General features: G+C 75.6%; 44 protein-coding genes and 1 pseudogene (1 of these 45 running past the window's edge). 25 read left to right on the top strand and 20 right to left on the bottom strand.

Annotated elements, in window-relative coordinates:
* A protein-coding gene (locus tag AQJ30_RS12700; protein WP_067232806.1) for a S1 family peptidase crosses the window boundary here: on the bottom strand, positions 1–646 show its start. Its footprint begins 743 nt before the window's first position; the window shows 646 of its 1,389 coding nt (coding positions 1–646); it begins with the start codon at positions 644–646; its stop codon lies off the left edge, out of view.
* Between the two features lie 172 nt (positions 647–818).
* Here AQJ30_RS12700 and AQJ30_RS12695 point away from each other — a divergent pair, with 172 nt between their 5' ends.
* A complete protein-coding gene (locus AQJ30_RS12695) occupies positions 819–1,223 on the top strand; it encodes a PPOX class F420-dependent oxidoreductase (protein ID WP_067232803.1) in 405 nt (134 codons plus the stop codon).
* A gap of 84 nt (positions 1,224–1,307) precedes the next feature.
* On the opposite strand, the gene AQJ30_RS12690 is transcribed toward AQJ30_RS12695, so the two are convergent.
* Together AQJ30_RS12690 and AQJ30_RS12685 are read right to left on the bottom strand one after the other, a co-directional pair.
* Positions 1,308–4,103, bottom strand: coding sequence for a S9 family peptidase (locus tag AQJ30_RS12690; RefSeq protein ID WP_067232801.1), 2,796 nt, complete (start codon positions 4,101–4,103; stop codon positions 1,308–1,310).
* A gap of 247 nt (positions 4,104–4,350) precedes the next feature.
* Positions 4,351–4,764 carry a Zn-ribbon domain-containing OB-fold protein gene (locus AQJ30_RS12685; RefSeq protein WP_067232798.1) on the bottom strand — a complete coding sequence of 138 codons (414 nt, stop codon included), beginning with the start codon at positions 4,762–4,764 and terminating at the stop codon, positions 4,351–4,353.
* Between the two features lie 344 nt (positions 4,765–5,108).
* Between AQJ30_RS12685 and AQJ30_RS12680 the strand changes: the two genes are divergently transcribed.
* Together AQJ30_RS12680 and AQJ30_RS12675 are read left to right on the top strand one after the other, a co-directional pair.
* A complete protein-coding gene (locus tag AQJ30_RS12680) occupies positions 5,109–5,948 on the top strand; it encodes an ATP-grasp domain-containing protein (RefSeq protein ID WP_067232796.1) in 840 nt (279 codons plus the stop codon).
* Between the two features lie 60 nt (positions 5,949–6,008).
* Positions 6,009–6,674, top strand: coding sequence for a peptidoglycan-binding domain-containing protein (locus AQJ30_RS12675; protein WP_067232793.1), 666 nt, complete (start codon positions 6,009–6,011; stop codon positions 6,672–6,674).
* A gap of 62 nt (positions 6,675–6,736) precedes the next feature.
* Here the strand turns inward: AQJ30_RS12675 and AQJ30_RS12670 are convergent, their stop codons facing one another.
* From AQJ30_RS12670 to AQJ30_RS12650, 5 genes are all read right to left on the bottom strand, one after another.
* Complete coding sequence (locus AQJ30_RS12670) at positions 6,737–9,172, bottom strand: SpoIIE family protein phosphatase (RefSeq protein ID WP_425424143.1); 2,436 nt, start codon at positions 9,170–9,172, stop codon at positions 6,737–6,739.
* Between the two features lie 67 nt (positions 9,173–9,239).
* The gene (locus tag AQJ30_RS12665) at positions 9,240–9,620 is read right to left on the bottom strand and encodes a hypothetical protein (protein WP_211278974.1); all 381 of its coding nucleotides are present in this window, start codon (positions 9,618–9,620) and stop codon (positions 9,240–9,242) included.
* A 300-nt stretch (positions 9,621–9,920) separates the two neighbouring features.
* The gene (locus AQJ30_RS12660; protein ID WP_067232789.1) at positions 9,921–10,844 is read right to left on the bottom strand and encodes a MurR/RpiR family transcriptional regulator; all 924 of its coding nucleotides are present in this window, start codon (positions 10,842–10,844) and stop codon (positions 9,921–9,923) included.
* 182 nt (positions 10,845–11,026) lie between these two features.
* Complete coding sequence (locus AQJ30_RS12655) at positions 11,027–12,727, bottom strand: phospholipid carrier-dependent glycosyltransferase (RefSeq protein ID WP_067232786.1); 1,701 nt, start codon at positions 12,725–12,727, stop codon at positions 11,027–11,029.
* 91 nt (positions 12,728–12,818) lie between these two features.
* Entirely contained in the window at positions 12,819–13,478 is a 660-nt protein-coding gene (locus AQJ30_RS12650) for a nucleoside/nucleotide kinase family protein (protein WP_211278973.1), read from the bottom strand.
* A gap of 80 nt (positions 13,479–13,558) precedes the next feature.
* Between AQJ30_RS12650 and AQJ30_RS12645 the strand changes: the two genes are divergently transcribed.
* The 6 genes from AQJ30_RS12645 (at position 13,559) to AQJ30_RS12620 (ending at position 20,348) form a co-directional block, all read left to right on the top strand.
* The gene (locus tag AQJ30_RS12645) at positions 13,559–13,954 is read left to right on the top strand and encodes a YybH family protein (protein ID WP_067232781.1); all 396 of its coding nucleotides are present in this window, start codon (positions 13,559–13,561) and stop codon (positions 13,952–13,954) included.
* A 65-nt stretch (positions 13,955–14,019) separates the two neighbouring features.
* Positions 14,020–14,760 (top strand): beta-phosphoglucomutase family hydrolase, encoded by a 741-nt coding sequence (locus tag AQJ30_RS12640; RefSeq protein ID WP_067232778.1) that lies wholly within the window; start codon positions 14,020–14,022, stop codon positions 14,758–14,760.
* Positions 14,757–17,099 (top strand): glycoside hydrolase family 65 protein, encoded by a 2,343-nt coding sequence (locus AQJ30_RS12635; RefSeq protein ID WP_067232775.1) that lies wholly within the window; start codon positions 14,757–14,759, stop codon positions 17,097–17,099. The genes AQJ30_RS12640 and AQJ30_RS12635 overlap by 4 nt, the downstream gene beginning before the upstream one ends.
* Positions 17,100–17,244: 145 nt before the next feature.
* A complete protein-coding gene (locus tag AQJ30_RS12630; RefSeq protein WP_067232773.1) occupies positions 17,245–18,741 on the top strand; it encodes a hypothetical protein in 1,497 nt (498 codons plus the stop codon).
* 5 nt (positions 18,742–18,746) lie between these two features.
* Entirely contained in the window at positions 18,747–19,742 is a 996-nt protein-coding gene (locus AQJ30_RS12625; protein ID WP_079083995.1) for a lysylphosphatidylglycerol synthase transmembrane domain-containing protein, read from the top strand.
* Positions 19,743–19,850: 108 nt separating this feature from the next.
* Positions 19,851–20,348, top strand: coding sequence for a DUF5709 domain-containing protein (locus tag AQJ30_RS12620; RefSeq protein ID WP_067232770.1), 498 nt, complete (start codon positions 19,851–19,853; stop codon positions 20,346–20,348).
* Positions 20,349–20,441: 93 nt separating this feature from the next.
* Here AQJ30_RS12620 and AQJ30_RS12615 read toward each other — a convergent pair whose 3' ends face one another.
* Entirely contained in the window at positions 20,442–20,630 is a 189-nt protein-coding gene (locus AQJ30_RS12615) for a hypothetical protein (protein ID WP_067232768.1), read from the bottom strand.
* Between the two features lie 252 nt (positions 20,631–20,882).
* Here AQJ30_RS12615 and AQJ30_RS12610 point away from each other — a divergent pair, with 252 nt between their 5' ends.
* Positions 20,883–23,159: an MMPL family transporter gene (locus AQJ30_RS12610; protein ID WP_067232766.1), complete on the top strand. Its 2,277-nt coding sequence runs from the start codon at positions 20,883–20,885 to the stop codon at positions 23,157–23,159.
* Here AQJ30_RS12610 and AQJ30_RS12605 read toward each other — a convergent pair.
* Complete coding sequence (locus AQJ30_RS12605; protein ID WP_067232764.1) at positions 23,116–24,231, bottom strand: PP2C family protein-serine/threonine phosphatase; 1,116 nt, start codon at positions 24,229–24,231, stop codon at positions 23,116–23,118. The genes AQJ30_RS12610 and AQJ30_RS12605 overlap by 44 nt on opposite strands.
* A 273-nt stretch (positions 24,232–24,504) precedes the next feature.
* On the opposite strand from AQJ30_RS12605, the gene AQJ30_RS12600 reads away from it, so the two are divergent.
* Complete coding sequence (locus AQJ30_RS12600; RefSeq protein WP_067232762.1) at positions 24,505–25,392, top strand: GNAT family N-acetyltransferase; 888 nt, start codon at positions 24,505–24,507, stop codon at positions 25,390–25,392.
* Between the two features lie 39 nt (positions 25,393–25,431).
* On the opposite strand, the gene AQJ30_RS12595 is transcribed toward AQJ30_RS12600, so the two are convergent.
* On the bottom strand, positions 25,432–26,337 hold the full coding sequence (locus AQJ30_RS12595) for a Gfo/Idh/MocA family protein (RefSeq protein ID WP_067232760.1): 906 nt from the start codon (positions 26,335–26,337) through the stop codon (positions 25,432–25,434).
* A 300-nt stretch (positions 26,338–26,637) separates the two neighbouring features.
* Between AQJ30_RS12595 and bdeA the strand changes: the two genes are divergently transcribed.
* From bdeA to AQJ30_RS12545, 10 genes and pseudogenes are all read left to right on the top strand, one after another.
* Positions 26,638–27,576: a bis(hydroxyethyl) terephthalate hydrolase gene (bdeA, locus tag AQJ30_RS12590; RefSeq protein WP_067232757.1), complete on the top strand. Its 939-nt coding sequence runs from the start codon at positions 26,638–26,640 to the stop codon at positions 27,574–27,576.
* Between the two features lie 220 nt (positions 27,577–27,796).
* Positions 27,797–30,670: a helix-turn-helix transcriptional regulator gene (locus tag AQJ30_RS12585; RefSeq protein WP_079083994.1), complete on the top strand. Its 2,874-nt coding sequence runs from the start codon at positions 27,797–27,799 to the stop codon at positions 30,668–30,670.
* A 67-nt stretch (positions 30,671–30,737) separates the two neighbouring features.
* Complete coding sequence (locus tag AQJ30_RS12580; RefSeq protein WP_067232754.1) at positions 30,738–32,006, top strand: PucR family transcriptional regulator; 1,269 nt, start codon at positions 30,738–30,740, stop codon at positions 32,004–32,006.
* 288 nt (positions 32,007–32,294) lie between these two features.
* Positions 32,295–33,179: an ABC transporter ATP-binding protein gene (locus tag AQJ30_RS12575; protein ID WP_079083992.1), complete on the top strand. Its 885-nt coding sequence runs from the start codon at positions 32,295–32,297 to the stop codon at positions 33,177–33,179.
* Complete coding sequence (locus AQJ30_RS12570; RefSeq protein WP_067232753.1) at positions 33,176–33,979, top strand: ABC transporter ATP-binding protein; 804 nt, start codon at positions 33,176–33,178, stop codon at positions 33,977–33,979. Before AQJ30_RS12575 ends, AQJ30_RS12570 begins: the two co-directional genes overlap by 4 nt.
* The gene (locus AQJ30_RS12565; protein ID WP_067232751.1) at positions 33,976–34,872 is read left to right on the top strand and encodes a branched-chain amino acid ABC transporter permease; all 897 of its coding nucleotides are present in this window, start codon (positions 33,976–33,978) and stop codon (positions 34,870–34,872) included. The genes AQJ30_RS12570 and AQJ30_RS12565 overlap by 4 nt, the downstream gene beginning before the upstream one ends.
* The gene (locus AQJ30_RS12560) at positions 34,865–36,004 is read left to right on the top strand and encodes a branched-chain amino acid ABC transporter permease (protein WP_067232749.1); all 1,140 of its coding nucleotides are present in this window, start codon (positions 34,865–34,867) and stop codon (positions 36,002–36,004) included. Before AQJ30_RS12565 ends, AQJ30_RS12560 begins: the two co-directional genes overlap by 8 nt.
* Positions 36,001–37,266, top strand: a complete 1,266-nt coding sequence (locus tag AQJ30_RS12555; protein WP_067232747.1) for an ABC transporter substrate-binding protein — start codon at positions 36,001–36,003, stop codon at positions 37,264–37,266. Before AQJ30_RS12560 ends, AQJ30_RS12555 begins: the two co-directional genes overlap by 4 nt.
* Before the next feature lie 237 nt (positions 37,267–37,503).
* On the top strand, positions 37,504–38,361 hold the full coding sequence (locus AQJ30_RS12550; protein WP_067232745.1) for an aldo/keto reductase: 858 nt from the start codon (positions 37,504–37,506) through the stop codon (positions 38,359–38,361).
* Between the two features lie 100 nt (positions 38,362–38,461).
* Positions 38,462–39,936, top strand: a pseudogene (locus tag AQJ30_RS12545) (ABC transporter ATP-binding protein).
* 268 nt (positions 39,937–40,204) lie between these two features.
* Here AQJ30_RS12545 and tgmB read toward each other — a convergent pair.
* From tgmB to AQJ30_RS12530, 3 genes are all read right to left on the bottom strand, one after another.
* Positions 40,205–41,194, bottom strand: coding sequence for an ATP-grasp ribosomal peptide maturase (gene tgmB / locus AQJ30_RS12540; RefSeq protein ID WP_067232743.1), 990 nt, complete (start codon positions 41,192–41,194; stop codon positions 40,205–40,207).
* A 16-nt stretch (positions 41,195–41,210) separates the two neighbouring features.
* The gene (gene tgmA / locus AQJ30_RS12535; protein ID WP_067232740.1) at positions 41,211–41,402 is read right to left on the bottom strand and encodes a putative ATP-grasp-modified RiPP; all 192 of its coding nucleotides are present in this window, start codon (positions 41,400–41,402) and stop codon (positions 41,211–41,213) included.
* A gap of 192 nt (positions 41,403–41,594) precedes the next feature.
* The gene (locus AQJ30_RS12530; protein WP_067232738.1) at positions 41,595–41,936 is read right to left on the bottom strand and encodes a DUF1232 domain-containing protein; all 342 of its coding nucleotides are present in this window, start codon (positions 41,934–41,936) and stop codon (positions 41,595–41,597) included.
* A 298-nt stretch (positions 41,937–42,234) separates the two neighbouring features.
* On the opposite strand from AQJ30_RS12530, the gene AQJ30_RS12525 reads away from it, so the two are divergent.
* Both AQJ30_RS12525 and AQJ30_RS12520 read left to right on the top strand, forming a co-directional pair.
* Entirely contained in the window at positions 42,235–43,332 is a 1,098-nt protein-coding gene (locus tag AQJ30_RS12525) for a hypothetical protein (protein ID WP_211278972.1), read from the top strand.
* 110 nt (positions 43,333–43,442) lie between these two features.
* Complete coding sequence (locus AQJ30_RS12520) at positions 43,443–44,129, top strand: maleylpyruvate isomerase N-terminal domain-containing protein (protein WP_067232733.1); 687 nt, start codon at positions 43,443–43,445, stop codon at positions 44,127–44,129.
* Between the two features lie 39 nt (positions 44,130–44,168).
* Here the strand turns inward: AQJ30_RS12520 and AQJ30_RS12515 are convergent, their stop codons facing one another.
* On the bottom strand, positions 44,169–45,386 hold the full coding sequence (locus tag AQJ30_RS12515) for a hypothetical protein (protein ID WP_067232731.1): 1,218 nt from the start codon (positions 45,384–45,386) through the stop codon (positions 44,169–44,171).
* Positions 45,387–45,742: 356 nt separating this feature from the next.
* Entirely contained in the window at positions 45,743–46,213 is a 471-nt protein-coding gene (locus AQJ30_RS12510) for a hypothetical protein (protein WP_067232728.1), read from the bottom strand.
* Between the two features lie 298 nt (positions 46,214–46,511).
* On the opposite strand from AQJ30_RS12510, the gene AQJ30_RS12505 reads away from it, so the two are divergent.
* Complete coding sequence (locus AQJ30_RS12505; RefSeq protein WP_067232726.1) at positions 46,512–48,308, top strand: serine/threonine-protein kinase; 1,797 nt, start codon at positions 46,512–46,514, stop codon at positions 48,306–48,308.
* 63 nt (positions 48,309–48,371) lie between these two features.
* Here AQJ30_RS12505 and AQJ30_RS12500 read toward each other — a convergent pair whose 3' ends face one another.
* From AQJ30_RS12500 to AQJ30_RS12485, 4 genes are all read right to left on the bottom strand, one after another.
* The gene (locus AQJ30_RS12500; RefSeq protein WP_067232724.1) at positions 48,372–49,736 is read right to left on the bottom strand and encodes an FAD-dependent oxidoreductase; all 1,365 of its coding nucleotides are present in this window, start codon (positions 49,734–49,736) and stop codon (positions 48,372–48,374) included.
* 144 nt (positions 49,737–49,880) lie between these two features.
* On the bottom strand, positions 49,881–52,679 hold the full coding sequence (locus AQJ30_RS12495; protein WP_079083991.1) for a SpoIIE family protein phosphatase: 2,799 nt from the start codon (positions 52,677–52,679) through the stop codon (positions 49,881–49,883).
* Between the two features lie 42 nt (positions 52,680–52,721).
* Complete coding sequence (locus AQJ30_RS12490) at positions 52,722–55,226, bottom strand: SpoIIE family protein phosphatase (RefSeq protein ID WP_067232721.1); 2,505 nt, start codon at positions 55,224–55,226, stop codon at positions 52,722–52,724.
* Positions 55,227–55,329: 103 nt separating this feature from the next.
* The gene (locus tag AQJ30_RS12485) at positions 55,330–56,067 is read right to left on the bottom strand and encodes a lipoprotein (protein WP_169808472.1); all 738 of its coding nucleotides are present in this window, start codon (positions 56,065–56,067) and stop codon (positions 55,330–55,332) included.
* Positions 56,068–56,488: 421 nt separating this feature from the next.
* Between AQJ30_RS12485 and AQJ30_RS40100 the strand changes: the two genes are divergently transcribed.
* The gene (locus tag AQJ30_RS40100) at positions 56,489–57,589 is read left to right on the top strand and encodes a hypothetical protein (RefSeq protein WP_245726906.1); all 1,101 of its coding nucleotides are present in this window, start codon (positions 56,489–56,491) and stop codon (positions 57,587–57,589) included.
* Positions 57,590–57,671: the final 82 nt, after the last annotated feature.

Genomic DNA, 57,671 nt, shown 5'->3' with positions numbered 1-57,671 from the left:
CGAACCACTGCGCGCCCGCGGGACCGCAGTGCCCGGCGGTGAGGATGAAGTCCCGCTGACCGTCGGTCACGTTGAAGCCCGCGGAGCACCGGCCACCGGTCGACAGGATGGGCTGCGCGCCGTTCAGCCGGGGCGTGAAGGTGCCCGGGGTGCGCTCCATCCGCACGAAGCTGCCGATGCCGTCCGCGACCCGCGTGAGCCGGGCCCAGTCCGTGGCCGACACGGTGCTGTCCCCGCGCACCACGACACGGTTGGTGCGGTAGTCCAGCGCCCAGGCCGTGCCGGCCACCCGCGGGGCCGAACGCAGCGCCGACGTGGCCGACTTGAGCTCGTTCATGCTGTGGCCGACCACCTTCGCCTCGGCGCCGGCCCGCCTGACCTCCTCGGCCGCGCCCGCGTCGGTGACCGCGACCACCGTCCGCCCGTCGTCGCCGACCCAACTGCCCGCCGTACGGGCCGCGCCGAGGCGGTCCACGAGGTCCGCGCCCGTCGCCGACAGCGTCCGGGCCGCACCCCGCTGCGGAGCCTGGCCGCCCGGCTCGCCGGCCATGGCGGACTGCGCGACCATGGCCCCGCCGAGGAGCAGTCCGCCGACGGCCGCCAGTCGTGTCACTCGCCGGACGATCCGCCGTCGTACGTGCCTCATGCATCGCTCCCGAACCCGAACGCGCGCGGCGTCGACACCGCGGGGCGCTCCGGTCGTCGAGCACCCACTGTCCATACGGGCCCGGGGGGCGCGGCGTTCAAGGCCGACCCCGGGGAGGCGGGGGGAGATCGCGAGGGGGTCCCGCGGGGCCCGCCGCCCCTAGACTGCCGGGATGGACGAGACGCTGCTCGACCGGCTCGGAGCGGGCAAGTACCTGCTCCTGACCAGTTACCGGAAGAACGGGACGGCCGTGGCGACCCCGGTGTGGGTGGTCCGCGACGGGGACGCGCTCGGGGTCTGGACGACCGCCGACTCCTGGAAGGTCAAGCGGATCAGGGCCCGCCCCGGTGTCCTCGTGGGCCCCTGCGACCTGCGCGGGCACCCGACCGGCGACCAGACGCCGGCCACCGCGGAGATCGTCGACGCGGCGACCGTGGGCCGCTACCGGCAGCTCATCGCCCGCAAGTACGGCCTCACCGGCCGGCTCACCCTGCTGGGCAGCCGCCTGCGCCGCGGGCTGGACGGCACGGTCGGCATCCGGGTGACGCCGGGCGCGGCCGACGACGCGACGCACTGACGCGGTATCGCACTGCCGCAGCAAGGCGATGACGCACGAGGGCCCGGACCGGTCGGCCGGTCCGGGCCCTCGCCACTCTGCGGTCTACGGCGTGTCCGTCACGGTTCCCGTGAACGCGGCGCCGCCGGGCACCGGTCGGCCGTCGTCGTCGGTCTGCTCGAACCGCACCGACTCCGCCGGCTCGGCCACCTGGTCCGTGAGCGTCGGCAGGCCCAGGTCGTAACGGGTCGAGCCCGCCGGGAACTCCAGCCACACCCAGGCGCCCGTGGCGGACAGCGCACGCTCCGGGTCGGGCTCCTCGCCGGTCCACTCGCTCAGCCACCGCGGGTCGACGTCCTTGGTGGACAGCTCCGCCCCCTCGGTCACCGGGACGATCCGGAACGGCAGCCAGATGTCCACCGCGCTCGGCTCCGACAACGTCATCCGCCAGCCGAGCGCCTGACCCTCGGTCACCCGGCCCGCGGTCGGCGTCACCGTGAGAGCGGGCATCGGGTCGTCGTTCTCGACGGTGACGCCTCCCCGGTGCGCCCCCACCACGGCACCGCGCACCGCCTTGACGGCGATGTCGTGCTGGACGTCGTAGGAGAACGCCGTGTCGCCGCGCACCGTCACCGGCACGTCGATGTCGTGCCGGCCGGGCCGCACCGTGACCAGCCGGTCCCGGGCGTGGCCGGTGGCGGGGTCGAGGACGTAGACGCGGACCTGTCCCGAGCCGTGCCCGGAGACGCGGACCGGGACGGTGTAGGTGCGCACGCCGGTGTCGCCCTCCTTGACCGCCGTGCGGCCCACGTCGACGCGCGGCAGCGCCGCCGCCCGCACCGCCGGGGTGCCGGGGCGCCAGCCCCAGGCGTCGACCAGCCAGGCCCGACCGGCGCCCGAACGCGGGGTCAGCGCGAGCGCGGTGACGTGCCGCAGGTCCAGCCCGGCGCGGGTGGCCGCGGTGAGCGGGACGCGGACCTCGCGCGCCCAGGACGAGGCGGTGCGCCCGCTGCCGGGCAGTGCGTCGACCGTGACCCGGCCGAGCGCGGCCCGGTGGCCGGAGGCGTCGGTGACGGCCACGTCGAACGGGGTGCTCCCGCTGTTCGGCGGCACGATCACCCGCAGCGCGAGGCTGCGCGCACCGGCGAGGGACACCGCGGCCCCGGGCCGCAGCGCGGCGGTCGTGCCGCCCGGCGCGGTCCAGGTCAGCGCCACCGCGCGGCGGCCGGTCTCACGGTCGGTCTCCCAGCCCGCGAAGTGCGGGGAGGAACCGGGGACTTCGGGGTCCAGGCAGGCTACGGCCGGGTCGGGGTCGACGGCCGAGCAGAGCCGGCCGCCGGTCACGGTGACCGGCCCGTCCGGCAGGAACCCTCCGCCGCGCCCGGCGCCCACCGCGTGGGTCAGGACGCGCGCCGGGTCGGCGGACGGCGCGCGCAGGCCCGTGCCGTCCAGCAGCGGCCGCGCGCGGTCGTCACCGGCGACGAACAGCCGGGCCGCCGCGGCGATGTAGGTGGCGCCGGCCCGGTGCTGCTGGTCGGCGGTCAGCCGGGTGGCGCTGCCCGGGGAGCACACCGGGTCCCGCTCCTGCTCGTCGTCCCAGAAGTCGTCGGAGGCGGGTGCCTCGGCCTGGCCGGGCGTCCACTCGCTGTTGAAGAAGTTGTGGTTGGCGCCGACGACGTAGACCGCGCTGTGCAGGGCGGTGCCCTTGCTGACGCCGCGGGTGCCGTCGACGTACACCTCGCCCTGGAGGTCGGACACGTCGCCGTCGCAGCCCGGGAGGATCGTGGCGGACGGGACGTCGGCGACCGGATTCTGGCCGAAGATCGTCGGTCCGACGAGCACGGTGCCGCGGATGGTCCAGCGCACCGGGCCGCGGGCACCGTCCTGGTCGGCGGGCGGTGGGTAGAGGCTGTCCATCGCGGCCCGGTTGACGCCCTCGCCGCCGCGCGAGTGGCCCACGAGCAGCACGCGCGACAGGTCGGCCCGCGGCACGCGGTGGAGCGCGGCCGGGGCGTGGTCCGGGTGGGCGGCCCAGTCGGCCCAGTCGGCGAGGTGCCGGCGCACCAGCGACGAGCGGGCCTCGGCGCCGCCGTCCTCGGCCTGCCAGTCCTGGCCGTTGACTCCGTTGGCCGAGATCGAGACGGTCACGTAGCCCTGGGAGGCGAGGAGTTGCTGGTCGCGGAGGTAGCCGCGGTGGCTGGGGATCGGCCGGTAGCCGTCGGCGCAGGGCCAGTCACCGGTGACGTCGTCCTCGGCGCCCGGCTTGTAGCAGGTGGCGTGCCGGCCGTGCAGGAAGAGCGCCAGCGGACGCCTGCCCGCGGCGTTCTTGGGCGCGACCACGACGGCCTTCATCTCCACGGGCCGCGGCAGGCCGGGCAGCGCCACCGGGTCCAGGTCGTAGGCCGAGGTGAGCGTGCGGTACGCGCCGGGCCGGCCGGGGTCGACCGCACCGGCCGGCGCCGGTGCGGCGGGCGCGACGGCGGGCGGCGGGGTGACGGACGGCGGGGTGCGGCGGCCGGGGGCGCGGTGTTCGTCAGGGGCGTCCAGCCGGCGCCCGCCGGCCAGTGCCCGCAGGTCCTTCAGGTCCGCCGGGCGGCCCCGTTCGAGGGCGAGCCGGAAGGTGCGGCCGTCCCGGCCCGCCACCGGGACGCCGAGCAGCCGTTCGCCCGCGTGGAACTCCACGCGCGCGTCACCCATGGGCACCGGCGCGGGCGCGTGCCAGACCAGCTCGGGCCGGCCCCCCTGCGCGGTGAGCTGCCAGCCGGGTGGCAGCCCGGTGTCGGACAGCGTTGTCGACGGTCGTGTTCCGGGCGGCTGCTGGGCCGCCGCCAGGCCGGGCGTGCCCGCCAGTGTCGCGAGCAACGCGACGGCGGTGACACCTATGTGCCGGGCACGGATCAATGGTCCCCTCCTCGCACGTGGCGCGCGGGCGACCCGTCGGTCACGGGAGCCTCACGCGCCCCGGAGGATGCGAGGCGGTGCCTGTGGGTTGCCTGTGCCCCGCCGGTCCGGCGCGGCGCGGCACCGGAATCCGGCCATCGCGGAAGAGGGGCGCCGGGGGAGGGGCGCCGTGGGAGGGCGAAGACCCTGACGGTAACTCAGGTCCTGTCGGTGACAGGTACTGACGGTGACAGGTCCTGACGGTGGCTCAGGTCCAGGCGCGCAGCGGCTCGTCGACGAGCTGGAAGACCGGCTCGCCGCGCACCGGGTCCTGGGCCGTCGACAGCCGGACGCGGTCACCGCTGTGGACGCCGATGGGCGGGCCCATGACCCGGCCCCGGACGACGAACCCCTCCGCCATCTCGATCAGCGACACGTTGCGCGCGGCCGGCGTGTTGCGGTGCACCACCGTGGAGTGGCGGACCGTGCCCGTGCCCTGGCTGCGCTCGGTGCGCAGGTCGCTGCCCCGGCACACCGGACACAGCACCCGGTGGTACACCGCGGTGCCGCAATAGGTGCAGCGCTGGAACACGATGGCCTCGCCGTCGGGACCGCGGCGGTCGAGGACGCCCGCCGGGGCGCCCGTGCCCTGCTGAGCACCGTCTCCTGCGAAGTGGTACACGCTGGTCAACTCCCTGCACTACGCCGGAATCCACGCGCACGGCCCGGCCGCGCACCCGTCCGCGCGGCCACCGTGCCGCCGCGCACCCGCTCAATGTATGGCACTCAGTGCCAGGCGTAAAGATACTGCGTACCACGAAAAAGGAACCGGGTGCCCGTCGATGGGGGCGCAGCCCGTACGGGGCTTCGAGTGCGCCTCGACCGATGCTGTAGTCCTCGGTGTCCAGGTCTGGCACTCAGTGCCCCCTTCGGGGTGTGAGGCGGTCCGCCCGGCCCGCGCGCGGGGCCGTCGCCGCCACGCCGTAGCCTGTCGGGGCCCCGCCCGCCGTGACCTGGAGAGACCGCATGGCCGACGCCCGCCCCCGCATCCTGTACGTCAGCGACCTGGCGTACCCGGCCCGCGGGCGCCGCTACTGCGACGAGGACATCCTGCTGACCTCCCGGCTGCGTGCCGAGTTCGACCTCGCCCTGTGCCACCCGCGCGAGGCGGCCGCGCTGATGGACGCCTTCGACGCCGTCGTGGTCCGCAACAGCGGCCCCGTCCTCGGCTACCGGGCGGAGTACGACGCCTTCCGCGAGCGCGCCCTGCGGCAGGGCACCCGCGTGTACAACCCGCTCACCGGACGCGCCGACATGGCGGGCAAGCAGTACCTGCTCGACCTGAGCGCGGCGGGCCTGCCCGTCATCCCCACCGTCGACCGCGCCGAGGACCTGCACCGGCTGCCCGGGGCCGACCGCTACGTCGTCAAGCCCCGCCTCGGCGCGGACTCCATCGGCCTGCGGGTCGTGACCAGCGCCGAACTGCCCGCCCTCGCCGACGGCACGGTGCTCGTCCAGCCCCACGTCGACTTCGCCCACGAGGTCTCCTTCTGCTTCGTCGACGACGCCTTCCAGTACGCCCTGTACGCCCCGGACCCGGACCGGCGCTGGGAACTCGAGCCGTACGAACCCACCGTCCGCGACCTGGAGTTCGCCCGCCGGTTCATCGAGTGGAACGGGCTGCGGCACGGCATCCAGCGCGTGGACGCCTGCCGCGCCCCCGACGGCGAGCTGCTGCTGGTGGAGCTGGAGGACCTCAACCCCTACCTGTCGCTGGACGCCCTGGACGAGGACCGGCGGGAGGCCTTCGTGACCGCCTTCGCCGCCTCCCTGCACCGCTTCCTGGACGTCGTGCCCGCGCACTGAACCCGGACGGCGGCCCGTCCGTACCACTCCCCGGGGACACGAGATCCCTGAGGAGGCAGCGTGCCGACACCGCCCGAACCGGGGGAGCCCCCCGAGCGCCCGGTGCTCGAACCGATCCGGGTCCTGCGGCCCCGCCGCACCGACGCCCTCGCGGCGCTGTTCCGCGAGCTGACCGAGGACCGGCCGCCCACCGGCTACGAGCCGGTCGCCGTGGGCGCCGGCCGCCCCGGCGGCGCGGCCGACACGGAGGCCGACACGCAGGAATTCCCGCCGGTGCCCGGCGGACCCACCCCGGCCGCCCCCGGCGCCCGCCGCCCGGCGCGCCCGGCGTCGCGCCCCGGCCCGCGTCGCGCGGCCGTCGCCGGGGGCGTTCTTGCCGCCGCCCTGGCCGGCTTCGCCTGTGCCCTGCTGCTGCCCGGCACGGACGGCGGAACGGCCGCGCGGACGCCGCCGACGGCCACCGCTCCGGCTCCGGCGGACCCGGTCCCCGCCGACCCCGACGGACCGGGCACCCTCCGCGAGGGCGACAGCGGGCCGGGGGTGACCGACCTCCAGGAACGTCTGCGCCGCGTCCCTGACGTCTACGACGACGGCCCCACCGACGGCCGCTACGGCACCGTCCTCGCCGAGGCCGTCGCCCGCTTCCAGCTCTGGTACGGCATCCGCGGCGACGAGAGCGGCGTGTACGGCGACGACACCCGGCGCGACCTGGAGTCACGGACGTGACCACCGCCCCCGGCCTCCCGGCGCCCCGCGGACCGGTGCCCGGTGGACCGGTGCCCGGCACGTCAGGACGTGGCGTCGTCCTCGGGGACGCGGATGTCCAGCACGCACACGTCGTCGTGCTGCTCGGCCTCCAGGACGGCGCTGAGGAGCCGGTCGAGCGAGACGGTCCCGGCGGCGGCCTGGGCCGCGACGGCCCCTGCCAGGCGCTCCAGGCCCCGGTCGATGTTCTCCGCGGGCCGCTCCACCAGGCCGTCGGTGTAGAGCACCACGCGGTCGCCGGGCCGCAGCAGGCACTCGGCCTCGCCGTAGCGGGGCGTGTCGGACGCGCCGAGGAGCATCCCGGCGGGCCGGTCGAGGTAGCGGACCGCGCCGTCGCGCACCAGCAGCGGCGGCGGGTGCCCGGCCTGCGCCCAGACCAGGCGCCGCTCGGCGGGGTCGTAGCGGGCCAGCACCATGGTGGCCGTGCCGTGCGAGTCGCGGGAGTGCAGCAGCAGGGCGCTCAGCCGGTGCAGGGCGCCGGTCAGCGAGGAGCCGGTGATCACCATGCCCTTGGCGGTGAACCGCAGCTGGGCCATGGTGGCCACGGCGTCCATGCCGTGGCCCGCGACGTCGCCGAGGACGAACAGGGCGTCGCCGTCCGGCAGCTGGATGGCACTGAACCAGTCGCCTCCGACGTTCAGCCCCGACTGGGCGGGCAGGTAGGCGACTTCGACGCGCAGCCCGGCCAGCTGCACCGGCTTCTCCGGCAGCGGCAGCAGCGCGTCCTGGAGGCGGGCGGCCACCGTCCGCTCGGCCTGGAGGACGCCGTGCTGGGTCAGCATGGCGCGTTCGCTGGCCAGCAGGGCGAGTTCGGCGCTGCGCTGCGCGGTGAGGTCCTGCACGAAGCCGTGCACCTCCACCGGCGTGCCGTACTGGTCCGACACGGCCTCGGCGACGACCCGCAGGTGCCGGACACCGCCGCGGGTGACGATGCGGAACGGCACGTCGCACGGCCGCCCGAGGCGCACCAGCTCCCCGACCGCCCGGGCCAGCGCGGGCACGTCCTCGGGCAGGGCGAGCTCGGGAAGGGCGGTCAACTGCAGGGCGCCCAGGGCGGGATCGCGCTCGAATATGGTGAACACCTGGGAGGACCAGCTGACGTCACCGGCGGCGAGGTTCCAGTTGGCCCAGCCCAGGTTGCCGAGCCGCTGGACGTCCGCGAGCCGCTGCTCCTGCCGGTCCGAGGGGTCGTACGGCAGCCAGGTGAGGACCAGTCCGTCGCCGAGCCGCTCCACGTGCGCGCAGACCGTGGACAGTTCGGTCTCGCCGCCCACCGTCCGCTGCCGGGCGAAGGGCTCGCTGGTGAAGGCCGTGCCCCGCGTGAGGGTGTCCAGGCAGCCGTGCCACAGCGGCTCGCCGGTGATCGCCGGCCAGCACTCCAGCAGCCGCAGCCCGGTCAGCCGGCGTCCGCTGCGGCCGGTGGAGTCGACGGTGTCGGCGGTGGCCGCGTCCACGCGGAAGTCCTCGACGGCGCCCGACGGCGCGCGGACCGGGGTGAGCAGCACCGCCTGCACCGGCAGCCGGTCGAACACGGCCTGCACGGCGTCCACCGCGGAGCCGAGCGCGGGCTCTTGCCGGGTGCCGAACATGGCCAGCGGGCCGGCGCACAAGTGCGCGACCGCCTCCAGGTGTTCGCGGGTGCGCTGCGGGAACGGCGCGCCGACGCCGCGCAGGAACCCGACGACGACCGCGGCCCGCTCGTCCCCCGAGCCGCCGGAGCCGCCCGGGCCACCGGCGTCGCCCGGGCCGCCGAGGACCGGGAGCCAGGCGCGTGACCCCCACCGCTCGGGCGGCTCCCCGATGAGCAGGTAGCGCTTCCGGTCGGTGCGCGAGTCCTCCAGCCAGCGGGGCTCGCCGCTGCGCAGGGCCTCCAGCGGGGCGATCCCGGTGAGCGGCGGCACCTGCTGCCACTGCCGGGCCAGGGCGTCGTCGACGCCGGCGTGGCCGATGAGTTCGAGTCCGCCGGCGGGCAGGCGGGCGTAGAGGAGGACGGCGTCGACGCCCACGTCCGGTGCCACGTGCTCCAGCAGGCAGCGGGCCAGGTCCTGGGGGGTGCTCACCCGGACCAGGGCCCGGCCGAGCCGGGCGAGGGCGAGGGCGACGTCCTCGGCGGTGCCCGGCGGGACGTCGGGCAGGGCTGCGGTGGCGTCGACCTCGTACGGTCCGGGTCCCGGCGCCGGGGCGCTGGGCGGGGCCAACGTGCCGAGCGTGATCCAGCACTCCTCCAGGAGGGTGCGCCGCGCGGCCTTCGCCCGCTGGAGCAGCACGTCGTGGGCGGCGTCGGGGGTGCAGCCCAGCCGGGCCATGACGGCCCCCTTGGCGCGTTCGACCACCGCCGAGGTGGCCGCCACGTCCTGGAGTCGGTCCATCTCGGCGCGCTGACGCGCCACCACCCGGGTCAGCGCGGCCAGGTCGGGCGCTCCGCCTGACTCTCCGGGCACCGCGGGTTCGCTCGTCACGGAACGAGCATGACACAGGCCCGGCTGTTCGATCGCGGTCCCGGGGAGGACCGGGAGCGCGCCGCGCTCACCGTCCGGAGGTGTGCTCCACCAGCGCCTCGGTCACCGCGCGCACGCTGCGGGCGATGTGCTGGAGCTGCATGATCTCCGCGGCGTACAGCCTGATCGTGTGTTCGATGACCGATTCGGGCAGCCCCAGGCGGGGCAGGTCGGCGCGGGCGGTCTGCAGGGCGGTGCGGGCCACCCGGATCTCCTGCTGGACCTGGAGGTGGGCGTGGCGGGCGAGGAGTACTGGGTGGCGCAGCAGCGCCGGGTAGCTCGCGTAGCGGGCGGGCACGAGCTCGCGCAGCCACTTGGTCGCCGAGCGCTCCCAGTCGTAGCTGCCGGGGCTCTTCACCTGGCACGGCCAGTCCGGGCGGGTGCGCGTCGTCGTCGTGGGCATGATCATCGCTTCCGGTGTACGGCGTCGGGACGGGTGGCCCGACCTGGCGGGGCGGCCCCGGCCCAGGGGATGACCGGGGCCGCCGCGGGCACGCGCGCCGGGCGGTGCCCCGGGCACCTCCGCGCCGGCGTGGGTAGGGGACGGCGGCTCGGGGATGTCCGTACGGGAGCCCTGTCGGGCGGGTGCGGCCGTGAGCAGTATTTATATATGCCGTCTCCTTTGCAAGACGTATGAAAACATTCATGTGCGCTGGGCGCGCAGTGATCCCACGTCAGTTTTCAACGAGGGGGGTGCGCCGGTGGCCGCTCAGTCCCGCAGGAAGAAGTGGTGCTGCTCGGCGATCTGCTCGTACTCCTCCAGCCGCGCCTGCGTGCGCTCCGGGCCGGCGTCGGTCATGGCCTGCAGCAGCGCGGCCGACATCACCCCCGGCGCCGCGTAGGAGTCGAACACCAGCCGGGAGCCGGTGCCGGTGGCGAAGGTGACGTCCGCCTCGTCGGCCAGCTGTCCCAGCGCGAGGTCGGTGACGAGGGCGACCTTCAGGCCCGCGCTGCGCGCCACCCGCACCGCGGTGAGCGTCTCCTGCGCGTGCCGGGGCATCGAGAACGCCAGCACCCAGGTGCCCCCGGCCTCCCGGGACTGCAGCAGCGCGTCGTAGGCGACGCTGCCCCCGCGGGTCACCACCCGCACGTCCGGGTGGATGCGGCGCGCGGCGTAGGCGAAGTACTCGGCGAGCGAGGCGGAGATGCGCAGCCCGAGCACGGTCAGCGGGGTCGACCCCGACAGGCTCCGGCCGACGTCGATGACCCGGTCCGGGTCGGCGAAGTCACGGCGCAGGTTCTCCAGGTTCTCGATCTCCGCGTCGACCGCCGACTGCAGCTCGTTGCTGCGGTTCACCTCGTCCGTCGCCGGGCCCCCGGCCAGCGCGCCCAGGGCGATCGCCTGGAGCTTCTCCCGCAGGGCCGGGTAGCCGCTGAAGCCGACCGCGCCCGCGAACCGCGTCACCGAGGGCTGGCTGACGCCCACCCGCTCGGCCAGGTCGGTGATCGACAGGAACGCCGCCTCGGTGATGTGCTCGATCAGGTACTGGGCGATGCGGCGCTGTCCCGGGGACAGCTGGGGCCGGTCGAAGAGTTCCCTGAGCCGGGACGTCGGAGAGCCCTCGGCCTCCGGGGCGGTCCGGCCCGAGGTGATCGCTGATGCCTGCGCACGTGCCTGCTGCGGCGATGGCACGGGTGCGCCTCCTTTGTCTCCCACGACCACTCAACATAGCCCACCGGCCGCGCCTGAACGGGGGCCGCGAGCACACCCGTCGGGGCGCCGCGCGACCCGCGCGACCTGCGCCGCCGTGCGCGGGTCCCGGTGCCCGGCCCGCCGGGTCCTCCCGGCACCGGGAAGTTCCCGGGCACGTCGGCCTACCGGCGGTACAGGGTGATCGAGTGGCCCACTTCGTCCACCGGCCGGCTGTCGTCCAGCAGCCGCGCCAGCCGGCCCCGCGCCTTGGCCGCCGCCGAGTCCGACACGACCAGCAGCCCGCGCACCTCGCCGTCGGGCACCCGCAGCGGATCCGCGGCGTGGATGCCGTAGGCGGACGGCACCCCGCTGCCCTTGTACACGAGCCACACCCGCTGACCGGGGTACCGCTCGCGCAGCCGGTCGGCGAGCCGGCCCAGGTCCTGGCCCCAGTCCACGTTGGAGTCGTGCAGCCACACGTGCGTGCGGGCCGGGCCGCCGAACGCCTCGTTGGCGTACGGCAGGTAGTAGGGGAACGTCCGCAGCGAACTGACCGCCACCCACGCCACCAGCAGCCCCGTCACCCCGACCGCGAACCCGGCCGGCGTCCCGACGCCGAGCCGGCCCCGGCCGGACGCACGGCCACGCGGGCCGGTGCGCAGCGTCACGACGCACCCGCCGGCCACCGCCAGGAAGAGCGGCAGGAACACGACGTACCGCGTGCCGAAGTCCCGCGCCCCGGTCATCGCCGCGGCCAGCAGCACCCCGGACGGCAGCAGCACGTACGGCGCCGCCGGGCGCAGGCGCCGTACCGCCGGCAGGGCCACCGCCCCGGCCGTCCACAGCGCGAGCAGCCCGAGCGGGGTCTTCACCAGCAGCGCGGCCGGCAGGTAGTACCAGTGCGAGCCGGTGTACAGGTGCCCGAACAGGAAGCCCTGCCACGGCTGGTTCTCCAGCCCGAACTGCATCCGCATGCCGTCCCGGTAGGCCGGCGGGAACGGCAGCAGGTCGACGAGCAGACCGCGCAGCCCGTGCACCACGGGCACGTGGGCGGCGCCCGGGTCCCAGCGCAGCCGGGGGTCCACGGCCAGGTACGCCCCCCACACGACGGCGACGGCGGCTCCCGCCACGACCCCGGCCCCGGCCAGGGCCCGCCACCGGCGGGCGGGCCACAGCGCGAGCACGGCCAGGGCCAGCAGCACGGGCACGGCGGGCAGCGCGCTCATCTTCGTCGCCACCGCCGCGCCCAGCGCGGCCCCCGCGAGCGGCAGACAGCGGCGCGGACGCTCGCGGGCCCGCCACAGCAGCCACACCGACGTCAGCAGGAAGCCCGCCATGGGTACGTCGAGGGTGGCCAGCGCGCCGTGGGCGATCACGTCGGGGGAGAAGGCGTACAGGGCGAGCGCCACGGCTCCCGCCGCGGGACCGGCCAGGTCGCGGGCGAAGGCGAACACCACCAGCCCGAACAGCAGGGTCAGCACCACGACCGGCAGCCGCGCCCACAGCATCAGCCGGCCGGGGTCGTTGCCCGAGCCGTACAGCAGCCGGCGTCCCGCCGCGCCCTGGTCACCCGTGAACGCCGCGTCCACGTGCGGGTCGGCCGCCGCGACCCCGACGGCGATCACCAGCTTGCCGAGCGGCGGGTGTTCGGCGTTGTGGCGGAGCCGGTGCGCGTGGAGGTAGTCGGCGGCGGTGGCCACGTACACCGGTTCGTCGATGGTCGGCGTCTGCTGCACGGCCGTGGTGACCATCGCGACCGCCATCTGACCGAGCAGCACCACCACGAGCAGCGGGGCGAGCCAGGAGCGGCGCGCCCGCGCGGGCGTGGATCCGCCCGCGTCCACCCGGGGGACCGGGACCGAGTGCAGTGTGCGCGCCATCATTCCCCACGGGTCGTACCGGCGGACCTCCCGCCCTGCCCACAGGTACGGCCCGCGGCCCGTCGAGGTTCAGCGCGACCCGGCCGGGCCGGTCTCAGTCCCGGCGCAGCCCCGCGACCTCCCGCACCACCAGGTCCGCCCGCTCCCGGGTCGTCGCCACCAGCTCGGCGTTGGCCTCGTCCGAGCGGTACACCCACGCCACCGCCTCCTCGTGGCTCTTGCCGAACTCCTCGTGCCGGGCCACCAGACGGCGCACCCGCTCCCCGGCGTCCGGGTCGCAGAACCACACCTCGTCCAGGTGCGGCCGCACCCGCGCCCACGCGCCCGCGTCCAGCAGCAGGTAGTTGCCCTCCGTCACCACCAGCCGCGCGGCGGGCGGCACCGGGATCGCGCCCGCGAGGGGCTGCTCAAGGACCCGCTCGAAGCCGGGCGCGTACACGGTGTCCGGCTCGTCGTCGCGCAGCCGGCGCAGCAGCGCCGCGTACCCGGCCGCGTCGAAGGTCTCCGGCGCCCCCTTGCGGTCGCGCAGCCCGAGGCGGTCCAGTTCCGCGTCCGCGAGGTGGAAGCCGTCCATGGGCACGTGCGCCACCCACGGCTCGCCGCCCTCGTTCAGCGCCGCCACCAGGTGCTCGGCGAGCGTCGTCTTGCCCGCGCCGGGGCTGCCGGCGATCCCGAGGACGGCGCGGTGGCCGCCGCGGACCAGGGAACGCGCACGCAGGAGGAGATCGTCGAACACCACAGACGCAGCACTCACGGACACACCGCACAGTGTGGCACCGCCCAGGTGAGGTACTGCGAGCAGCCCCGGCCCCGCCGGGGAGGAGGAGGACGCCCGTGCCCGACGACGAGACGCAGATCCGCACCCTGATCACCCGCTGGGCCGACGCGGTGCGCCGCGGCGACCTGGAGGGCGTGCTCGCCGGGCACGCCGAGGATCTCGTCCTGTACTACGTGCCCCCGCCCGACGGGGGCTTCCGCGGCCTGGCCGCCTACCGGGCGCTCTGGCCGCCGTTCTTCGCCTGGCAGTCCCAGGGGGCGCGCTTCGACCTCGACACCCTCGACGTGACCGCCGGCGCCCAGGTCGCGTTCGCGCACGCCCTGGTGCGCTGCGACCCGCCCGGGGACCCGGCCGAACCGCCCGCGCCCCGGCTGCGGCTGACGTTCGGACTGCGCAAGGAACGCGGGCGCTGGCTGATCGCCCACGAGCACCACTCCTTCCCGCACGACTGATCCCGTGGGGTGTTGTGGCGTGCGCCACCCGGTGGGCGGGCCCGGAGCGGGGAACGGTGTCCTGTATGACGACGCAGCTCGGTCTACCGGACACGATCCAGGCCTGCCTCTTCGACCTCGACGGGGTCGTCACGCGCACGGCCGTGGTCCACGCGGCCGCCTGGAAGGAGATGTTCGACGCGTTCCTGCGCGCCCGCGACGGTGACTCCTTCCGGCCCTTCAGCGACGACGACTACGACCAGTACGTGGACGGACGGCCACGCGCCGACGGCGTGCGCAGCTTCCTCGCCTCGCGGGACATCGAGCTGCCCGAGGGCACCCCCGACGACCCGCCCGACGCCGAGACCGTCCACGGCCTCGGCAACCGCAAGAACGAACTGCTGCTGGAGCGGATCCGCACCGACGGCGTCGAGGCGTACGAGGGCACCCTGCGCTACCTCGACGCGGTCCGCGCCCGCGGCCTGCGCACCGCGATCGTCTCCTCCAGCGCCAACACCCGTGACGTGCTGCGCTCGATCCACGCCGAGGACCTGTTCGACGTGCGCATCGACGGCGTGGTGGCCGCCGAACGGGGGCTGCCCGGCAAGCCGCGCCCGGACACCTTCCTCGCCGCCGCCCGCGACCTCGGTGTGGAGCCGTCCCGCGCGGCCGTCTTCGAGGATGCCCTGGCCGGCATGGACGCGGGCCGCTCGGGACACTTCGGGTACGTCGTCGGCGTCGACCGCGTGGGCCAGACCGACGCCCTCTACGCGCACGGCGCGGACATCGTCGTCAAGGACCTGGACGAACTGGGGGGACAGGCGTGATCACCGAAGGGGCGTACGCCGTCGAGCCGTGGAGCGTGCGCGAGACCGAGCTGAACCTGGACGTCCTCGCCCAGAGCGAGTCGGTGTTCGCCCTGTCCAACGGGCACGTCGGCTGGCGCGGCAACCTCGACGAGGGCGAGCCGCACGGCCTGCCCGGCGCCTACCTCAACGGCGTGCACGAGGTCCACCCGCTGCCGTACGCGGAAGCCGGCTACGGCTACCCGGAGTCCGGCCAGACCGTCATCAACGTCACCAACGGCAAGGTGCTGCGGCTGCTCGTCGACGACGAGCCGTTCGACCTGCGCTACGGGCGCCTGGTCTCCCACGAGCGCGTGCTCGACCTGCGCCGGGGCGTGCTGGAGCGGACCTGCGAGTGGACCTCGCCGGCCGGCTCCACGGTCCGGGTGCGCTCCACCCGGCTGGTGTCGCTGACCCAGCGGGCCGTGGCCGCCGTCGCCTACGAGGTGGAGGCCGTCGGCAGCCGCAGCCGGGTGGTGATCCAGTCCGAGCTGGTCGCCAACGAGAGCCTGCCCGAACCCAACGGCGACCCGCGCGCCGCGCGCGCCCTGAAGTCGCCGCTGGAGCCCGAGGAGGACATCACCGCCGGCCGGCGGCTGCGCCTGGTCCACCGCACCCGCCGCAGCGGACTGCGCGTCGCGGTCGCCGCCGACCACGTCGTCAGCGGGCCCGAGCGGACCACCACCGCCAGCGAGAGCAACGTCGACGTCGCCCGGCTGACCGTCACCTCCGTGCTGGAGCCCGGCGAGACGCTGCGCGTGGAGAAGCTGGTCGCCCACGGCTGGTCGGCGGCCCGTTCCCGGCCCGCGATGAGCGACCAGGTGGAGGCGGCGCTCGCGGCGGCCGGGCACAGTGGCTGGCAGGGACTGCTCGACGAGCAGCGCGACTACCTCGACGACTTCTGGGCCCGCGCCGACGTCGAGGTCGACGGCGACGAGGAGATCCAGCAGGCGGTGCGCTTCGCGCTCTTCCACGTCCTGCAGGCCGGTGCCCGCGCCGAGCAGCGCGCCATCCCCGCCAAGGGGCTGACCGGGTCCGGCTACGACGGGCACGCCTTCTGGGACACCGAGACCTTCGTCCTGCCGCTGCTGACGTACACCTCGCCCGACGCGGTCGCTGAGGCGCTGCGCTGGCGGCAGAACACCCTGCCCGCCGCCCGTGAGCGCGCCGCCCAGCTCGGCCTGCGCGGCGCCGCGTTCCCCTGGCGCACCATCGAGGGCTCGGAGGGCTCGGCGTACTGGCCCGCCGGTACCGCCGCCTTCCACGTGAACGCCGACATAGCGGATGCCGTGAAGCGCTACGTCGTGGCCACCGGTGACACCGACTTCGAACGCGACACGGGCGTGGAACTGCTGGTGGAGACCGCCCGCCTGTGGCGTTCCCTCGGCCACCACGACCCGCACGGCACGTTCCACATCGACGGGGTCACCGGCCCCGACGAGTACAGCGCCATCGCCGACGACAACACGTACACCAACCTGATGGCCCGGGCGAACCTGCTCGCCGCCGCCGACGCGGCGGAGCGCCACCCCAAGGAGGCCGCCCGGCTCGGCGTCGACGACGAGGAGAGCGCGGCCTGGCGCGACGCCGCCGAGGCCGTCAACGTGCCCTACAACGACGAGCTGCGGGTGCACGAGCAGCACGCGGGGTTCACCCGCCACCAGCGCTGGGACTTCGCCGCCACCCGGCCCGACCAGTACCCGCTGCTGCTGCACTTCCCGTACTTCGACCTCTACCGCAAGCAGGTGGTGAAGCAGGCCGACCTGGTGCTGGCGATGTACACCTGCCCCGAACACTTCGACGACGAGCAGGTCGCCCGCAACTTCGCCTACTACGAGCCGCTGACCGTGCGGGACTCCTCGCTGTCGGCGTGCGTGCAGGCGGTCATCGCGGCCCAGGCGGGACACCTGCGCCTGGCCTACGAGTACACGGCCGAGGCCGCGCTGATGGACCTGCACGACCTGGAGCAGAACACCCGTGACGGACTGCACATCGCGTCGCTGGCCGGCACCTGGATGGCCCTGGTCGCCGGGTTCGGCGGGCTGCGCGACGAGGGCGGCACGCTGTCCTTCAAGCCGCGCCTGCCGGAGAAGTTCAGCCGGCTCGCCTTCAGCCTGCAGTTCCGCGACCGCCGCCTGCACGTGGAGATCACGCCGGGCAAGGCCGCCTACCGCCTGCTGTCCGGGCCGCCCCTGACGATCCACCACCACGGCGCGCCGCTCACCGTCGACGGCGACGGTCCCGTGGTGCGCGACGTGCCGTCGCTCCCCGCCCGGCCGACGCCCGAGCAGCCGCCGCACCGCGCCCCGCACGTGCGCTGACCGTCCACCGCCCCGACCGGCCCCGTCCAGCACGGCGGCCGGTCGGGGTCTGGGCTAGTTTGACCTTGTTGTCCCGGCGCCCGTCCACCCTCCGGGCCGCGGGGTCCCGCGGGACCCCGCGACGGGCGGAGGCGAAGGTCGGACGATGGTCTACGGCGTGGATGCCCTGCTCACCGGAGTGCGGCGGCGCGAGCCGCGGACGCTCCCCGGCACCTCCTGGCGGGCCGGCGACGACGCGCTGCTCGCGGCCGTCGCCGGCGCCTTCGTCCTCGCCCAACTGCTGCTGGTGGGACCGGGACTGGGCCTCGGCTGGGACGAGACCGTGTACGTCAGCCAGGTCGGCGCCCAGGCCCCGGCGTCCGCCTTCAGCGCCCCGCGCGCCCGCGGCGTGTCCCTGCTGGCCGCCCCGGTGGCGTCCTGGTCGACGTCCACCGCCCTGCTGCGGACCTACCTCGCCCTGCTGTCCGGGCTGGTCCTCCACCTGGCGCTGCGCCAGTGGCGCGGCCTCTTCCCGGCCCCCGTCCTGGCCGGCGCCGGGGCGCTGTTCGCCACCCTGTGGGTGACGCTCTTCTACGGCCCGCAGGTCATGCCGAACCTGTGGGTGGCGCTCGGCGCGCTGATCTGCGTCGGCTGCTTCCTGCGGGCGTGCGCCGACCGCGCCGACCGGGCTGCTCTGGGGGGCGTGGTGGCGGGCGCTGCGCTCATGGCGTGGATGCGGCCCACCGACGCGGTGTGGGTGGCGGCGCCCCTGCTCGTCCTCGCCCCCGTGACCCGCCGCCCGCGGCTCCTGGCCGCGCTGGTGGCGGGCCTCGCGGCGGGCGCGGCCGAGTGGGTGATCGAGGCGTACGTCCGCTACGGCGGCCTCGCCGAGCGCTTGGCGGAGGGCTCCCGCGTGCAGGGCGGCCTGGGCTGGCACGCCGCCGTCGCCGACCAGATGCGCAGCCTCGTCGGACGCACCCTGTGCCGTCCGTGCACCGCGCCGATGCCCCACCCGGTGGTGATGCTGTGGTGGTTCGCCCTGCCGCTGCTCGCCGCGCTGGGCCTCGTCGTCGCGGTCCGCGCCGGACGCACCGCGCGCACCCTGGTGCCGCTCGCCTGCGCGGCCACGGCCGCCTTCCCGTACCTGTTCCTCATCGGGTACGCCGCGCCCCGCTTCCTGCTGCCCGCCTACGCGCTGCTGGCGCTGCCCGTCGCCGACGCGCTGCTCCACCTGGTCCGCGGGCCGGACGGCCGGTGGCGCCCGGTGGCCGCCGTCCTGGTGGCCTGCGCGCTGGCCGGGCACCTGGGCGTGCAGTACGCCGTCCTGCACCGCACCGTCGAGCGGACCACCGCCGACCGTGTCGCCTGGGCCCGCACCGCCACCGGGCTGCACCGCCTGGGCGTCCGGCCGCCCTGCCTGGTCACCGGGGACCGGGCGATCCCCGTCGCCTACTACGCCGGCTGCGCGTCCGCCGCCACGCGGGGCCCGGACACCACCACCACCGAGGCGGGCATCCGCGCCACCGCCGAGCGGATCCCGGTCGCCCACCTCACCGGCCCGGGCCACCCCACGCCCGCGTACGCGTATGCGTGGGAGGACCACCGGATCGGCGAGGTCGGCGTCCAGGTCGCGCCGACGGCCCGTCAGGACTCCTCCCGGTGACACCGATGACGCCCCCGACGCTCAGGACGAGGGAGCAGGCGGCGCCCACCCCGGTCGCCGAAGAGCCGGCCCCCGCGCCCACCCCGTCCTTACGCCGCATCCGCTGGCACCTCGCGCTCGCGCTCGCCGTCCTGGCCGCCGTCGCCTACGTCGCCCGGCGCCACTGGCCGGTCCTGGAGCGCGGCGCCGGACGGCTCGCCGACGCCGACCACGGCTGGCTGCTGCTGGGCGCCGTGCTCACCCCGGCCACCTGGCTGTGCGCCGCCCTCGCCCAGCAGGGCGCGGTGCCCCGGACGTTGCCCCGCGCCCGGCTCGTCGCCGCCCAGTTCGCCGCCGGTGCCGCCAACCACCTGCTGCCCGCCGGGCTGGGCGCGGGCGCGGTCAACCTGCGCTTCCTGCTGCGCTGCGGCGTCCCCGCCGGGCGCTCGGCCACCGCGCTCGCCGTGAAGGGCACCGCCGCGGTCCTGACCCGCGGCGCCCTCGTCGCCGTCCTGGCCCTCGGCTGCCCCGGCGTCCTGCGCCCGCCGGAGGTCCCCGGCACGGCCCTCGCCGTGGCCGGCGGGTCGGCGCTGGTGGTCGCCGCGCTGCTGCGGGGCCCGCTGCGCCCGCGCTGCCGGCGGGCGGCGGCCGCGGTCCTCGGCGACATCCGCGCCGTGCACGCCCGGCCGAGCCGGGCGGCGGCCCTGTGGGGCGGCTCACTGGCCTTCGCCCTGCTGCACGCGCTGGTGCTCGTCGCCGTCGGCCGGGCGGTCGGCCTGCCGCTCGCGTCGGCCCGGGTGGCCCTGCTCTACCTCGCCGCCAGCAGCGCCGCCGCCCTGCTGCCCACCCCGGGCGGCCTCGGCTCCCTCGACGCGGTGCTCGCCTTCGCCCTCACCGCGGCGGGCAGCCCCGGCGCGACCGCCGCGTCCACCGTCCTCGGCTACCGGCTGCTGACGGCGTGGCTGCCGCTGCTGCCCGGCCTGCTGGTCCTGGGCGTGCTGGTCCGGCGCCGGGCGCTGTGAGTCGCGAGCCCCCACGCCCGCGTTCCCGGCAAGTGCCGTGATTGGGCGGCCGCTGACGGGAAACGCGGACCAGGACGATCAGGCCCCCGGCCAGCGAAGGAGGCACCCATGGGCACCGAGCCCGGGACGATGGGCGACGACGCCTACCAGCCCACCGGAACCAACGAGGAGCAGGAGGACGCGTCCCCGCTGGACCTGCAGGACGCGGTCGACGAGCGCACCTACGACGACACCCTCGACGAGGGCTACTCGCCGCCGGAGAAGCCGCTGGGCGTCACCAAGTACGGCACCACCGCGGCCGAGCAGCACGAGGGCGAGTCCCTCGACCAGCGCCTCGCCCAGGAGGTCCCGGACGCCACCGAGCCCCTCGGCGACGACGTGGGCGACCTGCCGGGCGGCGAGGGCGAGCCCGTCGACCCCGAGGCGGGCACGCGGCGGGCCGGCCGGCTCGTCGCCCCCGACGAGGGCGCCCACACCGACGAGACCAAGGAGGAGGTCGCCCAGGACGTCGGCATCGACGCGGGCGCCGCGGGTGCCGAGGAGGCGGCGGTCCACATCGTCGACGAGGCGGACCTCCCGGAGGAGCGGGAGTCGGGGAGGTACTAGCCGGACGAGTCAGTCCCTCCGCAGGGGTGCCCCAGGGGCCGGGCGGTTTCCCGCCCGGCCCCTCGGCACGTCGATGGCCGTGTCCCGCAGGGCCTACGGCAGCAGCTTCTCGACCGCGTTCGGGTCCTCGGCCAGCTTGCGCCGGGCCCATTCGAGGTTGCGCGGCGTGAGGTCCCTGCCCGAGGCCATGACCACGTCCTCCGGCGACACGTCCGTGCCGTTGCACGTGTGCAGCAGGTTGTCCGGGGTGGCGCGGTCCTGGGAGGGCTGTGACGTCGACATATCTGGGCTCCTCGGGTCCGGATGGCACGTGCGCCCGGTGCCGTCACCGGGCTCGCCATCGCCGTTCACCGCGGGAGCGCACCGGGCATCCGGGAAACGGCCGGAGCCGCCCGGAGCCGCTGCCTCCCCACCACCACGGTAGCCCCGCCCTCCCCAGGACGGCCTCCCGGAGTTCCGAGATGCCGGTCCGCACCGCCCGGCGTGCAATGGAAGGGTCGGAGAACCCGCTCCGGCGGAGAGGGCGGTGGTCCCATGAACGCCACCACCGGCGCCCCGGCGGACGGACGGGGGAAGGCCGCCAAGGGCGGACTGCGCAGGCTGGGCGAATGGTGCGCCCGGCACTTCCTCGTCGTGATCATCGCCTGGCTGGTCGCCCTGGTCGCGCTCCAGGTCCTCAGCCGCACCTGGGGCGGCACCTACTCGGACAACTTCGCCCTGTCCGGCGTGCAGTCGCAGCAGGGCCTCGACGTCCTCAAGCAGCACGACCCGCAGGCCGGCGGCTACAGCAGCCAGATCGTCCTGCACGACGACAAGCAGTCGCTGACCGCACTGGGCTCGCAGATGTCCACCACGGTCGGCGACCTGCAGAAGCTGCCCCACGTGCTCGCCGTGCAGAACCCGCTGTCCACGCCCGCCTCCCCGGTCGGGCCGCTCTCCAATGACGGGCGCACCGGCTACGTGACCGTCCGCTTCGACGTCCAGCCGTCCACGCTGGGCGACGGCTACCTCGACGGCGTCGACCACGCCGTGCAGCCGCTGCGCGCGGCCGGCACTCAGGTCGAGTACGGCGGACCGCTCGGCGAACTGGCCCGGCCCGCCGCCGACGACCGGGTCAGCGAACTGATCGGCTTCGCGGTCGCGATCGTCGTGCTGCTGGTCGGCTTCGGCAGTGTCATCGCCGCCGGGCTGCCGCTGCTTTCCGCGCTGATCAGCGTCGTCGGCGGGCTGGCCTGCCTCGGCCTGCTCGCCGCCGCCTTCACCTTCGCGACCGTCTCCCCGACCCTCGCCACCATGATCGGCCTCGGTGTCGGCATCGACTACGCCCTGTTCCTGATCACCCGGCACCGCCAGGGCCTCATCGACGGCGCCGATCCGGTGCGCTCCGCCGGGCACGCCACGGCGACCAGCGGGCGCGCCGTCCTGGTCTCCGGCACCACGGTGATCATCGCCCTGGCCGGTCTGTACGCCTCCGGGGTGAGCTTCATCGGGAAACTGGGCCTGGCCGCCGCCGTCACGGTGGTCTCCGCCGTCGTCGGCGCGCTCACGCTCGTCCCGGCCCTGCTCGGCCTGATCGGCCGGCACATCGACCGCTACAAGGTGCGCCGCCCGGTCGCCGAGACCGACGCCGAGCCGGGCAGCACGCCCCACGGCACCTGGCACCGCTACGCCCAGCGCGTCGAGCGCCGGCCCTGGAGCTTCCTCGCCGCCGGCGTGGCCACCGTCGCCGTGCTGGCGATCCCGGTGTTCTCGATCCAGCTCGGCCACATCGGCGACGGCGCCGACCCGACGTCGTTCACCGACCGGCGGGCCTACGACCTGATGACCGACGCCTTCGGACCGGGCTCCAACGGACCGCTCACCGTGGTCGTCGACCAGACGAAGGTGCCCTCCGACCAGCGCTCGGCCCTCGCCACCCAGGCCCAGAAGACGCTGAGCGCCGTCCCCGGGGCGGCCACGGTCACCCAGCTCACCCCGACCGAGGACGGGGACGTGCTGATCGGCACGGTCTACTCCAAGCAGGCCCCGCAGGACGCCGCCACCACGGACCTGACCAACCGGCTCGTCGACCACACCCTGCCCGACGCCGTCTCCGGCACCGCCGCCCACGGCTACGTGACCGGCACCACCGCCGCCCAGGTCGACTTCCGCGACATCGTGGCGAGCCGGCTGCCCCTGATCATCGGCGTGGTCGTGGCCCTAGCCTTCCTGATCATCCTCGCCGTGTTCCGCGGCCTGCTCGTGGCGGTGAAGGCCGCCGTCCTCAACGTCCTGTCCATCACCGCCTCCTACGGCGTGGTGGTGGCCGTCTTCCAGTGGGGCTGGGGCGGGCCCGCGCTCGGCGTCTCGGGCAAGGTGCCCATCGAGAGCTACGTGCCGATGATGATGTTCGCGATCATCTTCGGCCTGAGCATGGACTACGAGATCTTCCTGCTCTCCCGCGTCCACGAGGCGTGGCTGCGCACCGGCGACGCCAAGGCGTCCGTGGCCCACGCCCTGGAGATCACCGCGCGGGTCATCACCTGCGCCGCCCTGATCATGGTGAGCGTGTTCGCGGCGTTCATCGTCAGCGACAACATCGTCGTGAAGATGCTGGGCCTCGGCCTCGCGGTCAGCGTCCTCATCGACGCCACCGTGGTCCGGCTGCTGATGGTGCCCGCCGTCATGACCCTGCTCGGCCCGCACGCCTGGTGGACTCCCCGGTGGCTGGACCGGGTGTTGCCGCACATCGACGCCGAGGGGGAGGACGAAGAGGCGGCCGACGGGGTCAGCGGGGCGGCGGCGGGAGCGGATCGAGCACGAGCATCGTGACGTCGTCGCGGACCTCCGTGGCGTGCCGCAGCACGTCCGCCCACACCCGGTCCGCCGTCGCCGCCGGGTCGGGGTCCGCGAGCGCGGGCAGCCGCTCCGTCAGCGGGTAGAACGCGTCCGCCGCGTCGCGGGCCTCCCACACCCCGTCCGACGCCACGACCAGCTGGTCACCGGGCCGCAGGTCCAGCGTGAACACACCGGACCCGACCGCCTCGGGCAGTCCCATCCCCAGGGGCAGGCAGGGAACCGCCTCCAGCTGCGTGGCGGTGCCGTCCCGCAGCAGCACCGGCGGCGGGTGCCCGCACGCCACCCCCCGGACGCGGGCCGAGTCCGGCGGGAACTCCAGCAGCACCGCCGTCGCGAACAGCTCCGCGTACGCGCTGCGCGACGAGTCCACCACCAGCCGCCGGTCCAGGCGCGCCGCCACCGACACCAGGTCAGGCAGGTCGAGCACCGCCTCCCGGAACGCCCCCAGCAGCCCGGCCACCGTCGCCACCGCCGCCAGCCCGTGCCCCTGCACGTCGCCCAGCACGGCCCGCACCCCGTACGGGCTCTGCCGCACGTCGAAGAAGTCGCCGCCCACCAGCGTCCCGCGCTCCGCCGCCCGGTACAGGCCCGCGCACCGCACGGGACCGACCCGCTCGGGCACCGGCGGGGCCACCGCCCGCTGCGCGGCCTCCGCGATGGTGCGCTCGGTGTCCAGCTGGACGTCCCGCCGGCTGCGCACGTACGACACGAAGACGCTCAGCAGTGCCACGAACAGCACGGTGAGCAGGTCGGCCTGACCGGGCCGGTTCAGGTGGAAGACCGACGACGTCAGGATCACCAGCACAGCCGCGCCGAGGCCGGCGGTCGCCAGCGGCCCGTAGGACAGCACGGCCAGCGGCGGGATGGCGCCGAGCAGGAAACCCAGGTCCTCGGCGTCGGAGGTCAGCAGGGCCGCCACCCCCACGCCCGCGGTCAGCGCGAGCGGCAGGGCCCGCACCCACAGCGGCGGCGGCGCTCCCTGCAGCCAGCCGCGCCGCTCCCCGTCCCGCGGCGGACGCACCGCCGGACCACCCACTCTGCGCACGCCCTCAAGGCTCCACCACGGGCCGCCGGGCCGCATGCGGAGACCGGGCGGGGGGAGCGGGGCCGTGCGGGGCGCCGGGCAAGCGCGGTGCGGGAAAACCGGTGGCCGTGCCCCGCGGGCGCCCCCTAACCTCCTCGGTGCACGCCGGACAGCGAACGGAAGGAGGCGGGCGCCATGGACCTCACCCCCACGTCGCGCTCCCTCCCCGCCGTTCCGGCGTGCCAGGTCTGACCGACCGGGAGCGCGGACCACCCCGCAACCCCGGAGGAATCCGTGACCGACCTGGTCATCCGCGCGCTCGACGCGCGCACCGCACCGCTCTTCGACACCCTGCCCGACCCCCTCGACCAGCGCGGGGCGCACCGGCTCACCCGGCACCGGCCCGACTGGAAGCGGGTCGCCCTGCGCGCCGGCCGGGTCGTCGCCCGCGGCGCCTGGTGGGGCGGGCCCGACGACACCAGCCCGCTCACCGTCGACTGGTTCGACGTGGCCGACGGCGAGGAGGCGGCGGGCGCCGAGCTCCTGCGCACCGCGCCCTGGCGGGTCGGCCTGGAGCTGACCCTGCCGACCGGCTGGCGGGAGGACCCGGTGCGGCGGGCCGCCGCCGGGGCCCGGTTCGCCGCGGCCCGCGCCGCCGGGTACACGCTCCTCGTCGAGCGCTACCGCTACCGCTGGACCCGGGCGTGCGGCCTGCCCGAACGGCCCGGTCGGCTGCGGTTCGCCCCCGAACCGGACGACGGGGTCTTCCTCGACGCCCTGCGCCGCATCCACGCCGGCACCCTCGACGCCCACGCCCGCGCGGCCATCGCCGGGGGCGGGAGCGACCGGGCCGCCCGGGAGGAGCTGGACTTCCTGCACTGGTTCCCGTCCCCGCGCGCGTGGTGGCAGGTGGCCCGCACGCCCGACGGCGACCTCGCGGGCATCCACGTCCCCGCCCACAACCCCGAGAGCCCGTGCGTCGCCTTCGTCGGGGTGCTGCCCGGACACCGCGGCCACGGCTACGGGTACGACCTGCTGGCCGAGTGCACCCACCACCTGGCCGCCCACGGCGCCGAGTCCGTCGCCGCGGCCACGGACCAGGGCAACGCCCCGATGGTCTCCCACTTCGCGCGGGCCGGTTACCCGGTCCTCGGCGAGCGGGTGCACTTCACGGCGGGGTGACACCCCGGCCCGGGCGGCCCTTTGTCGACGAGACGCCCCCTAGGGAGTGTCCAGCACTCCCTGGGCGGTGCCGTCCAGCAGGGACTGCGACGCGGCCAGGATCTCGGTGACGCGCAGCGCGAAGGCCGCGTCGCACGGGTCGGGGCTGCCCGACGCGGCGGCGGCGAGGAGCGCGTCCGCCGCCCGGGCCAGGGCCTCGGCCGCGCCCTCGGCGGTCTCCGGCAGCCGGGTCACCCCGGCCGCTCCCCGCAGCTCCACCGTGGCGCCCGCGGCGGCCGGCGGGGCGGTCAGGCTGAGCGTGGCCGTGCTGGTCGTGCCGCCCTCGTGCTCCAGGACCAGGTGGACCGTGTCGCCCGGGCCGTGCGCCGCCGCCGCGATCCGGGACACGTCGCCCAGCACCGGCAGCAGCACGGACAGCGCGTGCGGGCCGACGTCCCACAGGGCGCCCTTCTCCCGCCGCCACGGCGACGCGGCGAACGGGCTGTCGCCGGTGAACACCGCGCCCAGCCACTCCGCCCGCGCGGTGAACCAGCCGCCCTCGTCCGCCTGCCGCGCGATCCACTCCGCGGTCTCCGGCCGGAACCGGGTCGTGAAGAACACCACCGACGCGACCCCCGTCGCCCGCGTCGCGTCCACCAGCGCACGGCCCTGCTCGACCGTCAGCGCCAGCGGCTTGTCGAGCAGCAGGTGGCACCCCGCCCGCGCGGCGCGCTCCGCGAGCGGCGCCTGGACGTCCGGGGGCAGGGCGACGGCCACCGCGTCCACGTCGGCGAACAGCGCGTCCACGTCGTCGTAGGGGCGCGTGCCGTGCCGGTCGGCCAGTTCCTTCGCGGCGTCGGCGCGCCGCCCCCACACGCCGACGAAGTCCAGGCCGCCGTGGGCGGCGAGAGCCGGGGCGTGGACCATCCGCGCCCAAGGGCCGGTGCCGAGCAGACCGATGCGCATGCCGTTGACTCTCCTCGCTTCCGTACGACAGGACGGCCGACGGACACCGGCCGCTCCGCAGCGAGCGTCGCACACCCGCCCGGGCGGACGGACGGCCACCCCGGCGGTCGGGGTGACGACGGGGCGGTCACGAGACCGGTGACATTGCCGGTCCCCGCGGCCCGGTCGGCGGCCCACAGTGGCACCGCCATCCCAACAGCGGTGCTCCGCCGGCCGGCCGGACGGCGGGGGCCCACCCCACGGGACCCCGTCCGGCGCGAACGGCCCGGCGGCACGCCTCGACCGAGAGGACCACCCTCCGTGCAGCAGCACACCCGCACCGGCACTCCCCACCGCGCCCCGGTCCACCCCGGACCGGCCCGGCGCGGGGCCCGGCGTCTGGCCGGCGCGGCGGTGGCGATCGCCGCCACCGTCGGCCTCACCCTCCTCGGCGGGCCCGGCGCCCACGCGGCGGACAACCCCTACGAGCGCGGCCCGGCGCCGACCACCTCCAGCATCGAGGCCCTGCGCGGCCCGTACGCCGTCTCCGAGACGTCGGTGTCCTCGCTCGCCGTGACCGGCTTCGGCGGCGGCACGATCTACTACCCGACCAGCACCGGCGACGGCACGTTCGGCGCGGTGGCCGTCTCGCCCGGCTACACCGGCACCCAGTCGTCCATCGCCTGGCTGGGCCCGCGCCTGGCCTCGCAGGGCTTCGTGGTGTTCACCATCGACACCCTCACCACGCTCGACCAGCCCGACTCGCGCGGCCGGCAGCTCCTCGCCGCGCTGGACTACCTGACCGAGCGCAGCTCCGTGCGCGGCCGGATCGACGCCTCCCGGCTCGGCGTGATGGGCCACTCGATGGGCGGTGGCGGCAGCCTCGAGGCCGCCAAGTCGCGTCCCTCGCTCCAGGCGGCCATCCCGCTGACCCCCTGGAACCTCGACAAGACCTGGCCCGAGATCACCACGCCCACCCTGATCTTCGGCGCGGACGGCGACACCATCGCCCCCGTTGCCAGCCACGCCGAGCCGTTCTACACCACCCTGCCGTCCTCGCTGGACCGCGCCTACCTGGAGCTGAACAACGCCACGCACTTCACGCCGAACTCGTCGAACACGACGATCGCGAAGTACAGCATTTCGTGGCTGAAGCGCTTCATCGACAACGACACCCGCTACGAGCAGTTCCTCTGCCCGCTGCCCCGGCCCAGCCTGACCATCGACGAGTACCGCGGCAACTGCCCGCACACCTCCTGACCCCGGGGCACCCCAGCGGCGGACGCGCGATCGGGCGCGTCCGCCGCGCCGTGCCCGCACGCCTGTGCCGGCGCACCGCGGCGCGGGTCCGGCGTTGGGCGACGGCACAGTCCCGTGCGCGGGACGGCCCGCCAACTCCCAGCTCGCGCCCGGGACCCGTGGCGGACCGGCACGGACGGAAGGCTTCCGGTCCACGTCACGCGCTCGTAACGTCACGGGGATGACCGGACAGACGACCGTGCGTCACACAGCCCCGGCGGTCGTGCGCCGCGACCGGCCGACCGCCGTCCCGGAGCGGGCCGAGGCGCCCGTGGCCGCGGGGGAGGCGCGGCTGGTGACCGGTGAACCCGGGTGCGGCCGCAGCCGGTTCCTTGACCGGGCCGCCCGCGCCTTCACGGCCGGGCCCGTGGTGCACGTCCGCGCCGACCCGGCCGCCGCCACCGTGCCGTACGCCGGACTGCGCGCCCTGCTCGGGCTGTTCGCCGAGCCGAACGCCCACCGGCCCGCCGCACCACCGCGCAACGGGCGCCACGCGCTCGACCCGCTCGACCCGCTCGAGGCGCCGTCGGCCGACGCGGCCCTGCGGTCCGCCCTGCGCACCGCCTCCGCCGACGGCCCGCTGCTGGTGTGCGTCGACGACGCGCACCTGTGGGACCCCGCATCACGGGCCGCGCTCGGCCGCCTCGGCAGGGACCCGCGCGCCGCCGGCGCCGTCGGCCTGCTGCTCACCGCCCCCGGACACCGCCCGCTCGACCCGGAGTTCGCCGGGATCCCGCCGCTGCGCCTCGACCCGCTGACGGCCGCCGCGTCGGCCGCGCTGCTGGACGAGGAGACCGGCGGGAGCCTCGACCGCGGCGTCCGCGACGACCTCGTGGCCGAGGCGGAGGGCAACCCCGCGCTGCTGCTCGCCCTCCTCCGCTCGCTCACCCCCGCGCAGCTGCGCGGGCACGCCCCGCTGCCCCGGCCCCTGGCCGACGCCGAGCTCCTGACCGCCCTGGTGGGCGGCTGCCCGAGCGCCCTCACCGCCGGGGAGGAGCATGTCCTGCTCACGGCCGCGGCCGCCGTACGGGAGGCGGAGGACGGTTCGGCGGCCGTGGCGCCCGTGCGGCGGGCCCTCGCCCGGCTCATCGGCGGGGCTCCCGCCGCCCGCCTCGATCCACCCCCGGACCTGCTCGTCCTCGGCGACGGACGGCTCCGGTTCCGCAGCGCCCTGGTGCGCAGGGCGCTGTACGCACGCGCGGGGGAGCGCGGACGGCGGGCCGCGCACCGGGCACTGGCCGCGCAGGAGACGGGCCTGCCCGGGCTGCTGCACCACGCCTGGGCGGAACCGGCCGACGCGGCCGCGGCGACCGACGGCGCTGCCGCCGCCCTGGCGACCGCGCTGGCGGCGGCCGCCGCCGACCCGGCCGTCCCCGCGTCGCCCCGGCTGCGGTGCGCCGCGCTCGCCCGGGCCGCCGACCTCACCGGCGACGGCCCGGACCAGGCCCGCCACCGCCTGGCCGCCGCGCAGCAGGCGCTGCTCGCCGGGCAGCCGCACCGGGCCCTGCGCCTCCTCGACGCGGTACGGAACGGCGCCCCGGACGTCGAGCTGCGGGGGCGGGCCGAACTCCTGCGCGGCGCGGCCCTGCTGCGCGACGGGCCGGTCGACGAGGCCCGGGCCACCCTGCTGCTGGCCAAGAGCCTGCTGGCCGCGCACGCCCCCGCCGCGGCCCTGGCCGCCACCCTCGGCGCCGCCGACGCGGCCTGGGCGGCGGGCGACGTACCGGGCTGCCTGGAAGCACTGGCGGAGGGACGCGGGGAGAAGGAGCCGGAAGCACCCAGTGGGACTTCCGCCGGTCCGGGCGCCGCGTCCGCTGACCCCGCCGCCTCCCTCGCCTCCGGCGACGACGTCCTGCGCGAACACCGCCGGGGCATGCTCGCGCTGCTCGAAAGACGGTTCGGGGCGGCCGAACGGTCGTTGCGGCGGGTCGTGGACGCGGCGGCGCCCGGCGACCGGGTGGAGACGCTGCTGCGGGCCGCCGCCGCGGCGCTGCTGATGGGCGACCTCGTCGGTGCCCGCGGAGCCGCCACCGCGGCCCTGGTCGCCGCGCGGACGCAGGGCGAGGCGGCGGCGCTGGGCCCGGCGCTGGAGTACCTGGCGTACACCGAACTGCGCGCCGGACGGCACGGGCTGGCCCGTACGCACGCCGAGGAGGGGCTGCGGGCCGCGCACCGGGCCGGGCAACGCAACACGGCCGCGCACCACCACGCGGCGCAGGCGCTGGCCGCGTCGATCGACGGCGACGCCGACGCGGTGGCCCGGCACGTGCGCCACGCCCAGGACATCTCCCTGCGGCACGGCCTCGCCCAGGCCGCCACGCTGGCCGAGTGGGCCCTGGCCCGCGCCGACCTGGGCGACGGCCGGCCGGCCGAGGCCGCCGACCGGCTCGGCCCGCTGGTGCGGCCGGGACCCGGGCGTGGGCACTTCGCGGTGTGGATGCTGGCGGTGCCGTGCTTCGTGGAGGCGGCCGCACGGGCCGGGCGGGGCGGCAGCGCGGGACCGGTCGTGGAGGAGTTCGCCGAGTGGGCCCGGTTCGGCGCGGACCCGCAGGCCCCGGCCCAACTGCTGCGCTGCCGCGCCCTGCTGGCCCCGCCGGACCGCGCCGACGGGCTCTACGAGAGCGCCCTCGCCCTGCACGACACGGCGGGCGGCGACTTCGAACGGGCCCGGACCGAGTTCCTGTACGGGCAGTGGCTGCGCCGTCGGCGGCGGCTGCGGGAGGCACGCGACCGTCTGGGCGCGGCGCTCGTCGGCTTCGAACGCTGCGGCGCGCGGGCCTGGGCCGAGCAGGCGCGGGCGGAGCTGCGCGCGAACGGGACGTCCGCGGGCGGCGCGCGCGCCGGGGACCTGTCCGCGCTCACTCCACAACAATTGCGCATCGTCCGCCACGTGGCCGGCGGGGCCACCAACCGGGAGATCGCCCAGGCGCTCACCGTGAGCACCCGCACTGTCGACTACCACCTGCGGAAGGTGTTCGCCGCGCTGGGCGTGCGCTCCCGAGTCGAACTGGCCCGGCTGGTCGAACAGACCGAAAAGACCCCCGCACACCCCTAGGGACCGACCGGACGGTATGTCATCCTGCGGGGCAGGACGACGCAGGCGATCCCCGGGGAGGACAGCCATGCAGTACGCCGTACGGCCACGCGCCGCCGTGCGCCCCGCCCCGTTCGTGCCGGCCGTGCGGCCGCGCCCGCGGCGGGGCCGCTCGCTGATCGACGCGGACGCCCTGGACGTCCTGCACCGCGCGGCCCGCGTCCTGCTGGACGACCTGGCCGACCTCACCGACCGGCTGGTGACGGCGCTGCAGGAGCAGGAGCCGGCCTACCGGGCCACCTGCGACCACGACAGCGGCGCCACCTGGCAGGAGGTGCACCGCTCGCTGCGGCACAGCGTGGCCTCGCTGCTCGACCCGCGCGCCAGCCGCGAGGCGGCCCGCCGCTGCTCGTGGAAGATCGGCGCGACCCGGGCCGAGCAGGGGCTGCCGCTGGACGCGCTGCTGCACGCCTTCCGGCTCGGCGGCTCGATGGTCTGGCAGGCGCTGGTCGAGGAGACCTCCCGCACCGCCCCGGAGGACGTACGGCTCCTCGTGCACGTGGCGGCCGACGTGTGGAACTTCGTCGACGAGCACTGCACGCTCGTGGCCGACGCCTACCGGCAGACCGAGCGCCGTCTGGCCTGGCGGCGGGAGAACCGGCTGCGCATGCTGGCCGGCGCCCTCCTCGACGGCAGCAGCCGCATCGCCGACCTGCCGGAGACCGCCGAGGCGCTCGAACTGCCCGAGCAGGGGCGGTACGTCGTGGTCGCCGTGACCGGCCCCGCGGACGGCGCCGCCGCGCGGGCCGCGGTCGCCCGGGACGCCCGGGTGCACTGGCACACCGGGGTCGACGTGGACCACGGCATCGTGCTACTGGCGGACGACGATGACCCGGAGCGCTGCCTGCCCGGCGCCGACGACCCGGTGCCGGGCGCGCGGATCGGCATCGGCACCGCCGTCACGGGCCTCGCGGCCGTCGGCGACGCGCGCCGGCTCGCGGACACGGCGCTGCGGATGTGCCCGCCGTCCGGCGGCACGGTCCGGCTCACCGAGCACCTGCCCGCCGCCCTCGTCATGGCGGCACCCGAACTCGGGCAGGCCCTCGCCGACCGGGTCCTCGGACCGCTCGCGCCCCTCGAACCCGCGGACGCCGAGGTGCTGCTGGAGACGCTGGAGGCGTGGCTGGAGTGCGACGGCTCCGCGCAGCGCGCGGGCGAACGGCTCTACTGCCACCGCAACACCGTCCTGAACCGCCTGCGCCGCTACGAGCAGCTCACCGGCCGCTCCCTCACCCGCCCCGCCGACATGGTCGAGATCAGCCTGGCGCTGACGGCCAGGCGCCTGCGTTCCCAGTGAGCCGACGGGTGCCGGGGGCAGCCCGAACCCGGTGAACCGGCGGGTGCCGATGGGCGCCCGCACCCGTGAGCCACACCTGAGCCGAGGGCGCCGACCGGCCCCTCGGCCCTCTTCCGCTGCCCGCCCCCGCCCCCGCCCCCTGGGCACCCGCACAGCCCGCCCCGCCGGTCGCTGGGCCCGCGCAGCGATCCCGCTCCGCGATCTGTCGCCGCCCGCGCCGCCGTGCTGTCGTGAGCACCCCTTCCCCCCGAAGCGCCGTGCCGCACCGGCACGACCCGAGGAGCCGCGATGCCCCAAGCACCACCGCAGGAACGGCCGGCCCTGCACGTCGAGGACGTCGACGTGATGTACGGACAGGCCGTGTCGGCCCTGCGTTCCGTGTCCCTGACCGTCCCGTACGGCGGCATCGTGACCCTGCTCGGGGCGAACGGAGCCGGCAAGACCACCCTCCTGCGCGCCGTCTCCGGCACGCTGCGGCTGCACCGCGGCACGGTCACCGCCGGCCGCATCCGCTACGGCGACACCCCGCTCGACGGCCGCGACCCGGTGGCCGCCGTCCGCGCGGGCGTCGTACAGGTCCCCGAGGGGCGGCGGGTGTTCGCGGGGCTCAGCGTGGAGGAGAACCTCCGCAGCGGCGGCCTCGGCCTCGGCCGGCGCGCGCCCGCGCAGGTCCGCGAGGCCCGTGACCGCGTGTTCGGCCTGTTCCCCGTGCTCGCCGAACGCGGCCGCCAGGCCGCCGGGCTGCTGTCCGGGGGCGAGCAGCAGATGCTGGCCATCGGGCGGGCGCTGATGGCCGCGCCGCGCCTGCTGCTCCTCGACGAGCCCTCGCTGGGGCTCGCCCCGCTCATGGTGCACCGGATCGCCGAGGTGATCCGCGAGATCAACGCCCAGGGCACGGCCGTGCTGCTGGTCGAGCAGAACGCCGGCATGGCCCTGTCCCTCGCCGACGACGCCCACGTCCTGGAGGTCGGCGAGATCCGGCTCTCCGGGTCCGCCGACGACCTCGCCCGCACCGACGCCGTACGCCGCCTGTACCTCGGCGAGACGACGGAGGAGACGACGGGCGCAACGGCCGTGGGGACGGCGGACGGGACGACCACCACCCCGGCTGCCGCCGCCCCGGACGCCGCCCGCCCGGTCACCGACCCCACCCGCGACCAGGGGGCCGCGTGAACGACCGCACCAGCGCACCGCCGCCCGCCCTCGCCGTGCGGGACGTCACCGTGCGCTTCGCCGGACTGACCGCCCTGGACACCGTGTCGTTCACCGTCGCCCCGGGCTCGGTGCACGCGCTCATCGGCCCCAACGGCGCCGGCAAGTCGACCTGCTTCAACGTGCTGTCCGGCCTGTGCCGGCCCGCGGCGGGACGGGTTCTGCTCGGCGACACGGAGCTCACCGGACGCCCGCCCCACCGCATCGCCGCGCTGGGCGTGGCCCGGACGTTCCAGAACATCGTCACGACCGCGGGCACGGTCGCCGACAACCTCATGCTGGGCCGCCACGCCCTGTCGCGGGCCGGATTCACCGCCAGCGCCCTGGGCCTGCCCCGAGCCCGGCGCGAGCAGCGCGAGCACCTGGCCCGCGCCCGCGAGATCGCCGAACTCGTCGGCCTGGGCGCGCACTTCGACGCACCCGTGGCGCTGCTGTCGTACGGCGACCGCAAGCGCGTGGAACTGGCCCGCGCCCTGTGTCTGGAGCCGCGCGTGCTGCTGCTCGACGAACCGGTGGCCGGCATGAACGGCGCCGAACGCGCGCGTACCGCCGAGGTCGTGGGCACCGTGCGCGAGCAACTCGGCCTGTCCGTCGTGCTCGTCGAGCACGACATGGGCCTGGTGATGCGCCTCGCCGACGAGGTCACCGTCCTCGACTTCGGCCGCCCGATCGCCCACGGCACCCCCGACGAGGTCCGCCGCCACCCCGAGGTGCTGCGCGCCTACCTCGGCACCGGCGCGGACGAGGAGGACGCGGCATGACCGCATTCCTGGACAACACCCTCAGCGGCCTCGCCCTCGGCGCGGTCTACGCGCTCGTCGCCCTCGGCTTCGTCGTCATCTTCAAGGCGTCCGGGGTGCTGAACTTCGCCCAGGGCTCCCTGCTGCTGTTCGGCGGGTACCTGGTCGCCGTCCTGCACGACGACCTGGGCTTCGCGGGCGCCCTCGCCGTGGCCGTCCTGACCACCGGACTCCTGGCGGGCGCCGTGGACCGGCTGCTGCTGCAGCGCGGTGGCCCCGACCCGGCGGCCGCCCCGGTGCAGACCATCGTGACCATCGGCGTCGACATCGTGCTGGTGACCGAGCTGTCCCGGCGCATCGGCGGCGACCTGCTGTCCCTCGGCGACCCCTGGGGCGACGCGGTGACCGAGGTCGGCCCGGTCACCGTCGCCGACAGCCGGATCGCCGCGATCTCGGTCTCCGCCGTGGTGATCGCGGCGGTGTTCGCCCTGTTCCGGTTCACCCCCTGGGGCCTGTCGCTGCGCGCGGCGGCCGAGGACACCGAGGCGGCCGCGCTGATGGGCGTGCGGCTGAGCCGGGTGCGGATGCTCGCCTGGTGCCTGGCGGGCGCGCTCGCCGCGCTGGCCGCGGTGTTCCTGGCCGCGTTCCCGGCACCCGGCCTGGAACGCACCACCGGGCAGATCGCCCTGAAGGCGTTCCCCGCCGCGATCCTCGGCGGGATGGCCTCCCCGGCCGGTGCCCTCGCGGGCAGCCTCGTCATCGGTCTGACCGAGGCGTTCGTCGCGGGCTACCAGTCCGACCTGCACGTCCTCGGCGAGGGCGTCGGCGACGTCGCCCCCTACGCCGTGATGATCGCGGTGCTGCTGGTGCGGCCCACCGGACTGTTCGGCGCGAAGGGAGCGGTCCGTGTCTGACCCGATCCGCACGACGGCCCGGCTGCTGCCGCCGTTCCTGCTGCTCGTCGCCCTGCCGTTCTACCTCGACGCGTTCTGGCTGCGCATCGGCCTGTTCTCGATGGCCGCCGCGATCGGCGCCGTCGGTCTCGGCCTGCTGTGCGGGACGGCCGGCCAGCTCTCCCTCGGCCACGCCTTCTTCCTCGCCGTGGGCGCGTACGGCTACACGTGGTTCGCGGGCGACCCCGGCCTGGGGCTGCCGCCGCTGCTCGCGCTGCTCCTGGCCGTGCTGCTGGCCGGTGCCGCCGGCGGGCTGTTCAGCCCCGTCGCCGGGCGGGTCAAGGGCATCTACCTGGGCGTCGCCACCCTGGCGCTGGTCTTCCTCGGCCACCACGTCCTGCTCACCGCGGACTCGGTGACCGGCGGCTTCAACGGCCGCTCCGTGCCACCGCTCGCCGTCGGGTCGTTCGCCTTCGACCTGGAACCGCAACTCGTCGTCCTGGGCGTGCCGTTCGGCGCCGAGGAACGCCTGTGGTACCTGGGCCTGGCGCTGTTCGCGCTCACCTGGTGGACCGCGCGCGGCCTGCTGCGCGGCCGACCCGGCCGGGCGCTGACCGCGCTGCGCGACAGCGAGACCGCCGCGTCCGTGATGGGCGTCGACGTCGCCCGCTACCGCTCGGCCGCGTTCGTCGTGTCGTCCATGTACGCCGGGCTGGCCGGGGCGTTCCTGGCGCTGGCCTTCCGCCGCGTGGTGCCGGACTACTTCGGCCTCACGCTGTCCGTGGACTACCTGGCGATGATCGTCATCGGCGGCCTCGGCTCGGTCGCGGGGGCGACCGCGGGTGCCGTGTTCGTCACCGCGCTGCCACTGCTGATGACCCGCTACGCCGACCAACTGCCTCTGGTGGCCTCGCCCGGCACGACCGACGGCGGGGTCGGCCCGACGGAGGCGGCCCGCTACCTGTACGGCGCGGCCATCGTCGTGATCCTCCTGTTCGCCCCCGACGGCCTGCACGGCCTCGTCCGCCGGCTGCGCGCCCGCCTGCGCCGCCGGACGGGTCCCGTCCGGCCGCCGTCCGCCCCCGGACCCGACCCCGCCCCGGCCCCCACCCCGTCCGCCTCCGCCGTACGAACCAAGGAGCACACCCCGTGAACGTCACCCACCGCACCCCGGGCCTCGCCCTCGCCTCGGCCCTCACCGCGCTGCTCCTCGCGGCCACCGGATGCAGCTCCAAGGCGGACGACAGCGGGACGTCCGACGGCGCCGACGGCGTCAAGGGCGGCCCCGGCGTGAGCGCCAAGACCGTCCGGCTCGGCGCCCTCACCGACCTGACCGGCCCCTACGCCACCCTCGGCAAGAGCATCGTCCAGGCCCAGCAGATGTGGGCCGACCAGACCAACGCCGACGGCGGGATCTGCGGCCGCAAGGTGGAGATCGTCGTCAAGGACCACGGCTACGACGTGCAGAAGGCGGTCACCGCGTACGCCGACATCGCCCCGGACGTCGTGGCGCTGCCCCAGGTCATCGGCTCCCCGGTGGTCGCGGCCCTCCTCGACGACGTCGAGCGCGACCACCTGCTCACCTTCCCGCAGGCCTGGGCCGCCTCCCTGCTCGGCCACCCGTCCGTGCAGGTGCTGGGCACCACCTACGACGTCGACATGATCGCCGCCGTCGACTTCCTCACCCGCACCAAGGGCCTGGAGAAGGGCGACAGCATCGGCCACGTCTACTTCGAGGGCGACTACGGCTCCAACGCCCTGGCGGGCTCCACCTGGGCCGCGCGCAAGACCGGCCTGAAGGTGGTCGGGCAGAAGATCAAGGCGACCGACACCGACCTGTCCGCGCAGGTCTCCGCGCTGCGCGCGGCGGGCGTGAAGGCCGTGCTGATCAGCGCCGGTCCCGCGCAGACCGCGTCCCTGGTCGGCGTCGCCGCGTCCAAGGGCCTGAAGGTGCCCGTGGTCAGCAGCGCCCCCGGCTTCGCCCCGCAGCTGATGAAGACCCCGGCCGCGCCCGCGCTGGCGGGCCTGCTGAACGTGGTGAGCGCCGCTCCGGCCGTCAGCTCGGACCTGCCCGGGGTGCGCCGCATGGTCGCCGCGTACCAGAAGAAGTACCCGGGCGCGCTGGTCGACTCGGGTGTGCTGTCCGGGTACAACGCCGCCGAACTGCTCGGCGCCGACCTCAAGAAGGCGTGCGCGGCGGGCAGCCTCGCCCGCGAGGACGTCGTCAAGGCGCACCGGTCGCAGAAGAACGCCGACACCGGCCTCGGCACCCCGCAGGACTTCTCCGACGTCACCCGGCCCGCGAGCCTGAAGACGTACGTGCTCAAGCCGGACGCCCAGGCCGTCGGCGGCCTCGTCCAGGTCGAGCAGGCGCACGACGTGCCGGGGGCGCAGGAGTACCTGGCGAGCCGCTGAGACCACCCCGTCCCCCCGGAGCCGCCGACCGAGCAGGGGGGTGTCCCGGCCCGTGTCCCTCACACGGGCCGGGATTCAGCACTGTGCCTGCTGAATGCGTTCGGATTCCTCCATTGGACCTGTGCGCGGCACGGCGAGAGGCTGGACCGCGGTCCGGCGTCCCGTGACGCCCGCGGGGCGCGGGGTACTCACCGTGTCCGAGCGACAGCCGAAAGAGCCGAGAGGGGTCGACAGCCCATGCACACCCGCCGCATCGGTGACGTGGAGGTCAGCGCGATCGGACTGGGCGGAATGCCCATGTCGATCGAGGGACGGCCCGACGAGGAGCGCTCCCTCGCCACCCTCCGCGCCGCGCTGGACGCCGGAGTGACGCTCATCGACACCGCCGACGCCTACCACCGCGACGCCGACGAGGTCGGCCACAACGAGACCCTGATCGCCAAGGCCCTCGCCGGCCACGACCGGGGCCGCGACGTACTGGTCGCCACCAAGGGCGGCCACCTGCGCCCCGGCGACGGCAGCTGGACCCTCGACGGCAGCCCCGCCCACCTCAAGCGGGCCTGCGAGGAGTCCCTGAAACGGCTCGGCGTGGAGGCCATCGGCCTCTACCAGTTCCACCGGCCCGACCCCCGGGTGCCCTATGCCGAGTCCGTCGGCGCCCTGCGCGAGCTGCTCGACGAGGGCAAGATCCGCATGGCCGGCGTCTCCAACGCGAACCCCGACCAGATCCGCGAGGCGAACGACGTCCTCGGCGGCCGGCTGGTCTCCGTGCAGAACCAGTTCTCCCCGGCCTTCCGCTCCAGTGAGCCGGAGCTGCGCCTGTGCGACCAGCTGGGCATCGCCTTCCTGCCCTGGAGCCCGCTCGGCGGCATCTCCCGCGCCGCCGAACTCGGCTCCGCCTACGCGCCGTTCGCCCGGATCGCCGAGGCGCACGGGGTGAGCCCGCAGCGGGTCTGCCTCGCCTGGATGCTCGCGAAGTCACCGGTGGTCGTGCCCATCCCGGGCGCCAGCCGGCCCGAGACGATCCGTGATTCGGCGACCGCGCCCGAACTGCGGCTCAGCGCCGGGGAACTGGCGGAGCTGGACGCCGTCTGACGTCCCATGAGGGACCGTCCCCGCCAGGTGCACGGCGAGCCCCGGCGGACGGGGGAGAAGCGCTTGCCGACACCTGGCACCCGGGGAGGGACCACCGCTCATGGCGTCGACGCCGGCCGGCCCGCTCGACCACCGCTACCGGGGCGAACACCAGGTCCGCACACTCGCCTACCTGCTGCGCGCCGACCGCCGCCACCTCGCCGCGGCGGTCGTCGTGTTCACCGTCAAACACAGTCCGATCTGGCTGCTGCCGCTGATCACCGCGTCCATCATCGACACCGTCGTCCAGCACCAGCCGGTCTCCCGGCTGTGGACGGCCACCGGCGTCATCGTGGTGATCCTGCTCGTCAACCACCCCCTGCACGTGCTGTACGTCCGTCTCCTCCACGGCAGCGTCCGCCGCATGGGCACCACGCTGCGCTCCGCGCTGTGCACCCGCATGCAGCAACTGTCCATCGGCTACCACTCCCGGGTCAGCGCCGGCGTCCTGCAGGCCAAGGTCGTCCGGGACGTCGAGACGGTCGAGCAGATGGTCCAGCAGACCGCCGAACAGGGCCTCGGCGCCACCACCGTGCTGATCGGCGGACTCGTCGTCATCGCCGTGCGCACCCCCGAGTTCGTGCCCGTCTTCCTCGTCGTGGTCCCCGTCGCCACGCTCCTGGTGACCCGCCTCAGGTCCCGGCTGCGCGCCCACAACGAGCACTTCCGGCACGAGGTGGAGACGCTCTCCTCCCGCGTCACCGAGATGACCCGGCTCATCCCCGTCACCCGCGCCCACGGCCTGGAGGGCAAGGCGCTGCGCCGCATGGACGGCACCCTGAGCCGGCTGCTCACCTCCGGGATGCGCCTGGACCTGGTCAACGGCCGCTTCGGCTCGCTGGCCTGGGTGGTCCTCAACGTCATCGGCGTCGCCGTCCTCACCGCGGCCGCGCTGGTGTCGTACTACGGCGTCTGGGGCGTCACCCCCGGCGACGTCGTCATGCTCAGCGCCTTCCTGACCACGCTCACCAACTCCACCACCACGCTGACCAGTCTGGCCCCGGTCATCACCAAGGGCCTGGATTCGGTGCGTTCGGTCGGCGAGGTGCTCCAGGCGCCCGAACTCGAGGACAACGAGGGCAAGATCCGGGTGACCGGCGTGCGCGGAGCCGTCGCCTTCGACCGCGTCGGCCACACCTACGAGGACGACGGCCGCCCGGCCGTGCGGGACTTCACCCTGGAGGTCGCCCCGGTGAGACGGTCGCCCTGGTCGGCGAGCGCGGCGCGCGCCTGTCCGGCGGCCAGCGCCAACGCCTCGCCATCGCCCGCGCGTTGATCCGCGACCCCAAGGTCCTCGTGCTCGACGAGGCGACCAGCGCACTGGACACCCGCTCCGAGGCACTCGTCCAGGAGGCCCTGGCCCGGCTGCTGCGCGGGCGCACCACGTTCGTCGTCGCCCACCGGCTGTCCACGGTGCGCGGCGCCGACCGCATCGTCGTCATGGAGGACGGCCGCATCCGGGAGATCGGCACCCACGAGGACCTGCTGCGCCGGGGCGGGGCGTACGCGGCGCTGCACGGCGGGCAGGTGGCCTGAGGTGGCGGGGGCGGGGGCCGGCCCGCCGGGGTCCCGCCCCGGCAGCCCCGAATCCGCCACGCCCTAGGCCGTGTCCGCAAAGTCCCTCCCCCAGAGGGGGGACCCCCAGCCCTGCGACGCCCGGCACGCACTCTCGCCGCACCGGGCGAACACCCGAGTACGGCCAGTACGCGGGTGTCCGCCCGGCACGCCGAGAGCACGCACCGGACGCCGCAGGGCCCGCCCTCCGGGCGGACGACGGGACTTTGCGGACACGACCTGGCGCCCCTCAGCGGTACAGCGCGCCGCTGGTGCCGCCGCCGCAGGCCGTCCCCGCCTCGGGTTCCTGCCCCGCCAGCCACTCGGCGATCGTGCGGGCGATCGGCTGGCCCGTCTCCACCTCCACGAAGCCGAACTGGCCCGACTGGTTGCACTCCAGGAACCACCAGGTGCCGTCCGCGTCCTCCGCGAAGTCGAAGGCGCCGTAAGCGAGTTCCGCCTGCCGCAGGTAGTCCCGCACCCCCTCGGCGACCCGCGGCGGCACCTCCACCGGGGTCCACGGCGTCGCCGCCGAGGCGAAGCGCACGTCGACCTCGTCCGGGTCGGCGTCCGGCGGCGTCACCTTGCGCGCCGCCAGCAGCCGTTCGCCGACCGCGGTCAGCCGGACGTCGGCCCGCTTGGCGACCCTCCGCTGGAGCAGCGTCGGCCCGAAGGCCACCGCCGTGAAGTCCGTGTCCGGTGCCACCCGGCTGGTCGGTACCGCCCGCGGCGGCTCCTGCGGGTGCGCCCCCGACACCGGCTTGACCACCAGGTCGGGGAACCGGGCGGCGAACTCCCGCGCCGCCTGCGGGAACGTCGTGATGAGCGTGGCCGGCACGGGCAGCCCGCAGCGCTGCGCCAGCCGGAGCTGCCACGGCTTGTGCCGGGCCCGGTGGGACGCGTCCGGGTGGTTCATCCAGCGCGCGTCGGTCCCGCGCAGCATGCCGTACAGGGCCTGTGAGGACTCCTCGCTCAGCCAGTCCGAGGGCTCCGGCACCCGGGACGCGGGCACACCCGGCCGGCGCACCCACACCGACCGCAGCCCCTCCATGCCGACCAGCCGCCCCGAGGCCCACAGGTGGCCCCGGAAGGCCCCGTGCACGTACTCGCCCGAGAGGGCGACCCCGCCGGTCAGGTCGGCGGGGTCCAGCCGGACCACGGGAACCCCCGAGGCGTTGAGGTGGACCACCACCATGTCCGCCGTCACGTCTTCTTCACTGGTCAGGATCAGCACCGTCATCGACGCCGGACCGTGTTCAGTCGTCGAAGTGGGTCTTCGAACCCGCGGTGGAGGTAGTGGTCCCCAACTCCCGGAGCAGGGCGTGGTCCGAGGCTGCGATCCGGCCGTCCAGGAGTACGTTCAACTGCAGACCGGAGTCGTAGGCGTACGGAGTGGTGACCTCCAACTCCGCCGCCGGGCGTGCGTAGTTGAGCGCGAACGGTTGCATCGTCTCTCCCTTTTCGGTGCTGCGCCGACCGAGCCGTCGTTGCCGTGTCGCCGCTTCGCCCGCTGATCTTCTGGGCTTCCTCTTACTTATACGAATCGAACGGGTGATTGGTTTCCTTACACTGAGTAATCACGACGCGTTCGGCGCCCCGGTCCTGAGACGGCGGAAAGGGGCGCGGAGGTTGACTCGACGTCAGAGGGAGCGGCCCGGCCGGTGGCCGGGCGCGGTGGCGCGCACCGTCCGGGGCCGCTCGGGCTCCGGTTCGGCGAGAGGGGCGAGCGGGGCGCGCAGACTGCGCAGGGCGAGCAGGAGCACCCCGATGTCGTCCAGGTAGACGGGGTCGGGCACCAGGTCGGTCGGCAGCACGAGGTACAGGAGCGCACCCCAGAAGACCCAGCGCCGCCCGGTCGGAAGCCCGGCCCGGCGCAGGTCACGCCGGGTGCGGACCAGCCGTACGGCCAGCCGGACCGCGACGACGAGCACGACGGCCGCGAGGAGCGCGGCGATGACGAGCACGATGGTGGTCGTGTCCACGGGACCCTCCCCCCAGTCCGGGTGCCGCCGGCGGCGGCACCCCGTGGGCACCGCCGGTCGCGGGCCTCACTGAGGAAGTACCCGCGCACCGCGCCCGTATGGCACGGGCCGCCGTACTCCACCCGTCGGGAGGTCGTCGGGACCGCTGCTGACGGCCGGTGGGCGTGTTCCACGCCACTTCTCATCCGTGTGGCGCACCCGGGTGGCGCGGCGCCGTAGGGGGACGTCCCATGGCAGGCGTAGTCGCGTACCGCACTTCGGGGGCGCAGGACCGGCCGCAACCTCCCATGGAGCCACCATGACCACCCGCTCATCCCCAGTCGCCTCGTATCCCGCCGCCATACCGCCGAGCGGGGTGTCCTCCACGCCCTCCTCCACGCCCTCCTCCCCGCCCGACGGGCCGGCGGGCGCCGACGCGGTGCGCGCCCCCCTCGACCTGGCGGGCGCGGACGCGGTCGACGGGCTGGTCCGGGCCGCCGTCGTGGACCGTCCGCTGGAGGAGGTCGCCGAACTCATCACCCTGCTCGAACAGTCCCCGGAGCACGTCGGGGCCGTGGGCGACGCGCTGCGCGCCGCCGGGGTGAACCGCTCCGTGGACGACGTCGCCCGGCTCGTGACCCTGCTCACCCAGCCGCCCCGGCCGGCCGACGGCGCCGACGAGGTGATCCGTGCCGCGGCCGAGCGCCGTCCGGTCGAGGACGTCACGCGGCTGATGGAGCTGCTGCGCCAGGCCGCCGTGGAGCCCCACTGCGAGCAGGAGGCGGTCCGGGCGGCGGCGACCCGCCGGCCTGTCGGGGAACTCGTCGACCTGATCGGCCGGTTGAGCCGTCCGGCTCCGCCGCAGCGGACCGTCGGGCCGTTCCCCGCCCCCGAGGACGACGACCTGTTCCCCGCGGAGCACGCCGACGAGCCGTACCCGCCGCAGGTCCGCCCGCGCCGGGAGCGCACGGCGGCGGCCCCGCGGCCCGTGCGGGGCGCCGAGGAGACCTCGCTGTGGCCCGGCCGGCTCGCCGGGGCGCTGCTCGTGCTGTGCTGCGCCGCGTTCCTGCCGCTGCACGCGGTCGGCGCGACCGGCCAGGCGTACGGCATCGCCCTGGGCGCCTCGGTGCTGTGCGGGATGCTGGCCATGGTCCTGCTGGTCCGGCCCGCCCTCGCGGTGCTCTCCGGCGCCGTGGTGGTGGCCGCGGCGCTGGCCGCCGGGGAACTCCTCGTGGACCGGTTCGGGCCGTCGGCCCTGTCCGACGTGGTGCGGGTCACCGCCGCCCCGCCCTGGCTGGCCGGCGCGGTCGCCGTGTGCGCGGCGCTGGCCGCGCTGTCGGCCCTGCTGCTGGCCTTCCAGCAGCCCGTGCCGCGCGCCGTGCCGGTCCGCCCCGAACTGCCCGCGGAGACACGCTGACCCACGCCGCACGGAGGACGGCCCCCGCCCTGCCGGCGGGGGCCCTCCTGCGTCCGCCTCGGCTCCCCGACCCCGGCGCGTCCGCCCCGCCCCCGTCTACCCTGGCCGTCATGACCACGCCCCCGCACCCCCGTTCCGGCGCCGCAGGGGCCCTGCGTGCCGCCTACCAGGGCTTCGCGGCCGTCGTCGGGGGGCTCGGTGACGAGGAGTCCTGGCTGCCGAGCGGCTGCGCCGGCTGGGCCGTGCGGGACCTGGTCTTCCACTGCGTCGGCGACGCCCAGCGCGCCCTCGTCGCCCTGCACACCCCGGCCGCGGGGCCGCCCGACCGGGACGCCGTGACGTACTGGCGGGACTGGGGGGACGATCCGGTCGGCGCGGCGAACGGGCGGCGCTTCGACCGGGTCGCCGCGAGCATGTTCCTGGACTTCCGGCAGCTGCGCGCGCTGTACCTGGAGACGGCCGCGGCCACCGTACGGGCCACGGCTGCGACGCCCGCCGACCGGTGCGTGGCCACCCAGGGGCACGTCCTGACCGTGGCCGACCTGATGGCGACGCTGGCCGTCGAGGCCGCCGTGCACCACCTCGACCTGGTCGTCCACCTGCCGGACGCGCCCCGCCCCGCCCCGGCCGCCCTGGCGACGGTGCGCGCCACCCTGGACGGACTGCTCGGCCGGCCCGCCCCCGTGGAGTGGACGGACGAGCACTACGCGCGCGTGGGCACCGGCCGGGCCGCGCTCACCGACGGCGAACGGACCGCCCTGCGCGCCGACGCGGACCGCTTCCCGCTGTTCTCCTGACACCCTCGGTCCCGGCGCCGCTGTCGGGGACGACGTGCGTCAGCGCTGCTGTGCCGACGGCTCCGGGTCCTCGGCGGGTCCGGCGTCGCGCGGGGCGGCGGTGACCTTCCCGTCCGGCGCGGGCCGCAGGGACTTGGCGGAGTCCCTGAGGCGTTCCAGGGTGCGGGTGAGCTGCTGGAACGGGGAGCCGCCGGAGCGCACGGCCGGCTGCGGTTCCTCGCCGCGCGGCGGGAACAGCGGGGTCTCGGCGTGCTCCCGGTACACCGCCAGCGCCTCATGGGCCTGTTCGGCGGCGTCCCGGTACAGGTCGCGGGACCGCGTCATCGCCTCCAGCGCCTCGGCGTACATGGCCACCAACTGCCGCTGCCGGGCCAGCTCCTCCTCCACCGTCAGCAGGTGCCACTCCTCGCGCAGCGCGGTCAGCACCTCCGTGGCGCCCTCGGGCAGCGGCTTCACCGCGGCCGCGAACCGGCTGACCGCCTCCACCAGCTCCGACGGCTCCGACCCGTCGAGGAACACGGTCCGTACGGCGTAGCCGGCGGCGTCGGCGGCACCGGCGTCCAGGGCACCGGTCGTACCGGGCAGCACGACGGCCCCGCCGCGCGGCACCTCCGCGCCGGAGTCGCGCAGCGCCCAGTTGACCGCGCGCAGCTGGTGCGGCGCGGCACGGTGCTCCACGACGCGGTCGCGCAGGCCGGCCGGCAGGAACCGGACGAGGGGCTTGCGGCCCCGCGCGTCCGGCGTCATCGCCTCGTGCACGACGAGGTGGACGTTCCAGTCGTCGCGCAGCGCGCCCCTGAGGACCCGGCGCAGTTCCTTGTCGTCGTCGGGCAGCGGGTTGACGTGCCGGAACCGCAGCCCGGGGCCGGGCGCGTGGTCCCAGTCGCCGTCCGCCCCGGCGCCCGTCCCCGCGGGCCAGAACCGGGTGGCGGGGGAGGGCCACCGCCGGCCCCAGGGGCCCTCGGCCTCGGCGACCAGGGTCCAGATGTGCTCCTGCGGGCGTCCCGTGGTCTGCGCCAGCTCGAGGCGGGCGCGCACGGTCACCTCGTCGGGGACGAGCCAGCGGGCCTCGAAGACCCGCAGGTCCGGTGGGCGCTCGTCCTCGGACAGCTCCATGAAGTCCTGGATACCGCCCTCGTCCTTCTGGCGCTGGAGGTTCTCCAGGAGCTCCTGCGCCGGGGCGGGTCCGGTGTGGCGGCCCCGCGCCAGCCACACCGTGGAGGGCGTCGCGGGAAGGGCGGTGGAAGAGGTCGGCATGAGTCCATCTGGGAAAGGGGGCGGCGTGCGCGGTCCAGTATTGCTCGTGGTCACGCGCACTCGATCACGTGGGGGGCGGGCCGGCCGGAACGCGGGAACGGGCGGTGGCCACGCCGCCGCGCACGCAGGGGGCACCCCGGCGGTGACGGCGCCCTGCGGCACACACGGGGTGTGCGCGCTGCGGGCGGGGCGCGCGCGGCGCACACCAGCCGGGGCGCGCGCACCCGTGTCCACGGCGGCGCGCGCTCACCACAATCGTCCGGGCGGACAGGGCCCGCCCATCCATCCGCGTCGGGGCGGGTCCTGCCCGCTCTCCCGCACGGCCGGTCCGGGGCCGTGCGGGACGACGCTCCCCGTCACCGGCCGCGGCGACGGCGCACCCCACCACCCCGGCGCGCATCCTCCGCGGGAACGGCGGCCACGGCGGCCGGTGCGCTGAACCCGCCGGGCACGGCCCGGGCCTCCGCGCCCGCCGTCACGACCTCGGGTCCGCCGACCGGGTGTTCGACGACCGGCCGCGGTGTCTGCGGCATCTCCTGCCGGGCGCGCGGGGTGGCGTGGCCGACCACGCGCGCGTGGGTCATCAGCGGGGCGCACGCGGAGCACACCTCGGTGAGCGTCCAGACCTGGCCCACGGCGGGGTCGTGCCGCAGGACCAGCACCACCGTGCCCGCGCAGGTGACACGGGCGCCCTCGTGCGCGGAACACTTGGACTGGCGGCAGCCGCAGGACGCGTCGGGGCGGACGGTGGCCGCCCGGGCGTGCGCGGCGGCATGGGCTTCGGCGAAACGGCGCAGGGCGGCGACGTCCCGCGAACGGGCGGGCATGCGACAGCCCGAGGAGCAGCTGACGGAGGCGCTCCGGTCGCGGTGCCCCGTCACCCGGATCGTCCACGACCGACCCGGGCGGCGAGTTGAGGGAGCGTCAGGGTACGCGAGAGCCAAGGCCATGTGTCCTTTTGTCGTCGGGAGTGCTGCGCGCAGGTGCGCTGAGGGAGAGATACCCGGAGAAACCCCGCTTCACAGCACACCGGCCCGTTCTCGTTCCCCGCGCACGCGCACGTATGGCCCGTTCCCTACCCGATCCGGGTACGCGGTCGCGCGCGGCGCGCCTTAGGCTCCCTCCATGAGCACAGGGGGATCCGGCGCACGGGTGATAGACGGCCGCTTCGAGCTGCTGGAGCGGTTGGGCAGCGGGGGGATGGGCCTGGTGTGGCGAGCCCGTGACCTGGTCCTGCTGCGCGAGGTGGCCGTGAAGGAGGTCCGGCCGTCGGACCCGGGCCTCGCCGAGCACGACCCGCAGGCCGCCCGGCTGCTGCGCGAGCGCGTGCTGCGCGAGGCCCGTGCGCTGGCCCGCGTCCACCACCCGAACGTGGTCGCCATCCACCACGTCGTCGACGGCGGCGAGGGCACGTTCCCCTGGCTCGTCATGGAACTCGTCACCGGCGGCTCCCTCCAGGACCGGCTGGAGCGCGGGCCGCTGACCGCGGGGGAGGCGGCCGGTCTGGGGCGCGAGGTGCTGGCGGCGCTGCGCGCGGCTCACGCCGTGGGGATCGAACACCGCGACGTGAAGCCGCCGAACGTGTTGCTGCGCCCGGACGGCAGACCCGTGCTCACGGACTTCGGCATCGCGGCGATCCGTGAGCACACCAGCCTCACCGCCACCGGTGCGGTCATCGGATCACCGGACTACATGGCGCCCGAGCGCGTCAGCGGCAAGGACGGCGGCCCCGCGGCCGACCTGTGGTCGCTGGCGATGATGCTCTACGTCGCCGTCGAGGGCCACCACCCGCTGCGCCGCTCCTCCACCCTGGCCACGCTCGCGGCGGTCCTCAGCGAGGAGGTGCCCCCGCCCCGGCAGGCCGGTCCGCTGACCCCCGTCCTGTCCGCCCTGCTCGTCAAGGACCCGCAGGCCCGGCCCGACGCCGGGACGGTCGACCGGATGCTCGCCGAGGCAGGGCAGGCCGCGGCGGGAGGGGCCCCCACCGGTCCGGGCCAGGGTCCGCACGCCGTTGTGCCCCCGGCGACCACCACGTCGTCCCCTGGCTCCGGGTACGGCTCCGCGCCCCACTCGCCCGGGTACGGCCCTGCGACCCACGCTCCCGCGTACGGCCCGTCCGTTCCCGCGGACGCCGCTCCGACCTCGTACCACCTGCCGCCGCCCGGTCCCGGATCCTCGCCGGGCGGGCCGGTGGTCACGGTCGGCGTGCCCCCGGTCCGCCGTCCCGCCCGGCGCGCGCGGGTACTGGCCGTCGCCACGTCCGTCGCCGGGGTCGCCCTGGCGGGCGCCCTGGTGTGGACGCTGCTCCCGGACGACGGCACGGGCGGTACCGGGACGGGCAACGGCGGCGGCGCGAGCACCTCGGCCGGCGGCCGCACGACGGGGACCGACCCGGGATCGGGCCGCGGGACGGCGGGAGCCACCGGCGGCGCCACCCCGGCCGCCGACGACAAGGGCACGGCCCCGGCGGACCTGCTGACCGCCGAGGGGCTGCGCACGACCGTGGCGAAGATCAAGGCGGCGTCGGGCGGCGAGAAGTTCACCAGCCTCGCCGTGTACGGCGAGTACGCGATCGCCGGGGTGCCGGTGAAGGGCAACCCGGAGCTGTACGACTCCTACCGCTACGACGCCGGCGCCGACGTCGCCGTCAAGAGCGGACCGGGCGGCACGGTGATGACCGGCGAGGTCCCGGTGGACCCGGACATCTACGACTGGGACGCGGTCCCGGCCCTCCTCGCGAAGGCCGCCCGCACGCTGAAGGTGCCGTCACCGACCACCCGTTACATCGTGGTGCAGCCGGCCTCCACGGTGTTCGACACCGACCCCTACCTGGGCGTCTACCTGGCCGACGCCTACGGCTCCGGCCACCTGTCCGCCACGGTCGGGGGCAAGGTCACCAACACCTATCCCCGCGGCAGCTGACCGGGGCGGGCGGGGCACCCGCTCCCGGTCGGGCCGTCGTGCGGACGCGTGGGCCGCGCCGGGTCAGGCGCCGCTCTCGCGGAGCATGTCCTCGCGCTCGACGAGCTTCACGCGCTCGCGGCCCTGCGGCTCGCCCAGCGCGCGCTCGGCGGCGTCCAGCCGGTACCAGCCCTCCCACGTGGTGTAGCGCACCGCGCGCTCGGCGAGGAACGCTTCCACCGCCTCGGGCTCGGGGGAGGCGGGGACCTGCAGACGGCCGTGGGCGTGGTCGTCGAGCAGGTTGGACACCGTCTCGTTGGCATCGCCCTTGGTGTGGCCGATGAGGCCGATGGGGCCGCGCCGGATCCAGCCGGTGACGTACACGGACTGCAGGTGCGCGCCGCTCTCCTCGATGACGCGCCCGCCCTCGTCCGGGACCGTGCCCGACCGCAGGTCCCAGGGCAGCTTGGGCAGCTTGTCGGAGAGGTAGCCGACGGCGCGGTAGACGGCGGTGACGTCCCAGTCGGTGAACCGGCCGGTGCCCCGGACGTTGCCGGTGCCGTCCAGCTCGGTGCGCTCGGTGCGCAGGCCGACCACCTTGCCGTCCTCGCCGAGGATCTCGGCGGGCGACTCGAAGAAGTGCAGGAACAGCTTGTGCGGGCGGTCGCCGACGTCGCGGATCGCCCAGTTCTCCAGGGTCTTGGCGACCATGTCGGCCTGCTTGTTGCCGCGCCGGGTGGCGATCGAGCCCTCGTCGTAGTCGATGTCCTCGGGGTCGACGACGACCTCGATGTTCGGCGAGTGGTCCAGCTCGCGCAGCTCCATCGGGCTGAACTTGGCCTGCGCCGGACCCCGGCGGCCGAAGACGTGGACCTCCAGCGCCTTGTTGGCCTTCAGGCCCTCGTGGACGTTCGGCGGGATCTCGGTCGGCAGCAGCTCGTCCGCGGTCTTGGCGAGGATGCGGGCCACGTCGAGGGCGACGTTGCCGACGCCCAGGACCGCGACCTTCTCGGCGTCCAGCGGCCAGGTGCGCGGCACGTCCGGGTGACCGTCGTACCAGGAGACGAAGTCGGCGGCGCCGTAGGACCCGTCCAGGTCGACGCCCGGGATCGGCAGCTCGCGGTCGGCGGTCGCGCCGGTGGAGAAGATCACCGCGTCGTAGAAGGCGCGCAGGTCGTCCAGGGTGATGTCGGCCGGGTAGTCGACGTTGCCGAACAGGCGGACCTGCGGCTTGTCGAGCACCTGGTGCAGGGCGGTGATGATGCCCTTGATGCGGGGGTGGTCGGGGGCCACGCCGTAGCGGATCAGTCCGAACGGGGCCGGCATCCGCTCGAAGAGGTCGATGGACACACCGGGGTCGGTGGCCGCACCGGACTTGAGCAGCGCGTCGGCGGCGTAGATCCCGGCCGGGCCGGCTCCGACGATGGCTACCCGCAGGGGGCGGGGCATGGCAGGTTCCCTTCGAGAGACGAAAGATCGCTCGTCGGGAAGCCTAAGCTAAGGGCAGCCTAAGTCGGTACGCGGGTCCGGTCTATGAGGTCATAAGCAGGTTTTATGGCTGCCCAAAGCGCCCCTGGGGGTACGCCGGACCGCTCAGGACAGGGGCTGCTCCGCCCAGATGATCTTGCCGGTGGGCGTGTAGCGCGTCCCCCAGCGCTCCGCGAGCTGCGCCACCAGGAACAGCCCGCGCCCGCCCTCGTCGGTCATCGCCGCGTACCGCAGGTGCGGCGAGGTGCTGCTCCCGTCGGAGACCTCGCAGATCAGCGCCCGGTCCCGCAGCAGCCGCACCCGTACGGGCGCGCCGCCGTAGCGGATCGCGTTGGTCACCAGTTCGCTCAGGATCAGCTCCGTGCTGAACGACAGCTCCTCCAGCTCCCAGCGCGCCAGCTGCCGGACCACCGCGGCACGCACCTCGCCGACCGCCGCCGGGTCCATCGGCACGTCCCACTCGGCAACCCGGTCCGGGCCCAGCGCCCGGGTACGCGCCACGATCAGGGCGATGTCGTCGTTCGGGCGGGGCGGCAGCAGTTCGTCCAGGACCACCCGGCACGTCTCCTCGGGCGAGGCGTCGGCCCCCCGCTCCAGCGCCCCGCTGAGCAGGGCCAGCCCGGCGTCGATGTCCCGCTCCCGGTCCTCCACCAGCCCGTCGGTGTACAGCACCAGGCGGCTGCCCTCGTCCAGCTCCAGCTCCGCCGTCTCGAACGGCAGCCCGCCCAGGCCCAGTGGCAGGCCCGCCGGCACCTCCGGGTACTCCACCCGCCCGTCCGGACGCACCAGCGCGGGCGGCGGGTGCCCGGCCCGGGCCACCGTGCACCGCCGGGACACCGGGTCGTAGATGGCGTACAGACAGGTCGCCCCGGACACCGGGGCGGTGGTGCCGTCCGCCGTCTCGTCCTGGTCGATGCGGGCCACCAGCTCGTCCAGCAGCCCCAGCAACTCCTCCGGCGCCAGGTCCAGCGCCGAGAAGTTGTGCACCGCCGTGCGCAGCCGGCCCATCGTGGCCGCCGCGTGCAGCCCGTGCCCCACCACGTCCCCGACCACCAGCGCCACCCGGGCCCCGGACAGCGGCAGCACGTCGAACCAGTCACCGCCCACCCCGGCCTGCGCGGGCAGGTACCGGTAGGCGATGTCCAGGGCGTTCTGCTCGGGCAGGGTGCGCGGCAGCAGACTGCGCTGGAGGGTGACGGCCATGCCGTGCTCCCGGGTGTAGCGGCGCGCGTTGTCGATGGTGACCGCGGCTCGCGTCACCAGCTCCTCCGCCAGCGCCACCTCCTCCCGGTCGAACGGGTCAGGCCGCTCCGACCGCCAGAAGGTCACCACGCCCAGCACCAGCGCGCCCGCGCGCACCGGCACCGCGATCAGCGAGTGGATGCCGAAGTCCACGACCTGCTCGGTGCGCTCCAGGTCCTGCGCCCGCCAGCCCGGCGACTCGGCCAGCCGGGCCTCCAGCACCGGACGCCCCTGGGCCATGCCCCGCGCCTGCGGGGAGGTCTCGACGAACCGGATCTGCTCGCCCACCGCGTACAGCGGCGCCCCCTCGCGGACGCCGGTCACCGCCGTGCGCCGCAGCACACTGCCCGGCTCCGGCTCGTCGCCGTCCAGGACCGCGTCGAACAGGTCCACCGTCGCGAAGTCCGCGAACCGGGGCACGGCCAGCTCCACCAGCTCCTCGGCGGTGCGCGTGACGTCCAGGCTGGTGCCGATGCCCACCCCCGCCGCGTACAGCATGTCCAGGCGCTCGCGGGCCGCGTCCGCCTTGCCGGACAGGGCCCGCAGCTCGGTGGAGTCGCGCAGCGTGGCCACGCTGCCGGGCGGGCCGCCCGCGAGGCCGGTGGGCCGCTGGTTGATCGCGATCAGCCGGTCGCCGACCAGGTGCACCTCGTCCGTGGCGACCCGGCCCGAGGAGAGCAGCTCGGCCGTTTCGGCATCCAGTCCCAGGTCCAGCACGTGCCGCCGCTCGGCGTCGTCGGGCAGGTCCAGCAGGCGGTGCGCCTCGTCGTTGGCGAGCAGCAGGCGGCCGTCGCCGCCGACGATGATCACGCCCTCGCGCACGGTGTGCAGCACCGCGTCGTGGTGCTCGTACATCCGCGTCATCTCGCCCGGCCCGAGCCCGTGCGTCTGGCGCAGCAGCCGCCGGCTGACCAGCGCCGTGCCACCGATCGACAGGGCGAGGGCGGCGGCCGCGGCGCCCAGCAGCAGCGGCATCTGCCGGTCGGCGGTGCCCCCCACGTGCTTGGTGGTGATGCCGGCCGAGACCAGACCCACCACCCGGCCGCCCGGGCCCTCCACCGGGACGACGGCCTGCACCAGCCGGCCGATCGTCCCGTCGACCTCCTCCACCACCGACTGCCCCGCCAGCGCGGGCGCGATGTCGCCGACGAACTTCTTGCCGATGCGGTCCGGCTTGGGATGGGTGTAGCGGATCCCGTCGGTGTCCGTCACCACGACGAAGTCGACGTGCGCGGCCTTGCGCGTCGCCTCGGCCTTCGGCTGCAGCACCGCCGTCGGGTCGGGGCTCGCCAACGCCTGCACGATCCCAGGGGAGTTGGCGAAGGTCTCGGCGACCGCCAGCGAGCGGTTGCGGGCCTCCTGGGTGCTGTCGTGCCGGACCTGGAGCACCAGCGCCACGACCGCCGCCACGATCAGCAGCAGCACGATGACCACCTGGAGCACGAACACCTGTGTGGCCAGGCTCAGCCCGCCCAGCCGCGACCGCCGCCGGGTGTCGTCCGGCCGGGTGCGCTCGGCCAGCCGCGCCGCGCGGACGGACGCACGCTCCCGGGTCACCTGGCGCTCGCGCGGCGGCCGGACACGCCCGGGAGCGCGTCGGCCACGCGGATCGCGGGGACGACGGGCCGACGACGGATCCGGGCGCCCCAGGGGTCGGGCCATGTGCCCATGTCTACACCGCGCGGCCGCACGGGGCGAGGGGGGTCACAGAAGGTCACGGGAAGCACCTCGCGCAGGGTCCGTCGCGTCCGCGTCGCCGTGCCGTGCGGCGAGGAGCAGCGCGATGTCGTCGGGCCGGTCGGTGGCCTGCCGGGCGACCGCGGTGAGCCGGTCGGCGACCTCCGCCAGCCTACGCACCCCCGGTTCCACGGCCCGCTCCAGGGCCAGGCGCAGCGCGGTGATCCCCTCGTCGATGTCCCGCCCCGGCCGCTCGACCAGCCCGTCCGTGTACAGCGCCAGGATCGCGCCGGGCTCCAGGAGCAGCTCGGTCACCGGGTAGTGCGCGCGCGGGTCGACACCGAGCACCACCCCGCCGGGCAGGTCCACCACCCGGGTCCGCCCGCCGGGCGAGCGCAGCAGCGGCGGCGGGTGGCCGGCCCGCACCACCCGGGCCACGCCCCGCGCCGGATCCAGCCTGACGTAGCAACAGCTCGCGAACTGGCCGGGGTCCAGGTCGATGAGCAGGTGGTTGGTGCCGGCCATCACCTCCTCGGGCGGCCGGTCCCCGAGCGCGAACGCCCGTACCGCGGTGCGCAGCTGACCCATGGTGGCCGCCGCCTGCACCCCGTGCCCCTGCACGTCCCCGATCACCAGGGCCAGCCCGTCCCCGGCCTCCACCACGTCGTACCAGTCGCCGCCCACCTCCATGCCCTCGGTGCCCGGCAGGTAGCGGCCCGCGGTCTCCACCGACGGGTGCGACGACAGCCGCCGGGGCAACAGCGCCTGCTGGAGGCCGCGGGCGAGGGCCGCCTCCGTGTCGTAGCGCTGGGCCTTCTCCAGGGCGTGGGCGATCAGGCCCGCGAGCGCCGTGAGCACGGTGCGGTCCTCGGCGCCGAAGCTGCGCGGCCGGTCGAAGCCGAGGATGCACGAGCCGACCGGACGGCCCGACGCGATCAGCGGCAGGAACGCCCGGGTGCCCTCCTCGGCGTCCAGCGGGATGCCCGGGTAGGCGGCCGCCAGCTGCCGCATCGAGTCGAAGAACAGGGGACGGCCGGTGGTGAGCGTCTCCACGCCCGGCAGCCGCGCGTCGAGCGCCACCCCCTGGAACGGCGCGAGGAATCCCTTCGGGAAGCCGGACTCCCACGCCAGGTACAGGTGCCTCTCCTGCAGCAGGTAGATGGCGAGCCGGTTGCCGCCGAAGGCGGGCAGCAGCTCCCGCATCACCACCTCCGACACCTGCCGCGCGGTCACCGCCTCCGTCAGGGCGATCGCCAGCACGATGGGCCGGTAGACGGGCGCCGCCGTGTCGGGCCCCGGCCCGTCCGCGGCGGTCGCGCCGCCGGTGCCGTCGGACACCCGGTTCTCGGGGACGACGGTGCAGGTCAGCCGGTCCGGCCCCGGGTACACGGAGAAGCTGAGCCAGTCGCCCTCGAAGGGCTGCGCGTCCGAGGGCGGCCGCCGTACGTGGAAGTGCGCCGGCTCGGGCGTCAGCAGGGCGGCGCGCAGGTGGTCCTCACAGGCCGGCTGGTTCAGCCACGGCGCGGCGTCGAACAGCGACCGGCCGAGCAGCCCCCGAGGGGGCACACCGAGCAGGTGGGCGGCCCGGGGGTTGGCGTAGACGACCAGCCCGAGGCGGTCCACGCAGAACACGCCCTGCGGCAGCAGGTCGGCGGCCGCGTCACCGAGCGCGCCCGGACTGGGGTCCACCAGGAAACCGGAGACGGCGGCCGGCGGCCGGGAGGGGTCGGGCGACCACAACGTCAGCAGCCGCGGCGCCCCGTGCTCGGTGTACACCGGCACCGGCAGCGCCGGCGGACGTCCCGCGGCGGCCTCCCGCAGCAGCGTGGGCATCTCCAGCGCCCCGGTCGGCGTGACCGCCCGGGCCAGCGCGTCCAGCGTCCGGGGGAACATGCCGCGCTCCCGCCCGAGCAGGGCGTGCGCGTGCTCGTCCGCGCGCACCGTGTCGGTCGCCGGGTCCCAGGTGAAGCGCCCGGCGTGGCCCGGAGCCGGTCCGCCGGACGGTGGACGCACGCAGTGCGGCCCCCCGTCCCAGACGACGGCCGTCCCCTCGTCCTCGAACCGCTTCAGCGCCGCGCCCAGCTCGTCCGCCAGCAGCGTCAGCCGCTCCACCTCCGCGGCGATCCGCGTGGCGTCGTCCACGGGCGGGCGCAGCACGGTCAGCACGCCGTACGCGTGCGTGCCGGACACCACCGGCACGCACAGGCAGCCGAACGCGAACGGGAGACCGGCCGCGAGCTGCGGATGGCGGCGCATCGCCTCGGTGGCGTTGGCCAGCACCACCGGTACCCCCAGCCGGTGCGCCTCGGCCACCGGGAACGGCCGGTCCACGTGCACCCGCCACCACGGCTGGAACAACGGCCCCGGCAGCCCGGTGAGCACGGCCAGCCGCAGCATCCCGGGCGCGCGGGAACGCAGGTAGACCCCGCCGGCGTGGCCGCCCGCCGCACGCATCGCGTCCACCGCGGCCCCGGTCAGCAGGGCGGTCAGCAGCCCGGGCGGCTCCCGCTCGTCCCCGACGCTCCCAGTCATCGGCCCAGTCATCGGCCCTTACCTCGTCCGTGCGCCGCCGCACGGCGACACAGCAAGAATGCGCCACGCGGGCGTTGTCGTGCATCTGCTGTCGTGCAGCCGGTCAGCGCGCGGTGACGCGCAGGGTGCTCTTCGCGAGTTCGTACGCGGGGAGCATCGCCCGGTGCTCCTCGTCGTCCAGCCCGCCGAGGTGGACGACGACCGGCCCGTCGGGCGTGGTGACGGCGAGGGCGCGCTCGGTCTTCGTGTCCTCGAGGATCTCGCTGGTCACCCGGTACTCCACCTCGGTGCCGGACAGTCCGCCCGTCGTGAAGGCCCGGTACGTGGCGTGCCCCGCGCCCTTCTCCGCACCGACGAAGGACGCCAGCACGGACCGCGCGTCGGCGCCCCCGGGCTCGCCGGTCCACACCCGCAGGAAGCCGATGTGCCCGGCGGGCTTGGCGTCGACCTCGCAGACCGCGGTGACCGGGCCCTGGTGCAGCAGGGCGTCGGCGATCTCGGCGGCCAGGTCGTCGGCGGGGGTGGCGGCGGAGCCGGTGGAGCGGGAGGAGCCGGTGGATCCGGTGGATCCGGTGGATCCGGTCGAGCCGGAGGAGCCGGTGGGTCCGGTCGAGCCGGTGGACTCGGGGACGGTGGACTCGGGCTTCCAGTTCTTGGCCAGGGCGAAGGTGACGGGCAGCCGGCAGGCGGAGTCCGGGGCACCGATCGTCGCGCCGCGCGCCGCCACGGCAGCGCTCGCCCCGGCACCCGCCCCGGACGCCGTCGGCGTCGCCGCGTCGTCGTCCCCGCCTGCCCCACAGGCCGTCAGCGCCCCCGCGAGGCATCCCGCGGCCGCCAGCACCAGTCCGCTCCTCAGCAACCCGCCACCGCGCCCGACGGTCCTCGACCCCACCCCGTGCCGCACCGTGTCGCCCCCTCCTGGGTGCCGCCCCTCGGCACCGGCCGAGAACTGTAACCGAGCCGGGCGCGGGTGGCCCGGGCCGCGGGCACCGCTGGGGGCGCGCCGCCGTGGATGCCGCCGCCCGGGCTTCCCACCGCTCTGGCGTAGTGGCGCTGACCTGCGTAGTCTTCGCGGCTGGCCCGTACCTTCGCGCGCTCCCGCGGGCGGGGCGGTGGCCTTCCGCTCGCCGGGTGTGTGCCCGGTCACGCGAGCAACCTGTACGTCGGCTTTCACGTCTGCCGAGGTGCCCGTGTTCGACGGCGCCCTCGCGGGGCACGTCGTTCCGTACGACAGGGCGGGCGACGAGAACGATGGGGGCACAGTGCGTCCAGAACCGGAGCGGCGCGACGACGACGGCCGTACGCGTGCCGAGCTGAGTCACGCCACGCCCGGCCGCGCCGCGGTGGTCCGTGCCGCGCTGAGCCGGGCCGGCCTGGTCCGTGCCGTCCGCTGGGTCGGGCGCACGGTGTGGGGCGAGTGGCGGGGCATCGTCGTCGACCCGGTGCGCGAGCTCTTCCGCCGCGGGCCCGGTGCGCTGTCCCTCGCCTTCGTCGCCTGCGCGGGCGTCATCTTCTTCCACGCCATCGCCCAGCACCCGACCGGTGCGACCGTCGTACGGCTCGTCGGGGGAGTGCGCGGTGACCTGCCGTGGTGGCTGGCGCTGCTGCGCACACCCGTCTCCCTCTACGTCCCGGCGCTCGACCTGCCGGTGTGGGCCGGCATCACCCAGCTGTTCCTCGCCTTCGCGCTGGCCGAGGTGGCCCTCGGCCGACGCAGGACCCTGCTCGTCGCCTACGTGACCACCCTCGCCGGGACCCTCACCGCGCGCGTGATGATCGCCATGGGGCCCGGCTGGTGGGGCTTCGGCCTGCCGCCCGAGGCCGGCCAGGTGCTCGACACCGGACCCTCGGCGGCCGTGGTCGGCCTGTTCACGTACATGTCGGTCGTCCGCCGCGCGCCCGTGGTGTTCACCCTCACCGGCGGTTCGATGGTGTGGGAGTCGATCGCCAAGCCCAACCTGGCGGGCCGCGAGCACCTGATAGCGGTGGCCGCCGCGGTCGTCCTCGGCCTGCTGCACGGACGGGGCGAGAGCGTACGACGGAGGCTGCGGGGGCTGTGGCCGTGGCCGGGGCGGGCGGGGGCGAGTGCGGCCGTTCCGATGACGGACTCGGCCGGGGTCTCCACCGAGGTCTCCACCGGAGGTGCCGTCCCGGCTCCCACTGGGGCACCCGCCATGGCGCCTCGCGTGCCGGCTCCCACCATGGCCCCCGCCACTCCGTCGACCACGGCACCCGTCACGACGCCCACCGGGGCGAGCGCCATGACGACCAGCGTGCCGCGCGCCGCCCTCGTCCGGGCCCGTACCCCCGAGCCGTGCGTCGGTCCCTCGGCCGGCTCCGGACCCACCCGCGTCACGAACTGAGCGCCGTCGACGGCCCGCCGGTCACGTTCCGCTCGCGCTCGTGACCGGGCCCCCGTCGGCCCCTGTCCCCTCGCCCCCTAGG

It is taken from the genome of Streptomyces longwoodensis (assembly GCF_001514125.1).
In the GTDB taxonomy this organism is placed as follows: Bacteria; Actinomycetota; Actinomycetes; order Streptomycetales; family Streptomycetaceae; genus Streptomyces; species Streptomyces longwoodensis.
Note: the sequence above shows the minus strand (reverse complement) of the source record. Positions and strands in the feature narration are given on the sequence as shown.

Coding starts and splice junctions, on each gene's coding strand:
- AQJ30_RS12640 (WP_067232778.1), top strand. CDS start 14,020: ATGACGACGCAGCTCGGTCTACCGGACACGATCCAGGCCTGCCTCTTC.
- AQJ30_RS12520 (WP_067232733.1), top strand. CDS start 43,443: ATGACCACGCCCCCGCACCCCCGTTCCGGCGCCGCAGGGGCCCTGCGT.
- AQJ30_RS12505 (WP_067232726.1), top strand. CDS start 46,512: ATGAGCACAGGGGGATCCGGCGCACGGGTGATAGACGGCCGCTTCGAG.
- AQJ30_RS12565 (WP_067232751.1), top strand. CDS start 33,976: ATGACCGCATTCCTGGACAACACCCTCAGCGGCCTCGCCCTCGGCGCG.
- AQJ30_RS12625 (WP_079083995.1), top strand. CDS start 18,747: ATGACGCCCCCGACGCTCAGGACGAGGGAGCAGGCGGCGCCCACCCCG.
- tgmA (WP_067232740.1), bottom strand. CDS start 41,402: ATGCAACCGTTCGCGCTCAACTACGCACGCCCGGCGGCGGAGTTGGAG.
- AQJ30_RS12580 (WP_067232754.1), top strand. CDS start 30,738: ATGCAGTACGCCGTACGGCCACGCGCCGCCGTGCGCCCCGCCCCGTTC.
- AQJ30_RS12495 (WP_079083991.1), bottom strand. CDS start 52,679: ATGGCCCGACCCCTGGGGCGCCCGGATCCGTCGTCGGCCCGTCGTCCC.
- AQJ30_RS12575 (WP_079083992.1), top strand. CDS start 32,295: ATGCCCCAAGCACCACCGCAGGAACGGCCGGCCCTGCACGTCGAGGAC.
- AQJ30_RS12595 (WP_067232760.1), bottom strand. CDS start 26,337: ATGCGCATCGGTCTGCTCGGCACCGGCCCTTGGGCGCGGATGGTCCAC.
- AQJ30_RS12630 (WP_067232773.1), top strand. CDS start 17,245: ATGGTCTACGGCGTGGATGCCCTGCTCACCGGAGTGCGGCGGCGCGAG.
- tgmB (WP_067232743.1), bottom strand. CDS start 41,194: ATGACGGTGCTGATCCTGACCAGTGAAGAAGACGTGACGGCGGACATG.
- AQJ30_RS12490 (WP_067232721.1), bottom strand. CDS start 55,226: ATGACTGGGAGCGTCGGGGACGAGCGGGAGCCGCCCGGGCTGCTGACC.
- AQJ30_RS12655 (WP_067232786.1), bottom strand. CDS start 12,727: ATGATGGCGCGCACACTGCACTCGGTCCCGGTCCCCCGGGTGGACGCG.
- AQJ30_RS12585 (WP_079083994.1), top strand. CDS start 27,797: ATGACCGGACAGACGACCGTGCGTCACACAGCCCCGGCGGTCGTGCGC.
- AQJ30_RS12620 (WP_067232770.1), top strand. CDS start 19,851: ATGGGCACCGAGCCCGGGACGATGGGCGACGACGCCTACCAGCCCACC.
- AQJ30_RS12680 (WP_067232796.1), top strand. CDS start 5,109: ATGGCCGACGCCCGCCCCCGCATCCTGTACGTCAGCGACCTGGCGTAC.
- AQJ30_RS12665 (WP_211278974.1), bottom strand. CDS start 9,620: ATGATCATGCCCACGACGACGACGCGCACCCGCCCGGACTGGCCGTGC.
- AQJ30_RS12615 (WP_067232768.1), bottom strand. CDS start 20,630: ATGTCGACGTCACAGCCCTCCCAGGACCGCGCCACCCCGGACAACCTG.
- AQJ30_RS12610 (WP_067232766.1), top strand. CDS start 20,883: ATGAACGCCACCACCGGCGCCCCGGCGGACGGACGGGGGAAGGCCGCC.
- AQJ30_RS12515 (WP_067232731.1), bottom strand. CDS start 45,386: ATGCCGACCTCTTCCACCGCCCTTCCCGCGACGCCCTCCACGGTGTGG.
- AQJ30_RS12525 (WP_211278972.1), top strand. CDS start 42,235: ATGACCACCCGCTCATCCCCAGTCGCCTCGTATCCCGCCGCCATACCG.
- AQJ30_RS12510 (WP_067232728.1), bottom strand. CDS start 46,213: ATGCCCGCCCGTTCGCGGGACGTCGCCGCCCTGCGCCGTTTCGCCGAA.
- AQJ30_RS12695 (WP_067232803.1), top strand. CDS start 819: ATGGACGAGACGCTGCTCGACCGGCTCGGAGCGGGCAAGTACCTGCTC.
- AQJ30_RS12500 (WP_067232724.1), bottom strand. CDS start 49,736: ATGCCCCGCCCCCTGCGGGTAGCCATCGTCGGAGCCGGCCCGGCCGGG.
- AQJ30_RS12550 (WP_067232745.1), top strand. CDS start 37,504: ATGCACACCCGCCGCATCGGTGACGTGGAGGTCAGCGCGATCGGACTG.